Genomic DNA, 55275 nt, shown 5'->3' with positions numbered 1-55275 from the left:
CACGGGCGATGGCGATCTTCTGCCACTGGCCACCGGACAGGTCCACGCCCTGCTTGAAGCGGCGGCCGATCTGCTGGTCGTAGCCGCCGTGCAGGGCCGCGATCACTTCCTCGGCCATGCCGCGGCGGGCGGCGTCGGTGATCCGCGCGCGGTCGTCCATCGCTTCCACCTGGCCGACACCGATGTTCTCGCCGGCACTGAGGTTGTAACGCACGAAGTCCTGGAAGATCACGCCGAGATTGGCGCGCAGGTCGTCCAGGTCGTAGTCGCGCAGGTCGCGGCCATCCAGCAGGATGCGGCCTTCGTCGGGTTCGTACAGGCGTGCCAGCAGCTTGACCAGGGTAGTCTTGCCTGCGCCGTTTTCACCGACCAGTGCCAGCACTTCGCCCGCGTGCAGCTGGAAATCGAGGTGACGCACGGCCCATTGCTCGGCATCGGGATAGCGGAAGCCTACGTCTTCGAACACGAAGCCTTCGCGGATCGGCTGCGGCACGCGCACTGCGTCTTTGCGCGAGTGGATTTCCGGTTCGATCTGGAAAAACGAATACAGGTCGTCCAGATACAACGCCTGGCTGGCCACCTGCGAGAAGCCGATCAGCAGGCCTTCCAACAACTGGCGCAGGCGCAGGAAGCTGCCGGCGAGGAAGGTCAGGTCACCGATCGAAAAATCGCCGCGCACCGTGCGCCAGGCGATATAGGCATACGCGGTGTAGTAGCCCAGCGTGCCCAGCGCGGCCAGCAGCGTGCCCCAGAACGCACGCCGCCGGGCGAGCGCGCGGTTGGCGAGGAAGAGTGCCGCCGACAAGCTGCGGTAACGGTCGACCAGGAACCGGTGCAGGTTGAAGATCTTCACTTCCTTGGCCGTTTCCACGCTGGCGCCGAGCTGGCGCAGGTAGTCCAGCTGGCGGCGTTCCGGCGTCCACAGGAAGTTGAGGCTGTAACCGGCCGCATTGAAGTGCGACTCGCCAATGAACGCCGGCACCAGCGCCAGCGCCAGCAGCAGGATCAGCCACGGCGCGTAGACCAGCAGGCCGACGGCCAGGCTGGCGACGGTGATCGCATCCTGCACCTGGCCGAACAGCTGGCTCATCAGGTTCATCCGGCCCATGGTCTGGCGCCGCGCACGGTCCAGCTTGTCCTGCAGGTCCGGGTCCTCGAAGTCCTCCAGGTCCAGGGTGGCTGCGTGTTCCATCAGGCGCACGCTGGTGACGTTGGCGAACAGTTCCGACAGCAGGGCATCGGCGTAGCTGACCAGACGGCCGAGCAGGTCCGAGGCGATGGCCAGGCCCAGTTCCAGTGCCAGCAGGCCGAGCAGCGGATTGAGCAAGCCACTGGACAGGGCCTCGCCCAGCGGCGGGAAGCCCGCGTCGTGCTGGCTGAGGTGCAGCGCGGTATCGATGATCAGCTTGCCGACGTACAGCATCGCCACTGGCAGCAGCGCACGGATCAGGCGCAGGCCAAGACTGGCCAGGGTCAGGGCGCGGCTGGTCTGCCACACCTGACGCAGGAATGGCGGCAGGTTGCGCATCGCCTTGAAGCGTTGACGCAGGCTGGGTTTCTTGGCGCCGGCAGCGCCGACAATGGGGGAAGCAGGCATGCCGCTATTGTGCGCGCCTGATACGTGCAGGTGGGGTCAGCGCAGCCGTGTGGCTGACACCGGGGTCAGATCCCTTTGCGCGGCAAAGGGCTCTGACCCCCGCGACCCACAATGGGTCAGAGCCCTTCGCAGTGCGAAGGGATCCGACCCACCTCCATCCACGCATGGCGTGGATCTACTGTGTCGACCAAGGTCGACACCTACCGAACAGCAGCAGGAAACTGTCGAAGGCGGGGTGGGCCAGCGCGCAGGAAGCCAGCTTCTGCTGTTGCTGTTGAGGTTGAGGTTTAGGTTGCCGGCCAGCGGCCGGCATTACAGCGGGCGCCGGGCGCAGCCCGGACGGCAACCCCCTTACGGCAGCGGCGGCAGCAACCCAGCGCCCAGCCGGTTCCAGGCATTGATCACGGCGATTCCCATGCTCAGGTCGCTGATGCCCTTCTCATCGAAGTGCGGTGCCAGCGCATCGAACGCCGCCTGCGACGGCGCACCGTCGGTCAACCGGGTCAGGGCCTCGGCCCAGCCCAGCGCCGCGCGCTCGCGTTCGTCGAAGAAACGGCTTTCGTGCCAGGCCGGCAACGTATCCAGCTTGCGCGGCTCGATGCCACCCTTGCGCAGCGTGGTGGCATGCATGTCCATGCAGTAACCGCAGCCGTTGAGCTGCGACACGCGCAGGAACACCAGTTCCATCAGGGTCGGATCGATCGAACTGTCATGCACCGCCTTGCTGGTGGCCAGCAGGCCCTTGAAGGCATCAGCGGCCAGGCGGGTGTAGGGAACGCGGGGAGAGTTGTGGTTGGACATCTTCAGCTCCACGGCGGCCACGATGGCCGCCTTTCGTTACAAGGACGCCGCCGTGTCGGCGCGCGTGACAACCGCAGGCAGTTTTTCTGGATTCAGCACGCTGTAGAGATTGGCGATGCGGCCATCGACCACCTCGATGGTGGTGATCGAGTGCAGGTGGCCGCCTTCGAAGCGCAGGATCGCCGGCTCGCCGTTGACGTAGCCGAGCTGAGCCGGATGCGCTGCGCCGCGGCGGGCGATTGCCCAGTACAGGCGGCCGATACGCTCGGCGCCCAGCAGCGGACGCACCGCCGCGGTAACCACGCCACCGCCATCGGAGACCAGCAGCGCGTTGGCATGCAGCAGCGCCTGGATCGCTTCGCTGTCGCCGCGCTGGGAGGCGTCCATGAAGCGCGCCAGCAGCTGCCGGTGCTGGCTGGCATCGGCGTTGAAGCGTGGCCTCCCTGCCTGCAGGCGCTGCCGGGCACGGTGCACCAGCTGCCGGCAGTTGGTCTCGCTATGGCCGATCAGCTCGGCAATCTCACGGTAGTCGTGATCGAAGGCTTCCTTCAGCAAGAAGGCGGCGCGCTCCTCCGGGCCCAGCTGTTCGAGCAGGGTCAGGAAGGCCACCGAGACGTCATCGGCCAGCGCGTGCAGCTGGGCCGGGCCGGGCGCCGGATCAGGTTCGAGGGTGATCGCCAGCGGTTCCGCCAGCCACGGGCCCACGTAGTGCGCGCGCTCACGCTTGGCCGCGCGCAGCCGGTCCAGGCCCAGACGGGTGGTGGTGGTCACCAGCCAGGCCTCCGGGTCGGCGATGGCCGCGGTATCGGTACCTGACCAGCGCAGCCAGGCGTCCTGCACCACGTCTTCGGCGTCGGTGCGGCTGCCCAGCAGTCGGTAAGCCAGTGCCATCAAGCGCGGGCGGTGGGTATGGAAGGCGGTTTCGGCGTTCATGTGGGCAAGGACGCGCCAGCGGGGCGCGGCGTGACAGAGGGCAGGGCTCAGATCTTGCCGGCCAGCGGCCGACACTGCCACCCCGCGGTCGAGGGAGGGGGTAAAATGGGCGGATTACCCCCGCCAGCCTTCAGCAAGCGAGCAATCCGTGACATCGATCAAGCAGGAAGACCTCATCCAGTCCGTCGCCGACGCGCTGCAGTACATCTCGTACTACCACCCGGTCGACTACATCAAGAACCTTGCCGCCGCCTACGAGCGCGAGGAGTCGCCGGCAGCGAAGGAGGCGATCGCGCAGATCCTGATCAACTCGCGGATGTGCGCCGAAGGCCACCGGCCGATCTGCCAGGACACCGGCATCGTCACTGTGTTCCTGGAAATCGGCATGGACGTGCGCTGGGATGACGCCACCATGGGTGTGGAGGACATGGCCAACGAGGGCATCCGTCGCGCCTACCTGTACCCGGACAACAAGCTGCGCGCCTCGGTGCTGGCCGATCCGGCCGGCAAGCGCATCAACACCAAGGACAACACCCCGGGCGTGGTCAACGTCAAGGTGGTGCCGGGCAACACCGTCGAGGTGATCGTCGCCGCCAAGGGCGGTGGTTCGGAAGCCAAGACCAAGTTCGCCATGCTCAACCCGTCCGACTCGATCGTCGACTGGGTGCTGAAGACCGTGCCGACCATGGGCGCGGGCTGGTGCCCGCCGGGCATGCTCGGCATCGGCATCGGTGGCACTGCTGAAAAGGCGATGCTGCTGGCCAAGGAAGCGCTGATGGAGCCGATCGACATCACCGAGCTGCAGGCCCGCGGTGCGTCCAACCGCATCGAAGAGCTGCGCCTGGAGCTGTACGAGAAGGTCAATGCGCTGGGCATCGGCGCGCAGGGCCTGGGTGGTTTGACCACGGTGCTCGACATCAAGATCAACGACTACCCGACCCACGCGGCCAACCTGCCGGTGGCGATGATTCCGAACTGCGCCGCCACCCGCCACGCGCACTTCACCCTGGACGGCAGTGGCCCGGTGATGCTGGACCCGCCGTCGCTGGAAGACTGGCCGAAGCTGACCTATGACGCCTCCAAGGGCACCCGCGTGGACCTGGACACGATCACCCCGGAAGACGTGGCCAACTGGAAGCCGGGCCAGACCCTGCTGCTCAACGGCAAGCTGCTGACCGGCCGCGACGCCGCGCACAAGCGCATGGTCGACATGCTCAACAAGGGCGAGGAACTGCCGGTCGATCTCAAGGGTCGCTTCATCTACTACGTCGGTCCGGTCGATCCGGTGCGCGACGAAGTGGTGGGCCCGGCTGGTCCGACTACTGCCACCCGCATGGACAAGTTCACCGAACAGGTGCTGAGCGAAACCGGCCTGCTGGGCATGGTCGGCAAGGCCGAGCGCGGCCCGGCTGCGATCGAAGCCATCAAGAAGCACAAGTCGGCCTACCTGATGGCCGTCGGTGGTTCGGCGTACCTGGTGTCCAAGGCGATCAAGGCGGCCAAGGTCGTCGGCTTCGCCGACCTGGGCATGGAAGCGATCTACGAGTTCACCGTGGAAGACATGCCGGTGACCGTGGCCGTCGATTCCACCGGTGAGTCGGTGCACAAGACCGGCCCGCGCGAATGGCAGGCCCGCATCGGCAAGATTCCTGTCGTGGTGGAGTGATCGGCGCGGCGACGTCCATGCCTGTCCGATTGCAGAACGGCGCCCTGGTGGCGCCGTTCTTCGTTTAACGTTTGCACTCGCGCTGCTTTGCTAGGGTGTGCGCGTTGCCAAGGAAGGGAAGCTGCTTGTGCGTCAAGGAACAAGTGCAGTTCTTGTTGTAGTTGCCATCCTATTGCTGGCGGGTTGCGCGCCGCAGTACTACGTGGAGCAACCCACCAGTGAGGCCGGCCGCGTGTGTGCGGCAGGGTGTGCACAGCGGCATCTGCAATGCGCGGGTCAGGCGCGCTCGATGGCTGAAACGGCGCAGCAGAGCTGTCAGGCGGGCAAAGCACGTGTCATCGACAAATGCAGCGATATTGCTGACGAGAAGATGCGGCATCGTTGCGAGGGCGCACGCGGCGCCGGCGCATACTGCGCCGTTGCAGCCGATACGCGCGCCTGTGATGCGACCCGGGCCCAGTGTGTGCTCGATTGCGGCGGATCGGTGAGCGAAACCCGTTCTTCCGGCAGTATTCCGGTCTATTGAACAAGGAGTGTCCTGTGAACCTGTTGCGCAGCCTTTGCTTTGTCGGCCTGCTGGTGCTTGCCGGATGCAGTACATCGTCTTCGTCGTATGGCGGTGGGGGCGGCTTCAGCGCCGGTGCCCAGTGCCAGATGCAGTGCCAGGCCAGCTATCGCAGCTGCATGGCCCAAGACCAGGGAATCGGCAGCCGCCAGTCCAGCTGCGAGCAGCAGGTGGCACCGACACCGGACAAGCGCTGCAAGGACATCGAGCATCCGGAACTGCGTCGCTCCTGCGAATTGAAAGCGCACGATTGCACGCTGCGGGCGCCGATGATGGGCTGTGGCGAGCGTCGCGACACCTGCATGAGCACCTGCGGCTGACCCGAACGGTGGCAGCGCGCATAATCAGCCGTTCCCCGCACAGGATCGGTCATATGCGCACCACCTTGTATGGTTCCACCAGCACCGCCTCGCTGGTGGTGCACTGGCTGCTGATCGAGCTGGGCATCGAGCACGAACTGGTGCTGCTCGATTTCGACACGCACGAGCACAAGTCGGCCGACTACCTGGCCCTGAATCCGGCCGGCAAGGTGCCGACCCTGCTGATCGACGGCCAGGTGCTGACCGAGGCGGCCGCCATTGCGTTGTATCTGGCAGACCGTCATCCGCAGGCAGGGTTGTTGCCCGCCGTCGGCACGCCCGCGCGTGGCGAGGCCTATCGATGGATGTTCTGGTGCGCCAACACCGTGCAGCCGGCGTACCGCGCCTGGTTCTACGCGCACGAAGCGGCGGGTGGCGAGTGCATCGAGGCCGTGCGTGCGATGGCGCGGCAGCAACTGGAAGCGGCGTGGCAGCACCTTGCCACGCACCTGCAGAGCGGCGGCCCTTACCTGCTTGGCGATGCGCCGAGCGTGGTCGATTTCATGCTGGTGATGTTGATGCGCTGGTCGCGCAACATGCCCACGCCCAGCGACCACTGGCCGGTATTGAAGGCGTATGCGGATCGCCTGAAGGCGCGCCCGGCGTTCGCCGAGGTCTATCGCCGCGAAGGCATCACCGACTGGCTGTAACCCGTTCTACCAAAGCGGGGCGGGTTACAGGATCTCCAGCACCGTTTCCGGTGGCCGGCACAGGCGCGTGCCCTTGGCAGTGCGTACCACCGGGCGGTTGATCAGCCGCGGGTGGGTGGCCATGGCGGCCAGCAGGGCGTCGTCGTCGGTTCCGTGCAGGCCCAGTGCGGCGAACTCGGGTTCCTTGCTGCGCACCAGTTCCGTCGCTGCCAGGCCGGATTCCGCCAGCACCTGGCGCAGCGTGGCCACGTCAGGCGGGCTGCCCAGATACTCGATCACCACCGGCTCAATACCCGCATCGCGGATCAGCTTGAGCGCCCCGCGCGAGTTGCTGCACGCAGGGTTGTGCCAGATCGTCACATCCATCAGAACCACTCCAGCAGGGACACGCCCACGCCGACATAGGTTGCCTTGTGGTTGTAGTCGATCAGGCTCTCGCCATAGCCGTCGAAGATCTGCACATGGCCGCGCAGCAGGTTGCTGATCGGGAAGCCGTAGTCCAGCTGCAGGGCGCCGTGAGAGCGGTCACCGGTGCGCAACGAGTGGCGCGCCATCAACGAGACCTCATGACCCTTGTGGTTCCAGGTCAGGGTCGCGTCGCCGCGGCCCATGTAGTCCTCGATGTCCGGGTTGTTGTCGTCGCTGCGGGTCTCGGGAATGCGGTACCAGGGACGCAGCACCAGTGCCCAGTTCTCGCGGTCGAGGCCGACGTTGAGGATCACCCGGTTCCAGCTGCGCGACAGCGGATCGGCACGGCCGTTGGACTGGTGGTTGAGGCTGATGCCGGTCATCCGCCCACGCCAGCCACCGATCGAGTAGCCGTTGCGGAACACCATCATCACTTCCGGCTCGTAGTTGGTCTCGCGGAACGGGCGCGAGTCCTCGCCGTTGTAGGCCTGCCAGCGCGAACTCTGGGTGTAGCCTGCCCAGATGTCGCCGTTGTCGCCGAACAGGTTCTCGGCGATCTTGGTCTTGAAGCTGATCTGGAACTTCAGCTCGGCGCTGTCCAGCACCTGCGGGGTGGTCACGCTGTTGGCCGGGTTCGGCGAGTGCGGCATGGTGTTGCGATCGCTGGTCCAGAAGGCCGGCAGCAGGTACACGGGCTTGTACGCACGCAGCTGGAACGGGCCCAGCTTGGAGTCCTCGGCCAGTTCCCAGCGGCTGTCCAGCAGCGAACCACGGCCGGCATTGGCAAGTGCGCTGTCCGGCGCTTCGGAACGGAACAGATCGCTGACACGTTCGCGCAGTTTTTCCTCGCCCTGGCTTACCCGCGTGGTGTCGCGCTGCTCACGGCGCGCCTGTGCGGCGGCTTCGGCGGCGGCGTCAGCTTCGGCGGTGGCCTGCGGCGTGCGCCCGAACTGGCGGTCGTAGCAGGCCAGACGTGCTGCATCGGTCGTGATGGCTGCGCAGGCGGCTGGCGAGGCCTCGGCGCTGGGCGCGAATTCCTGCGCTGCCAGTGGCGCGCTGGCCAGGGCCAACGCCAGCGGTGCAAGACGGGGAAACAGCGGAGAGAGGGTCATTGCAGCAGGCCCTTCGGAATGAATGCGGAAAGAGGGACAGTGTGGCGGCTGCATCCGGTAACGGCCAGCCCCACGGGTTTATGCCCGGCGTGTACGTGCGCGCTGCGTGAAGGCCGCATGTCTCACAGGAACCAGGCGAAGGCGAACAGGCCCAGCATCGCGATCACCAGCGCCAGCTTCAGTGCCAGACCCAGCAGGATGCCAAGCCACGTGGCCAGCCCGACCTTGGTCGAGCGGCCAAGCTCGCGGGTATGCCAGTACTCGCCCAGCAGCGCGCCGAGCAAGGGCCCGGCGAACAATCCGATCGGCATGAAGAACAGGCCAACGATGCTGCCGATGAACGTGCCCCAGAGCGCTTTGCGGCTGGCGCCTACGCGCTTGGCGCCAACCACGGTCGCCAGCACATCCACCAGCAGCGACAGCGCGGTCAGTACGCCGAGGATCAGCAGGGTGGGCCAGCCGACATGGACGAAGCCGTCTGCCCACGCAGCAAGCACCAATCCGACGAAGACCAGCGGGATGCCCGGCAGCGCCGGCAGGACGATGCCTGCGATGCCGATCAGGACAAAAATGACCGCTAGCAGATACAAGATGAATGAGAGGTCCATGCTGTCCAGTATGGTTGTGTTTTTGGGGTTGACAGTGAAAGGTTTTTGCCAGTTGCTTTTTCGTTTTGGTCGGGTTAAGTTGCAGTCGCTGAGCTTGGCAAGGTCACCGTGGATCGTGGCCTGATGAAGCAAGATCGTTCCGATCCGCTGCATCGATGCACCTCGCTTCCCCCTTGCTTGTCAGCCGCCCAACAGGCGTATCCAACAACAAGTAGAGAGTCAAAGGGAGTTAGTGAGATGGCTGATCGTGAGAACGGTACCGTGAAGTGGTTCAATGATGCCAAGGGCTTCGGCTTCATCAGCCGGCAGAATGGCGAGGACGTGTTCGTGCACTTCCGTGCCATCGAGACCCAGGGTTTCAAGAGCCTCAAGGAAGGCCAGGCCGTGAGCTTTGAAGTCGTGCAGGGCCAGAAGGGCCTGCAGGCCGACAAGGTCCAGCCGGCGTAATACCTGCCGCTTGCCGGCATGAAAAAGGCCCGCGCAAGCGGGCCTTTTTTGTTGCTCCGGGTCTGTTCGGCCAGGGCCCGATTCGGCTCAGCGCAGGATGACCTTGCCGTTGACCACGCGGACATAGGTGTTTTCGCGGATGCCGCCGAGGTCGCGCTGGTTGACCACGATGGTGCGGCCGTCATCCATGCGCACGCTGATGTCATAGGTATCGCTGGTGACGTTCTTCTGGATCTGGTTGCCGGCCAGTGCGCCACCCACGGCGCCAGCGGCGGCGGCGATGTTCTTGTTGCCGCGGCTGCCGCCGGTGTGGTCGGAGATCTCATGGCCGGCAACCGCGCCGACGATGCCGCCGAGGATCGCGCCGGTGGCGGAAGGCGCGGTACGGCCAGACTGCACGGCATTGATGCGGGTGACGATGCCGCAGTCGGCGCAACGGCCCTGGTTGTAACCGGAATTGTTGCCGTAGCCGCCGTTGTTGTAGCCGTTGTTGTTGTAACCACCACCGCCATAGCCCGGCGAGGTGGCACAGCCGGCAAGGCCGACGGTTGCGATGACACTGGCGGCGATGAGCTGGATCTTCATGGGGCGTCTCCTGGCCGTGAAGGCGGGTGCGTTGGGTGGTACTGCGTCATGCAGCAGGGTGAGCGAATCCTCCTCTTTTCAACGTGAACAAGGCGCCAACCACATCGGCCTTCGCCCACTCGAAGATGAATCAGCGGAAATCCTGATGACACGCACGGCAATCGTCCTTCAGGGTCTGCACCTGCTGCGCCAACGCGGCGCAGTCGGTGGGAGGGCTGGCCAAGGCTGCATTGAGGTCGGCCCGGTACTGGCTGGCGTGCTGCTGGAACTGCCGGCTGTCCTTCAACCCGGGGAAGGCCAGGTCCAGGTCGTTGGACAGCAGGCGCAGTACCTGCAGGCGCGGGATGCTGTCGGCCAGGCTGCAGCGGTTCTGCTGCTGCGCCTGCTGCAGCAGATCCGCCTGCCGCTGCATCACCTGCATCAGGCTGTCCGGGAACGGATCGCGGCGCGCCTGCAGGGCACGGCCGACCATCACCGTGGCAATCAGGCCGATCAGCAGGCCCAGACCAAGTACGAAGAGATAGCGGTAGGCGGTGGACGGGCGGCGGGGTGGGCTGGCACTCATGGCGGGCGCTCCGGGCGTGCAACGGTGGGTTCGGTGTCGGCGTGCAGTAGTGAGGGGATCTGCACGCTAAAATAGCCCGATGAACGAACAGGTCAAACAACGCTTCGCCGGCATTGAACGGCTGTATGGCGTCGGCGCGCTCGAGCGCCTGCAGGGCAGCCGTGTCGCCGTGGTCGGCATGGGCGGCGTGGGCTCGTGGGTGGTGGAGGCGCTGGCGCGCTCGGCGGTTGGCCATCTGGCCCTGATCGATGCCGATGACATCTGCGTGTCCAATACCAATCGCCAGCTGCCGGCGCTGGAGGGCAACTACGGGCGCAACAAGGCCGAGGCCATGGCCGAGCGCTGCAGGGCGATCAATCCGCAGATCGAGGTCGACGCCGTGCAGGCGTTCCTGACCCCGGCCAACATGGCCGAACTGCTGGACCGCGGTTTCGACCTGGTGATCGATGCCTGCGACAGCTTCCGGGTGAAGGTGGAAACCATTGCCTGGTGCCGCCGCCGCAAGCTGCCGTTGCTGACTGTCGGCGCCGCCGGCGGCCGTACCGACCCCACCCTGGTGCGCATCCGCGATGTCTCGCGCACCGAGCATGACGCGATGCTGGCGCTGATCCGCAAGAAGCTGCGCAGCGAATTCAACTTCCCGAAGAATGCCAAGCGCTATTTCGGCGTGCCGGCGGTGTATTCGCTGGAGAACGTGAAGTATCCGCAGGCCGATGGCAGCGTCTGTGGCCTGCGGCCGAATCTCGGCGCGGATGCCGCCCTGAAGCTGGATTGCGGCGCTGGTCTGGGTGCGGCCACCCACATCACCGGCGCGTTCGCGTTCGCGGCCGTGGGCAAGGCGCTGGAGATGCTGCTGGAGCCGAAGAAGGTGAAGGCCGAAGCGGTTGAAGCAGAGGCAGGAGTGTGATCGGGTAGTGCCGGCCGCTGGCCGGCATCTGCGCTGATTCAAGCGTTGATTCAAGCGTTCCGGGGTTGCCGGCCAGCGGCCGGCACTACCGTTACGGCGCGGGCAGGCTGAACAGCCGTCGCGCGTTGTCCGTGGTGGCCCGCGCCACGTCTTCAATGTCCATGCCGCGCAGCGCGGCGATGTGGCGGGCGATGACCGCCAGCCGCGCTGGCTCGTTGCGCTGGCCACGGATACCCGCGTCGGGCTGGTCCGGCGCATCGGTCTCCAGCAGCAACTGCTGCAGTGGCATCTCGCGCACAAGCCGTTGCAGGCGCTGCGCGCGCTCGTAGGTCAGTGGTCCGCCCAGACCGAGCAGGAATCCCAGCTTGTGCAGCTGCGCGGCCTGTTCCGGGCTGCCGGAAAAGCTGTGCACCACACCGCGCAGGCCACCGATGCGGCGGATCGCCGCGATCACCGCATCCACTGCACGGCGGGCATGCACGATCACCGGCAGATCGAACTCGCGCGCCACCTTCAGCTGGCCGATGAAGTAATCCTGCTGGGCCTCGGCATCCAGGCCCTCGACGAAGAAATCCAGTCCGCATTCGCCGATCGCGCAGGGGCGCTCCTGTTCAATCCATTCACGCAGCTGCGGCAGGTGTTCTGGCCGGTGCTGGTCCAGGAACATCGGGTGCAGGCCATAGGCGGGGTAGAGCCCCGTCGCCTGCTGGCAGACCTCGCGCAGCTTGGGCCAGCTGGCCGCAGTGACGGCCGGAACCACCTGCCACTGCACGCCGGCAGCGCGTGCGCGGTCGATGACCGCCTCGCGGTCAACGTCGAATTCGCTGGCATCCAGATGGCAGTGGCTGTCGACCAGCAGGTTCAACGCTGCTCCAGCGGTGGTGGCGTGGTTGCGCTGCGGCTCTTCCAGTTGGCCAGCAGCAGGGTGCCCAGGCCCAGCATCAGTTCGTCGATGAACGGAATCGGGTCGGGGATGAGCAGGGTCAGCGCGAACAGGCCGGCGGTCAGCTTGAACAGGGTGGGGTAGCGCAGCCGGCGCGCCCATTGCAGGACCGGCAGCAGCATCGGGTTGGCCATGACAGGGGTCCTCCTGGGGAATGTGCAAACGCTACCACGGGCCCAGCATTTCCCGATGCTGAATGGGTTACGGCGGTGAGCAGGAAATGTGGAGATTCCGTTCAGGCACCGCATGCTGCAATCTGGCCTGAGAACGTTGCGGACGGTCCGCAAGGAGCAGGTCATGAAAAGCACAACTACAACTGTCCTGGTCGCAGCGGGCGCGCTGCTGGTCGGTGGTATCGCAACCGCCGCCTTCATGAAGAGTGGCGACAAGTCGCCTGAGCAGCTCAGCGCCGGAAACCCGAGTGAATCGCGCCTGGTCGATGGCAATGCCACCGATGATGGCGCGCGTGGCGACGCCGTGGACGCCAGTGCGCCGCGTGGCCTGGAATACGCCGACGTGTTGAAGGTCGATCCGATCACCGAGAAGCAGAAGGCCTATGCGACCGTGATCGGCACCGATCCGGTACGCGAAACGTCCACCACCCAGACCCCGCATGAGGTCTGTCAGGACGTGGTGGTGCAGGAGCGCCTGCCCGAGCGTGATGGCAACGTCGGTGGCACCGTGGTCGGTGCCGTGGTCGGCGGCCTGCTGGGCAACCAGGTGGGCGGCGGCAACGGCAAGAAGGCCGCGACCGCTGCCGGTGCCGTGGCGGGTGGCTTCATCGGCAACCAGGTCGACAAGCGCCATGTGGGTGGCCGCGTGGTCAACCGCACCGAGCGCCAGTGCCATACCGAAACGGCGACTTCCGAGTCGAGCCGTGTCACCGGCTACAACGTCACCTACCGCAATGAAGACGGCACCACGGGCACCATGCGCATGGGCAGCAAGCCGGGCAACCGCATTGCCATGGGTACCAGCGATGTGGTCAAGGGCTACAACGTGACCTACCGCTACGACGGTGCAGAGAAGACCGTGCGTCTGGACAACAAGCCGGCCAGCGACCGCCTGCCGGTGGTGGATGGGCAGCTGGTCACCCAGACCGCCGCTGCTGGGGATTCGACGGCCAACCGTCAGTAATCCCCCACTACAACGCTGCATCGAACAGGCCAGCCTCTGCTGGCCTGTTTTTTTTTGCAGGGATGGGGTTCATCCACGCGTGCCGTGGATCTACCATGACCTCATGAGCATCTTCGACCTGCGCATCGAAACCGAACGCCTGATCCTGCGCCCGCCGCAGCGGCAGGACTACGCACCCTATCTGGCGTTCTGTGCCGATGAAGAGGTGATGCGCACACTGGGTGGCGTGCAGGCACCGTCAGTGGCATGGCGCGGCTTCTGCAGCCTGGCTGGCGCGTGGCAGCTGTTCGGCTTTTCGATGTTCAGCGTGATCGAGAAATCCAGCGGTGAATGGATCGGTCGCATGGGACCGTGGCAGCCGCAGGACTGGCCCGGTACCGAGGTCGGCTGGAGCATCCGCCGTGCCAGCTGGGGCCAGGGCTACGCACCGGAGGCGGCGATCGCCGCCATCGATTGGGCGTTCGATACGCTGGGCTGGGACGAGGTGATCCACACCATCGCCGAAGACAACGAGAACTCGAAAGTGGTTGCGCGCAAGCTGGGCAGCACGCTGCTCCGCATGGGGCAGTTGCCACCGCCCTATGAAGGCAAGCCGTTGGAAATCTGGGGGCAATCGCGCGAGCAGTGGCAACAGCGCGCACGCTGAGCGCTGCCTGGTAATGCCGGTCACTGGCCGGCCATCGCACGAATCCAGCTGCATCGAGGTTGCCGGCCAGCGACCGGCACCACCGTATCGCCATGCTGCACCCGCGCTTGGCAATCGCCAGGCTGCTTGCCAGACTGCGGGCAGCCGGCTGCAGGCCGGGATCTCCCTGGAGCAGGCAATGGTGGAAGAACGCATTCCGTTGACGGTGCATGGCATGTCGGTCTCGGGCAACTGCCACAAGGTGCGACTGCTGCTGGAACAGCTTGGCAGCCGCTACCGCTGGGTGGAGGTGGACAGTGCCCACGGCCAGACCCATAGCGCGGAATTTCTCGCTCTCAACCCCAATGCCAAGGTGCCGTTGATCGTGCGCGACGACGGCCGCGTGCTGACCGAATCCAATGCGATCCTGTTCTGGCTGGCCGAGGGCACGCCGTATCTTCCGGCCGACGGTTGGCAGCGTGCGCAGGCATTGAGCTGGATGTTCTTCGAGCAGTACACGCATGAGCCCTGCGTGGCGGTGGCACGCTTCATCCGCGGTTGGACACCTGCCGACTCACCGCGTCGCGCTGAACTGCCGCGCCTGCATGAGCGCGCTGCCAGCGCGCTGGCGGTGATGGAACAGCATCTGCGGCAGGCGCAGTGGTTCACCGGCGCCGACTACGGTATTGCTGATATCGCCCTGTTCGCCTATTCCGATGTCGCTGCCGACGGTGGCATCGCGCTGGATGCATTCCCGCAGGTGCAGGCCTGGTTGCAGCGGGTGCGTGCGCAGCCTCGCTTCGTGCCCATGCCCGCAGTGACCGCCGAGGTGCGCGCGCGGTTCAACGCACCGGATTGATTCCCTTGTAGCGTCGGTCGTGCTCGACCGGCAGAAGGGTCGAGCACGTTCGGCGCCACGGTTCGCAACAACGGCACGGAGGGTGTTCGATGTTCGCTGTGGTTCCAGATCCCATTCCCGCACGCATGCGTGGCCTCAACCGCGCCGAAGTCTGTGACGTCAATTTCCTTGAGGCCGTACGCGCCTGGCGTGGCATGCCGCGGCCGCGTCCGGCGCCGGATGCGCCGATCCTGCCGGGCAGCACTCTGACGGCCGCCGCCTTCGGCGAACTGTTCGAATCGCAGCTGCTCAGTCGCCAGCTGGATCTGATGGCGCGGGTGCTGCGCGTGCAGAACAAGGTCTTCTACACCATCGGCTCCTCCGGTCACGAAGGCAACGCGCTGCTTGCGCGCGCCTGCCGGCACACCGATCCCGCCTTCCTGCACTACCGTTCCGGCGCCTTCATGGCCGAACGCGCACGGCTGGTGCCAGGCATGGACCCCGTGCGCGACGCCGCGCTGTCCTTTGCCGCCAGCGCCGACGATCCGGCCAGTGGCGGTCGTCACAAAGTGTGGGGCAGCAAGCCGCTGTGGGTGCTGCCGCAGACCTCGACCATCGCATCGCACCTGCCCAAGGCGCTCGGTACGGCGCTGGCGATAGAGAGTGGCAGGCGCCTGAGCCAGCCGCTGCCGATTCCGGCCGACAGCATCGTGATGTGCTCCTTCGGCGATGCCTCGGCCAACCATGCCACCGCGCAGACCGCATTCAATACCGCGATGTGGTCGGCGTACCAGAAGCTGCCAGTTCCGATCCTGTTCGTGTGCGAAGACAACGGCCTCGGCATTTCGGTGAAGACACCTGAGGGATGGATCGCAGAGCGCTTCAGCCGGCAACCGGGCCTGGACTATTTCTTCGCCGATGGCCTGGACCTGGCAGCCGGACACGCGCAGGTGCAGGCGGCGGTCGAACATTGCCGGCGCTTGCGCCGGCCCACCTTCCTGCACCTGCGTACTACGCGGTTGATGGGCCACGCCGGCACCGACTTCGAAGTGGAATGGCGTGCGCTGGCGGAGCTGTGTGCGGCCGAAGCGCAGGACCCGCTGCTGCGCTCGGCGCAGATCGCACTGGAATCGGGCTGGATGGATGCGGCAGGCGTGGAGGCCGCCTATGAAACCCTGCGCGCGCGCTGCATGGCCGCCGCCATCGATGCCGATACGCGTCCGAAGCTGCAGACACTGCAGGAAGTGCTCACACCGTTGGCACCCTATACGCCTGCAGCGGTGCAGGCCGAGGCCGAGCGCGTGGCGCCCGTCGAGGCGCGGCAGGCGCTGTATGGCGGCGCCGACGCGTTGCCCGAACGGCAACCGCCGCGGCATCTGGCGATCCAGATCAACCACGGGCTGCAGGAGCTGCTGGGCAAGTATCCGCAGGCGCTGCTGTTTGGCGAGGACGTCGCGCAGAAGGGCGGCGTCTACACGGTGACACGCGACCTGCTGCGCCGTTTCGGCCCGCGCCGGGTATTCAACACGCTGCTGGACGAGACCATGATCCTGGGCATGGCCCAGGGGCTGGCCAACATGGGCATGTTGCCGATTCCGGAAATCCAGTACCTGGCCTACCTGCACAACGCCATCGACCAGCTGCGCGGCGAAGCCTGTTCGCTGCAGTTCTTCTCCAATGACCAGTTCCGCAACCCGATGCTGGTGCGCGTGGCTGGGCTGGGCTACCAGAAGGGGTTCGGCGGTCATTTCCACAACGACAACTCGATCACGGCGCTGCGTGACATCCCGGGGCTGGTGGTGGGCTGTCCGTCGCGTGGCGATGATGCGGTGATGATGCTGCGCACGTTGGCGGCATTGGCCCGCGTGGATGGCCGGGTGGCGGTGTTCCTGGAACCGATCGCCCTGTACATGACCAAGGATCTGCATGCGGCCGGCGATGGCCAGTGGTTGTTCGACTACCCCGCGCCTGGGCAGGCATTGGTGCTGGGCGAGGGTAGGGTGTACGCGCCGGATGCCACCGACCTGGTGATTTTCACCTACGGCAACGGTGTGCCGATGGCGCTGCGTGCAGCGACCGGCATTGAGCAGCAGCTGGGCTGGCAGGTGCGGGTGGTCGACCTGCGCTGGCTGGTGCCGTTGAACGCCGCCTTCATCGGTGCCCAGACCGCCACGGCGCAACGGGTGCTGGTGCTGGACGAGGGGCGGCAGAGCGGGGGCATCGGCGAGGGCGTGATCACCGCGCTGGTCGAGGCCGGCCATGGTCACCTGCCGGTGCGCCGGGTCTGCGGTGCCGATACCTATACGCCGCTGGCGGGGGCAGCAATGTTCGGGCTTCCAAGCGACAATGCGGTGATTGGCGCCGCCCTCGACCTGGCGCAGGAACCCTGATGCATGTGTGGATTGGCGGGTATGTTGTTGCCGGCGGCACAGACGCCGGCCGAGGTCCTGCAGGCGCAGGCGCTGGCCATGGGCCAGGCGCTGCACCATCGCGGGCCGGATGACGGCGGTACCTGGGTCGATGCCCCCGCTGGCATCGCCCTGGCCCACCGGCGCCTGAGCATCCTCGATCTTTCACCGCTGGGCCACCAGCCGATGGCCTCGGTCGACGGCCGCTATGTGATGGCCTACAACGGCGAGGTCTACAACTTCGCCTCCCTGCGCGCCGAACTGGAGCCGCTGGGCCATGCGTTCCGTGGCCATTCCGATACCGAAGTGCTGTTGGCCGCGATCCTGCAGTGGGGCGTCGAGGACACCCTGCAGCGCGCCAACGGCATGTTCGCGATTGCCTTGTGGGACCGCCAGGAACAGTGCCTGTGGCTGGCCCGCGACCGGGTCGGCAAGAAGCCTCTGTACTACGGCTGGGCCGGTGATGCCCTGGTGTTCGGCTCCGAGCTGAAGGCGCTGTGGCAGCACCCGGACTTCGACAACGATATCGACCGCGATGCGCTGACGCTGCTGTTGCGGCTGGATTACATCCCAGCACCGCACAGCATCCATCAGCGCTGCTACAAGCTGATGCCTGGCCGCGTACTGCGGCTGGATGCGGCGGCGGTGGCGGCAGGGGCCAGCGCACATCGCCCAGAGCAGGCACAGCGCCCGTACTGGGACGCGCGTGCGCGCATGCAGGCTGCACTGGCCGCACCATTCCAGGGCCGCATCGAGGAGGCCGAGGAGCAGTTGGATGACCTGCTGCGGGATGCAGTGGCGTTGCGCATGGTGGCCGATGTGCCGGTGGGCGTGTTCCTGTCCGGCGGCACCGATTCGTCGCTGGTGGCGGCGCTGATGCAGGCGCAGAGCGGGCAGCCGGTGCACAGCTTCAGCATCGGCTTCAGCGGCTCCCACCACGACGAGGCGCCGTTGGCCAGGGAATTGGCCACCCACCTTGGCTGCGATCACACCGAACTGTATGTCAGCGGCGCGGATGCGCTGGCGGTGGTGCCGCAGCTGCCGGCGATGTTCGATGAACCCTTTGCCGATGCCTCGCAGGTGCCGACCGCGCTGGTCGCCCGCCTCGCCCGGCAGGGTGTGACCGTCGCGTTGTCCGGCGATGGTGGCGATGAACTGTTTTTCGGCTACACCCGCTATGTACGCGCGCTGCGCAACTGGCAGATGCTGGGACGGGTGCCAGCGCCACTGCGGCGCTGGATGGGCGCGCGTGCACACCAGCAGGGTGAAGCGTCGCGCACCGGCGGGCTGGCGGCGTTGCTGGCCGAAACCGGCGCGCGCGGCATCGGCGATGTGTATCGCAACCGCATTTCGCGCTGGCGCGATCCGGCGGCGGCGGTGATCGGTGCACGCGAGGCGGGCAGCTTCTACGATCTGGCCGATCCGCTGCATGGTGCCGGCACGCCGGCCGACGCGATGATGCTGGCCGACTTCGTCAGCTATCTGCCCGACGACCTGCTGTGCAAGGTCGACCGCACCTCGATGGCGGTCAGCCTGGAGGCGCGCGCGCCCTTGCTGGACTGGCGCGTGGCCGAATTCGCGTGGTCGCTGCCGCTGGGCTTCAAGCGCAGTGAATCGACCAGCAAAGTGCTGCTCAAACGCGTGCTGGGGCGGTACGTGCCGCAATCGATGGTGCACCGACCCAAGCGTGGGTTCGGCGCGCCGGTCAGTGACTGGCTGAAAGGTGATCTGAAGCCCTGGGCGGACGAGTTGCTGCAGCCGGCGCGGCTGGAACGTGAAGGGGTGTTGTCGGCCGCGGCCGTGCAGCCGCTGTGGCAGCAGTTCCTGGGTGGCCAGCGCAAGTGGCACACGCACCTGTGGAATGTGCTGATGTTCCAGGCCTGGCAGGACCATTGGCGGCAGGTGCGCGCAGGCGTACAGCGCGGCTGATCTTCACCGGTGGGGAAGGGCGCGGCCGCTAGGCTGGCTCTCCCGCACCGTGAGGAGTATGTCCTGATGTCCGTCCCCACCATTGCTGTTTTCGTCGGCAGCCTGCGCAGAGAGTCCTGCAACCGCAAGTTGGCGCACGCACTGGAGAAGCTGGCCGGCGACAAGGCGCGCTTCCAGTATGTGCAGATCGGCGACCTGCCGCTGTACGACCAGGATTTCGACGCCAGCTACCCGGCGCAGGGCACGCGCCTGAAGGACCAGGTACGCGCCGCCGACGCCGTGCTTTTCGTTACCCCCGAGTACAACCGTTCCGTGCCCGGTGTGTTGAAGAATGCGATCGACATCGGCTCGCGCCCGTACGGCGACAGCGCCTTCGCGGGCAAGCCAGCAGCGGTGATCGGCGCCTCCATCGGCCAGATCGGCACGGCGGTGGCCCAGCAGCACCTGCGCAACAGCCTGGCCTTCCTGGACATGCACGTGCTTGGCCAGCCCGAGGCGTTCATCCACTTCAAGGATGGCCTGATCGATGCCGACGGCACGATCCACAATGAAGGTACGCAGACGTTCCTGAAGGGCTACGTGGACCGGTTCCTGGCCCTGATCGCGGTACATGCCAAGGGCGATTGAGACCTCCAGGGTCAGAGCCCTCTGCGCCGCAGAGGGATCCGACCCCAGCCACGCCCGGGGTCGGATCCTGGCGCGCAGCGACGGGCTCTGACCCCACTTCCAACTGAGTGGGCAGGCAGGAACTCCGACCCTGGCTGACTGATCTGCGATAATGCTCAGCTGCGGGCGTCGCAACGACGCCCGTCGCAGGCAATGCGACGCCCCCGCGCCAGTCTGGACAGGCTCAGGCGGATATCCCCCGTTCTTCCACGGCTTATCCACAGATTTGTCCATGGCCGCCGGGGTCGGCGCATGCCTACACTCGTCTGACCCCTTTTGCAGGAAAAACCGCAGCATGTCCGCCCGTTCCGGCTTCCGTTCCAACCGCAGAGAGCGCGGCGAAGGCTTCGATCGCGATCGCGATGAATCGCGTATCGACCAGTTGCGCGTGCCGCCGCACTCGGTGGAAGCCGAACAGGCGGTGCTGGGCGGCCTGATGCTGGCACCGGACGCCTACGACCGGGTCAACGACCAGCTGACCGAGGGCGACTTCTACCGCCGCGACCACCAGATGATCTACCGGGCGATCCGCGAGCTGTCCGAGCGCGAGCGTCCCTTCGATGCGGTGACCCTGGGTGAGTGGTTCGAATCGCAGGGCAAGATGGAGCTGGTGGGCGACGGCGCCTATCTGATCGAACTGGCCAGCACCACGCCGTCGGCGGCGAACATCGTGGCCTATGCCGAGATCGTGCGCGACAAGGCCGTGCTGCGGCAGCTGATCCAGGTCGGCACCGACATCGTCAACGATGGTTTCCAGCCCGAGGGTCGCGACAGCAGCGAGTTGCTGTCCGCTGCGGAAAAGAGTGTGTTCGCCATTGCCGAACAGGGCGCGCGCGGCCGTACCGACTTCGTGGCCATGCCCGGCGCGTTGAAGGACGCGTTCGAAGAGCTGCGCAACCGCTTCGAGAATGGCGGCAACATCACCGGCCTGCCGACCGGCTACACCGATTTCGATGCGATGACCGCCGGCCTGCAGCCGACCGACCTGATCATTCTTGCCGCGCGTCCTGCGATGGGCAAGACCACCTTCGCCCTGAACATCGCCGAGTACGCGGCGATCAAGTCGAAGAAGGGCGTGGCGGTGTTCTCGATGGAAATGTCCGCATCGCAGCTGGCGATGCGTCTGATCTCCTCCAATGGCCGCATCAACGCGCAGCGCCTGCGTACCGGTCAGCTGGAAGACGAGGACTGGAGCCGGGTGACCGGTGCGATCAAGATGCTGAAGGAAACCAAGATCTTCATCGACGATACGCCGGGCGTGTCGCCGGAGATCCTGCGTTCCAAGTGCCGCCGCCTCAAGCGCGAGCACGACCTGGGCCTGATCGTGATCGACTACCTGCAGCTGATGAGCGTGCCGGGCAACAGCGAAAACCGCGCGACCGAAATCTCCGAGATCTCGCGTTCGCTGAAGGGCCTGGCCAAGGAACTGCACGTGCCGGTCATCGCGCTGTCCCAGCTCAACCGCTCGCTGGAAACGCGTACCGACAAGCGCCCGGTGATGGCCGACCTTCGCGAATCGGGCGCAATCGAGCAGGATGCGGACATGATCGTCTTCATCTACCGCGACGATTACTACAACAAGGAAAATTCGCCGGACAAGGGGCTGGCCGAGATCATCATCGGCAAGCACCGTGGTGGCCCCACCGGCTCGTGCAAGCTGAAGTTCTTCGGCGAGTACACCCGTTTCGACAACCTGGCCCACGACTCGGTCGGTTCGTTCGAATAACCGATGATTCCGGCGTGCCCTGCAGAGCCAAGCCCAGTGCTCGGCTCTTTTCGTTGGGGCGCCTCGACGTCATGGTCTCCATCCGGATCGCCAAAAATCCGTATGTGGCGTGTAAATGACATGTAACGCAACGCTTCTACGATTCCGCCGCTGCTGCCCTTTTGACGCCGCCCTTCGGCGTCCAGCGCGCCCAAGGAATCCCCATGTCTTGCCATGCTCCGCTTCGCCGCAATCTGCTGGCCCTGCTGGTCTGTGCCTCACTGCCTTCGCTGGCCGCCGCTGAAACCGCTCCTGCCGTCGACGCACAGTCGGCCACCACCCTGGATTCGGTCTCGGTGATCGGTCGGGGCGAGGCGCGCCAGGTCCAGCGCGTGACCGCCGAGGACATGAAGGTGCTGCCGCCCGGCGCCAACCCGCTGAAGCTGCTGGCCAGCAAGCCGGGCGTGCATTTCGAATCGGCCGATGCCACCGGTGCCTACGAATGGTCCACCAGCATCAGCCTGCGCGGCTTCAACCAGAACCGCCTGGGCTACACGCTCGATGGCATCCCGCTGGGCAACATGAGCTATGGCAACAGCAACGGCCTGCATATCAGCCGCGCGGTGATCAGCGAGAACCTGGGCGGTGCCGAAGTCTCCACCGGCATCGGCGCGCTGGGTACGCCGTCGACCAGCAACCTGGGCGGCGTGTTCCAGTTCTATTCGATCGATCCCTCCACCGAATACGGCGTCGTGCTGGCGCAGAGCCTGGGCAGTGACAGCGCACGCCGCAGCTATGCACGCCTGGAAACCGGCGAACACCATGGCTTCGCCGCCTACCTGTCCGGTGCGTATTCGGAGAGCGACAAGTGGAAGGGCAAGGGCTCGCATGAACTCAAGCAGTTCAACGGCAAGGCCACCTACAACTTCGGTGTCGACAGCCGGATCACCGCGTTGTTCAACGCCTCACGCCGGGTTGAAGCCGATTACCAGGATCTGTCGCTGGAGATGATCGATCGCCTGGGCTGGAACTGGGACAACTATGCACCGGACTGGAACCGTGCCCTGGCCGCTGCGCGTGGCCAGTACAGCGGCGGCGTCAACAGCCCGTGGGATGCGTACTACTCGGGCCATGGCCTGCGCAACGATGATGTATCCAGCATCGCCGGTGACTTCGGCCTCAACGAGACGATGCGCCTGAAGGTCAACGTCTACAACCACAGCAACCGCGGCCAGGGCCACTGGTTCAGCCCGTCCAATCCGTCCAACCCGGGCACCAGCCGCGAGATTCCGATTTCGATCCGCACCACCGAATATGCGATCGACCGCACCGGCGTGACCTCGGCATTCACCTGGAACGTCGGCGGCCATGAGCTGGAAGCGGGCCTGTGGTACGAAGACAACGGCCACAGCGTGCAGCGCAACTTCTACTACATCGATGGCCCGATCACCGACGACTTCTTCCTGCGCAACCCGGACCAGCGCGTGTGGCACCAGCGCTACACCACCATCACCCGCCAGTTCTACGTGCAGGATCGCTTCCGCCTGTTCGACGACCGCCTGACCATCGACGTCGGCGCCAAGTCGCCCAACACCCGCACCAGCGTGCGCACGCCGCTGGGCAGCTATGCCAACAACAGCAGCCTGACCGCAAAGAAGGGGCTGTTGCCGCAGGCCGGATTCAACTTCAAGTTGGACGAGCGCAACGAGATCTTCGGTTCATATGCGAAGAACATCGCGGCCTACGCGCTGGGCGTGGGCAGTGCGTTCAATGTTCCGCAGGTGGCGTTCGATGCCAGCGCCAAGGATCTGAAGCCGGAACAGTCGCGCACCATCGAACTGGGCTGGCGCGGCTACGGCCAGGGGTATGAGGCCTCGGTCGCGGTGTACGACGTCAAGTTCGACAACCGCCTGCTGGCCATCGCCCAGTGCGTGGGCATCCTCGGTTGCCCGGCGCTGTATTCCAACGTCGGCTCGGTCACCAGCCGCGGCGCCGAGGCGACCCTGCAGTTGAAGCCGATGCGTGACCTGAGCTGGTCCAATGCGCTGTCGTGGAATGACAGCAGCTACGACAACGACTACGTCAACAACGGCGTGGTACCGACCCGCGGCAAAAAGACGGTCGACACGCCGGAATGGATGTTCGCCAGCACCCTGGCGTGGACGCCGGGCCCGTGGGACCTGCGGCTGGCCGCCAACCACGTCGGCAAGCGCTACGTGACGTACACCAATGACGTCTCCGTGCCGAGCTACTGGCTGATCAATGCGTCGGTGGCCTATGACATGGGCAAGCTCGGCCCGGTGCAGAACCTGACCCTGGCGCTGAACCTGACCAACCTGGCCGACAAGCAGTACCTGGCGACCATCAACACCAACGGTACCTACGCCGCTGATCCGACCCGCAGCCTGGCGACCATGCAGGTCGGTGCGCCGCGGCAGGTGATGGCCACCGCAACCGTGCGCTTCTGATGAAGCGCATCGCCGATCCGGAAACCCGCCGTCGTCTGCTGCGCCTGGCCTGGCAGGGGACCGGAGCGGCGATCGCGCTGGCGGCCATGCCTGGCGTCGCCGCCGCCGGTCCGCGGCCACGACTGGGGCGCGATCCGTTCACCCTCGGCATCGCCGCGGGTGATCCGGATCCACAGGGCGCGGTGCTGTGGACGCGTCTTGCACCAGATCCGCTCAACGGCGGTGGCATGCCGTCGCGCGCGATCCCGGTGCGCTGGTTCATTGCCGAAGACCCGGCGATGCGGCGGCTGGTGCAGCGTGGCGTGGCGGCGGCCGTGCCGGAGCTGGCCCATTCGGTGCACGTGGAAGTGACCGGCCTGCGCCCGGGCCGCGACTACTACTATCGATTCGCCTGCGACGGCGGCGAGGAGAGTCCGGTCGGGCATTTCCGCACCGCGCCGCTGCCGGATGCACAGCTGCAGCAGCTGCGGCTGGCGTTGTGCACCTGCCAGGCCTGGAACAGCGGCTACTATCCGGTACTGGCGGACATCGCCCGCAGCGATGTCGATCTGGTGCTGCATGCCGGTGATTACCTGTACGAATACAGCCCGTTGCAGAACGCGCGTGGCAGCACCCTGGATGCACAGCGCTTCAGCGGTGAAACCCTCAGCCTGGAGCGTTACCGCGACCAGTACGCGCTGTACAAGCTCGACCCGGACCTGCAGGCCGCACACGCCGCGCACGCCTTCGCGGTGATCTGGGACGACCACGAAGTGCAGAACGACTATTCCGGCATCCATCCGGAGAAGAGCGACGTGCCGACCGAAGACTTCATCGTCCGTCGCGCCGCTGCGTATCGTGCGTTCTACGAACACCTGCCGATGCGCAGCACGCCCACCGGCAACGGTGGCCTGCGCGTGCACCGCCGCCTGCGCTACGGCGACCTGGCCCAGCTGACGCTGCTGGACTGCCGTCAGTTCCGTCCGGCCAATCCATGTGGCGTGGGCGAATCGCCACGCTGCGAGGCGGCGTTGGACCCGCGCATGAGCATGCTCGGGGTCGGGCAGGAGGCCTGGTTCGCGCAGTCGATGGCGGCTGCGGCGGGAACGCGATGGAACGTGGTGGTGCAGCAGCTGCTGATGGCGCAGTTGCGGTTGGAGCAGGGCACGCCGCGCGAACGCTTCTGGAACGACGCCTGGGATGGTTACCCGGCCGCCCGCAAGCGCCTGCTGCAGGCGATGCAGGCCGGTGGGCAGGGCAACGCCATCGTGCTGGGCGGCGACTGGCACTCCACGTTCGTCAATGACCTGAAGCTGGATTTCGATGCCGCGGATGCGCCGGTGATCGCCACCGAGTTCATCGCCCCGGCGATCAGCAGCGGTGGTGATGACACGCCGTATGGCCCGTACTACGGCCCGTCGATCCCGCAGAATCCGCACATCCGTTATTTCGATGGCGACCGGCGTGGCTGGTGGAAGCTGCAGTTGAACCGGCAGACCGTGGACGCGGAACTGCGCTTCGCCGACAGCGTGCTGCGGCGCGATGCGGAAGTTCGCACTGCCGCGCGCTTCCAGGTGAGCCACGGTCGTCCGGGCGCAGTGCCGGTGTGAATCCGTTCGGTAGTGCCTGCCGCTGGCCGGCAACCTCCTGAATCTCCGGTTTCCCCACCACCCATTTCATCGCCTCCAACCGGGTTTCGTCGCAAACCGTTTGCCCGGCCCGGGGCAGGGCGCCAAGGTGACGACAGGCGGCGGGGTGCCGCCGAGGGAGCCTGTGATGAAGACCTTGTTCGCGCTCGGTGTGTGGTGCCTGTTGTTCGTGCTGTGCTGGCCGTTGGCGATCCTGGCGCTGGTCGCCTGGCCGTTCGTGTGGCTGCTGAGCCTGTCGTTCCGCTTGGTCGGCATCACGTTCTCGGCGCTGTTCGCCTTCCTGCGCGCGCTGTTCATGCTGCCGGCACGCCTGCTGGGCGGTGGCCGCGGCGCGGTGACGGCATGAGGCCGCTGGTCATCGCGACGCTGGCGCTGCTGATGGCGGCGCCGGCTTGGGCCAAGCAGCCGCCGTCGGCCTACCTGGAGCGTCAGCACTCTGCAGACAAGTCGGAAATCAAAACGACCGACAAGGACGTTCGGAAGGAGAGCTGCCGGGTGGTGAAGGAATGGAAGGTGGGGGAGGTGATCGCCCAACACCGGATCTGTGACGATCCGCCAGAGCTGGACGCCACGGACCGGAAACCCACCCCGCCGCAGCGTTGAAGCAGGGGGTCGATCTTCGGTCGAGCAGCATCAGATGAATCAGCCCGATGGCGGTCGCTGGATGGCCAACGGCCGGACCAGCTCTTCGCCGGTAGCGGCGATCTCGAAATCCACGCCGTCGAAGGTTACGGAATTGCCATTCGCCAGCGCGTACCGCGGTACGCCTTCGACCAGGCTTGAACCGGGAAGAGGTATTGCGTCGAAGTGCGGCCAGAACTTGAACACCAAGACTCTTCGGCCATCTTCGCCGCGAGTCTCGATTCGTTCGTTTTCCATGGAGATCTCCACTGTCTGAACAGCCCCACGAGCAGGTGCGGGAGCACCACCTGTCGCGCATCCTTGGCTTGGCGATGCAACGCGACCTCAGGGGTGAGCCTACCGCACTGGAGGTCAACGCCCGTGTGAGGGGGAGGGCGACACCTCTCGCCTGCCGCGCGCCGAGTGCCAATGGGCTCCGCCCTTGTTCTACAGTCATCGTGCAACAAGAAACCCCGCCGAGGCGGGGTTTCTTGTATCCAGCCCTGCCGGCCAGCGGCCGGCACTACCAGCGAACGATCAGTTCGCCTTGTGGATCGCGCGCTTGCTCACGGCCATCGCTGCGTCGTGAATCACTTCCGACAGCGACGGGTGGGCATGGCAGATGCGGGCCAGGTCATCGGCCGAACCACTGAACTCCATGGTGAGAACGCCTTCGTGCACCAGCTCGGAGACGTTGGCGCCGACCAGGTGCATGCCCAGGATGCGATCGGTTTCGGCGTGGGCCAGAACCTTCACGAAGCCTGCCGGTTCGATCATCGCCACGGCACGGCCGTTGGCGGCGAACGGGAAGCTGCCGGCCTTGTACGGAATGCCCTCGGCCTTCAGCTGCTGCTCGGTCTTGCCGACCCAGGCCAGCTCCGGCTCGGTGTAGATGACCCACGGAATGGTGTCGAAGTTGACGTGGCCCGGCAGGCCGGCGATCAGTTCGGCAACCGCGATGCCTTCCTCGAAGCCCTTGTGTGCCAGCATCGGACCGCGCACGCAGTCACCGACCGCCCAGACGCCATTGACGCCGGTGTGGCAGTGCGCGTCGACTTCGATCTGGCCACGCTCGTTGATCTTGACGCCGGTACCTTCGGCCAGCAGGCCCTTGGTGGCGGCGCGACGGCCGACGGCCACCAGCAGCTTGTCCACCACCAGCGACTTCTCGCCTTCGGCGTCGGTGTAGGTCAGGGCGACTTCCTTCTTCTTGCCCTTGCCGGTCACTTCGGCCTTGGAGACCTTGGCGCTCAGGCGGATGTCCAGGCCCTGCTTCTTGAATTCCTTGGCGGCGGTCTTGGCCACTTCGGTATCAGCCGCAGCCAGGAAGTCCGGCAGCGCTTCCAGGATGGTCACTTCCGAACCCAGGCGCTTCCACACGCTGCCCAGTTCCAGGCCGATCACACCGGCGCCGATCACGGCCAGGCGCGCCGGCACTTCGGTGAAGTCCAGGCCGCCGACGTTGTCGACGATGGTGTCGCCGTCGAACTTGGCGAACGGCAGTTCGATCGAGTCCGAACCGGCGGCGATGATGACGTTGGTACCCTTCAGCTCGACGACCGAACCGTCATGCTGGGTGACCTTGACCACGTTGCCCGGCTGCAGTTCGCCGAAGCCGTAATAGGCGGCGACCTTGTTGGCCTTGAACAGCATGGCGATGCCGCCGGTGAACTGCTTGACGATCTTGTCCTTGCGGCCAACCATCGCTTCGACGTCCATCTTGGCATCCTTGAAGCTGATGCCGTGGTCGCCAAAGATGTGGCCCATGTTCCAGAACTGGCGCGAGGAATCCAGCAGCGCCTTGGACGGGATGCAGCCCACACGCAGGCAGGTGCCACCCAGGGCCGGCTTGCCGTCCTTGCCCAGCGCCGCGTCGATGCAGGCGGTCTTCAGGCCAAGCTGAGCCGCGCGGATGGCAGCGTGGTAACCGGCCGGGCCGGCACCGATGACGACGACGTCGAATTGTTCAGCCATTGAAATAGTCCTTGTTGCATTACCAGAACCCCTCCGCGCAGGCGCGGAGGGGCGGGAGGTCTCTTACAGGCCGAACAGCATGCGGCCCGGGTTTTCCAGCTGGTTCTTGATGTCCACCAGGAACTGCACCGAGTCCTTGCCATCGATGATGCGATGGTCGTAGGACATCGCCAGGTACATCATCGGCGCGATCACGACCTGGCCGTTCTGGGCGATCGGGCGCTCCTTGATGGCATGCATGCCGAGGATGGCGCTCTGCGGCGGATTGATGATCGGGGTCGACAGCAGCGAACCGAAGGTGCCGCCGTTGGTCACGGTGAAGGTGCCGCCCTGCAGTTCTTCCAGGCTCAGCTTGCCGTCACGGGCCTTCTTGGCGTAGTCGGCGATGGTCTTTTCGATGTCGGCGAACGACATGCGCTCGACGTTGCGCAGCACCGGCGTGACCAGGCCCTTCTCGGTCGACACGGCGATCGAGATGTCCGAGTAGCCGTGGTAGATGATGTCTTCGCCGTCGATCGAGGCATTGACCAGCGGGAAGCGCTGCAGCGCGTTGGCGGCGGCCTTCACGAAGAAGCTCATGAAGCCCAGCTTGATGCCGTGTGCCTTGACGAACTCGTCCTGCAGTTCCTTGCGCGCCGCCGACACCTTGGACAGGTCGACTTCGTTGAAGGTGGTCAGCATGGCGGTGGAGTTCTTCGACTCCATCAGGCGCTCGGCGATGCGCTTGCGGATGCGGGTCATCGGCACGCGTTCTTCCGGACGTGCGCCACCGGCCTTGCCGGCGCCGCCGTTACGGGCGAAGTTGACGATGTCTTCCTTGGTGACGGCGCCACGACGGCCGGTGCCATCGACGTCGGCCGGATTCACGCCTTCGGTGATGGCGCTGAATCGGGCGCCCGGCGGCAGTGCATCGGCAGCCGACTTGGCAGCCGGGGCCGGAGCAGCGGCAGCGGCCGGAGCAGCAGCGGCCGGAGCGGCCTCAGCCTTCTTTTCTTCGGCAGCCGGAGCCGGGGCAGCGGCCACGGCGCCTTCTTCGATGATCGCCACGACCTGGCTGGAAGTGACGGTGTCGCCTTCCTTGAACTTGATTTCCTTGATCACGCCATCGACCGGCGACGGCACTTCCAGGACGACCTTGTCGGTTTCCAGGTCAAGCAGGTTTTCGTCGCGCTTGACGGCGTCGCCCACCTTCTTGTGCCAGGTGGCGATGGTGCCGTCGGCGACGGATTCGGGCAGTACCGGGGCTTTGACTTCGGTGGCCATGCGGGAGCTTCCTGGTTTGTCTTCTAAATAGGGGGAGAGTTATTCAGCGAACGAGTCGTTGAACGGGTTGACCAGTGCATCGGCGACCAGCTGCTGCTGTTCGCGGACGTGGTCAGCCATGTGACCGGCAGCCGGCGAAGCCGAACGTGCGCGACCGGCGTAGTGCAGGCTCTGGCCATCGGCCAGGCAGAACTGCAGGTGGTGGCGGATCTGGTACCACGCCCCCTGGTTCTGCGGTTCTTCCTGCGTCCACACCACGTCGGTGGCCTTGCCGTACTTCTTCAGTTCGGCAGCCAGCAGCGCACGCGGGAACGGATACAGCTGCTCCACGCGGATGATCGCCACGTCGTCCTGGCCACGCTTGGTCTGGTCTTCCAGCAGGTCGTAGTAGACCTTGCCCGAGCACAGCACTACGCGCTTGACCTTCTTGGCATCTGCATTGGCATCGCCGATCAGGTGCTGGAACTCGCCATTGGCCAGCTCGTCCAGGGTCGACACGGCCAGCTTGTGGCGCAGCAGCGACTTCGGCGACATCACCACCAGCGGCTTGCGGGTGGTCAGGTGCTGCTGGCGACGCAGCATGTGGAAGGCCTGCGCCGGGGTCGACGGCACCACCACCAGCATGTTCTCCAGCGCGCACAGCTGCAGGAAGCGCTCCAGGCGCGCCGAGCTGTGTTCCGGGCCCTGACCTTCATAACCGTGCGGCAGCAGCAGGGTCAGGCCGGAAATGCGGCCCCACTTTGCTTCGCCGGCAGCGATGAACTGATCGATCACCACCTGGGCGCCGTTGGCGAAGTCGCCGAACTGGCCTTCCCAGATGCACAGGGTGTTCGGATCGGTGGTCGAGAAACCGTACTCGTAGGCCATCACCGCTTCTTCGCTGAGCAGCGAATCGATGATGGTGGCCTTCTCCGGCGAATCCACCAGCTGCCGCAGCGGCAGGTAGTAGTTGTCGGTCTTCTGGTCGTGCAGGATCGCGTGGCGGTGGGTGAACGTACCGCGGCCGACGTCCTGGCCGACCAGGCGCAGCGCACTGCCTTCGTCCAGCAGGGTGGCGTAGGCCAGGTTCTCGGCAAAGCCCCAGTCGCCCGGGATCTCGCCGGCGGCCATCCTGCGGCGGTCGTCGTACACCTTGGACACGCGCGAGTGCAGCTGCACTTCTTCGGGCACGGTGTTGATCAGCTTGGCCAGTGCCAGCAGCTTGTCCTTGTCGACCTTGGTCGAGATCTCATCGGACAGCTTGCCTTCCAGCAGCTTGGGCCAATCAACGAACAGCGGGCTGGTCGGCGGGGTCTTCTCGACCTTGGCCAGCTCGGTGGTCACTTCACCGGCATCGAGCTTCTCGCGGTACGCATCGACCATCGCCTTGCCGGCACCGGCGGCGATCACGCCCGCCTTTTCCAGCTGCTCGGCATACATCTCGCGGGTGGTGGCGTGCTTGCGGATCACCTGGTACATCAGCGGCTGGGTGATCGCCGGCTCGTCGGCCTCGTTGTGGCCCCAACGGCGGTAGCACATCAGGTCGATGACCACGTCCTTGGCGAACTTCTGGCGGAACTCGAAGGCCAGCTGCGCGGCGAACACCACCGCTTCGGGATCATCGCCGTTCACGTGCAGCACCGGTGCGGCGATCATCTTCGCCACGTCGGTGGCATAGCGCGTGGAGCGCGTATCCAGCGGATTGGAGGTGGTGAAGCCGACCTGGTTGTTGACCACGATGTGCACGGTGCCGCCAACGGCGAAGCCGCGGGCCTGCGACATCTGGAACAGCTCCATGACCACGCCCTGGCCGGAGAAGGCCGCGTCGCCGTGGATCAGGATCGGCATCACCTGCTTGCGCGCGGTGTCCTTGCGGCGTTCCTGGCGCGAACGCACGGAACCGGCAACCACCGGGTCGGCGATTTCCAGGTGCGACGGGTTGAACGCCAGTGCCAGGTGGACCGGGCCACCTTCGGTGGACACGTCGGCAGAGAAGCCCATGTGGTACTTCACGTCGCCGGCCGAGGCGTGCTCGTCGTGCTCGAACTTGCCTTCGAACTCGTCGAACAGCTTGCGCGGGTTCTTGCCGAGGGTGTTGACCAGCACGTTCAGGCGGCCACGATGGGCCATGCCCACCACCATGTCCTTGACGCCATCCTTGCCGGCGCTGCGGATGATGGTGTCCATCATCGGGATCAGCGAGTCGCCGCCTTCCAGCGAGAAGCGCTTCTGGCCGACATACTTGGTGTGCAGATAGCGCTCGAGGCCTTCGGCGGCGGTCAGGCGCTCCAGCGTACGGCGCTGGGTGTCAGCGTCCAGCTGGTAGTTGCCACCGGCCAGTTCCAGCTTCTTGTAGATCCACTGGCGCTGCTCGACCTCGGAGATGTGCATGAACTCCGCACCGATCGAACCGGTGTAGGTCGCCTTCAGGCGCGCCAGCAGGTCACGCAGCTTCATGCGCGGCTGGCCACCGACGCCGCCGGTGCTGAACTCGCTGTTGAGGTCACCATCGGACAGGTTGTGGAAGGGCAGGCCGAGGTCCGGGGTGTTGACCGGAGCGGCCAGACCCAGCGGGTCCAGGCGGGCGTCCAGATGACCACGCGAACGATAGGCGGTGATCAGGCGACCGACATTGCGCTCGCGCTCATCGCCTGCACCGGTGCCGGTGCCTGCTTTCAGCGCATCCTTGGCCGCGTCCGCGATATGGGAAATGACGGCCGAGTGCGGAATGTCGCCCGCTTCGCGGCCCTTGAAGCCGTCGAAGTAGGTTTTCCATTTGGGATCGACACTATCCGGGGAGACCAGGTACTGCTCGTACAGGTCCTCGACATAGGAGGCGTTGCCGCCGGCGAGTTGCGAAGATTGCGCAAACTGCTTCAGTTGATTGTCCACGATGGAGGGTGCTGATTCGCTTTGTGGGGTATGGCTTCAGAAGGACCCGGCACGAAGATGAATAGCCATGCACGGGCGCGTTCAAACGGCCAAATTGTACCCCCATCCGGACACGAAGGGGCAGCGACGAGGGCATCGGGCGTCCCCCGGTGTCGGTCCCAGACAGGTTGAGCGCACCGGTTGCGGTCAGATGCCGAGCGCGCGCAATTCGCTGCATTCGCGCGAACGGTCCCAGACACGCTGCAATTGCTGCTCGAACGGCTGCGAACGTGCCGGTAGCGCGATTGCGGATTCGCCGTCGAGGCGATGACCGATGAGACGAAAGTAGAAGTCGCCTGCATCGTTGAGCAGGCAGGCCGAGGCCAGGGCGCGATCGATCGGATCGGCCACCTCGCGGAACTGGATCACACTGGGAAGGCGCTGGAACAGCGCCAGCAGCGGCGCACCGGCGCTGGCGATGGCGGTCGCGTCATGCACGATCACCCGCAGCTGCTTGTCGTGGCGGGCAGTGACGAAGCGGCGCAGGGCCGCCTGCACCGGTGGCGCATCCAGCAGGCCGGGGTCCAGCTGCCGGCTGTGCAGCCACAGCCGGCGGTGTGCGCGATGGATGATCGCCGTGGTGATCGCCACCGCTTCAGCGCGGCTGTCGATAGCGGAAACGGCTTGCAGCCGGCGACGCATCTGCTGGTGGCCGATGCCGGCTTCTTCGAATTCCGGGCCTTCCGGCAGGAAGCCCTGGCGGGCGTAGAAGTCGCGTGCCGGCAGCTGTGCATGCAGGTGCAGTTCGCCCAGACCGAGCTGGTGCCCGGCCTGTACCAACGCCTCCAGCAGGGCCTCACCGACGCCGTGACCGCGATACGCAGCCAGCACCGCCATGCGGCCGATACGACCATCCGGTGCCAGCCGCCCGGTGCCGACCGGTTGCCCGTGGGCATCCAGCGCCAGCACGTGGGCGCAGACCGGGTCCAGGGCATCGCGCTCCAGAGCGGCGTCGATGCTCTGTTCCTGCACGAACACCCGCTGGCGCACGTCGTGGATGGCAACGTGGGCCTCGGCATGGCGGACCTGCTGGACCCGGAGGGCAGTCATGGCTCAGCCGCAGCTGGGGTCGCTGTCGTCTTCGTCGTGGTCGTCGAAGTTGACGATCACTTCAATGCCGTCGTCATGCACGGTCACCAGATGGACATCATCGGACATGGTGTCAGCGTCGATGACCTCGACCTGCTCACGGCCCTCGATCACCTCACCCAGCACCTCTTCGTCCTCGTCGGCATACACCTCGTTCGGATCGATCAGCTGGAACACGCCGCCGACCAGCAGCTGCTGGAGCACAGCGCGACCCTTGTCGGACAGGCCGCGGTAGGCGGCTGCGTCGAGCTGCTCGGCACCGGCCAGACGCTGCGCGTCCTTGATTGGCAGGGCGAAATCCTGGCCGCTGACATACAGGCTGGCGCCGCGCTTGGCCCGGCGCCAGGCCAGGCGCGCCCACGGGTGACGCTGCAGCAGCAGGCCCGACAGCAGGGACTCAAGCACTTCTTCCTGCGGTGGCGCGGCCTGGTGGGCCATCACCTCACCGGCGGCACGGTAGGTGGTGATGAAGCGGCCGAACCAGTCACCCAGCTTGTCCGGGTCGTTCATGCGGATGGCGTTGAGCGCGGTGATCACCCGCGCCATCGCCACGGTGTCGATTTCGTTCGGATCAGCCGGAGCCTTCAGGTCGCCATCCTCATAGCGGATGTTCTCGTCGGCATCGGCGATCAACGTGTCCAGATAGTCACTGATCAGCTCGGCCGAGGACGGCGCACGCATGCCGAACGAGAAGGTCAGGCAGGGGTCTTCGGCGACGCCGTGATGCGGCACGTTCGGCGGCAGGTACAGCATGTCACCCGGCGCCAGCACCCAGTCGTGGGTCGGCTTGAACACCTGCAGCAGCTTCAGTTCCACGTCGGGGCGGAAGCCCAACGGCGGGCGCTTGCCCTTGATCGATTCGCTGGCATCGATCTGCCAGCGGCGGTGGCCGTGGGCCTGCAGCAGGAACACGTCGTACTGGTCGACATGGGCGCCGACCGAGCCACCGGTGGCGGCGAAGCTGATCATCACATCGTCCATGCGCCAGCGCGGCAGGAAGCTGAAGTGTTCGATCAGGGCGCGCACGTCCTTGTCCCACTTGTCCACGTCCTGCACCAGCAGGGTCCAGTCGTGGTCAGGCAGGGCCGGGAAGATGTCTTCCTGGAACGGGCCACTACGGACGCGCCAGCTGTCCTGGGCCTTGTCGTGCTCGATCAGGCGTGCCAGTACACCCTCTTCGCAGGCCAGGCCCGCGAGGTCTTCCGGCTGTACGGGGGTCTGGAAGTCGGCGAACGCATTGCGGATCAACAGCGGGCGTTTCTGCCAGAAGTCGCGCAGGAACACGGCCGGGGACATGCCCAGCGGCTGGCCACGACGGGCGTGGACTTCGATCAGGGGGGAGGTGGACTTGCGGGCGGCCATGGGGGAGTTCCTTGCAGCGGAAAGCGGGAGGGGCGGCGTGGCGGGCCGCCAAGGCCTCCATTGTCCGACGTTCGTTGGGATTGCGCACGTGTGGTGGTTTGTCGCGGGGTGCCGGCCAACGGCTGAGCCCCTCGTGGCGGTCGAGTTCAAAGCAAAAGCCGCGCTTGGCCGGGCGGGTGGGCCATGCAGGGGACGCTGCAAGTACGTCCTTGTAAGCTCGATGGCGCCATCCATGGCGCCAACGCCCCTGCATGGCCCACCCGCCCGGCCTCTGACAGTTTCCTGCGTGGCCCGCCACGGAATGGAAGAAGAAAATCAAAAGCAACAGCGGGTCGCGCGCTTCGCTTGCTCTATCTGCCTTCGCCATAAATAAAGAGGGACGCGGCGAAGCCGCGTCCCTCTCTCAAATTCCGTCCGACAACCCAATGCTCTTCGAACCGTCACCGGACAACTGTCAGAGGTGGGGCGGGATGGGCCAGCGGGACCGTTGGCGCCATGGATGGCGCCATCGAGCCCCCATGGATGGGTTCACGGCGTGTCCCGCTGGCCCATCCCGACCCGCCCAGCTAGCAGTAATCCAGAGCCGCTTTTGACGTTGCTGTTGCCGTTGCTGTTGCCTGCCGCAGGCAGCGCCCGCGGCCGCCGCCGCAAGGAAAACCCTTAAATCTTCTTCGCCAGCGACTCCGCCAGACCGGTATAGCTGCCCGGGGTCATCTCCAGCAGACGCTGCTTGGCGTCGGCCGGCAGCTCCAGTCCCTGCACGAACGTGCGCATCGACTCGGCCGTGATGCCCTGGCCACGGGTCAGTGCCTTCAGCTGCTCGTACGGATTCGGCAGGCCATGGCGGCGCATCACCGTCTGCACGGCCTCGGCCAGCACTTCCCAGGCTGCATCCAGATCGGCGTCCAGGCGCTGCGGGTTCACTTCCAGCTTGCCCAGACCCTTGGCCAGCGAGTCCAGCGCCACCTGGCTGTGGCCGAACGCCGTGCCCAGCGCACGCAGCACGGTGGAATCGGTCAGGTCGCGCTGCCAGCGGCTGATCGGCAGCTTCGCGCTGAAATGCTCGAAAAGTGCATTGGCGATGCCGAAGTTGCCTTCGGCGTTCTCGAAATCGATCGGGTTGACCTTGTGCGGCATCGTCGACGAACCGACTTCACCTTCTTTCAGGCGCTGCTTGAAGTAGCCCAGCGAGACGTAACCCCAGATGTCGCGGGCCAGGTCGATCAGGATGATGTTGGCGCGACGGGCGGCATCACCGATCTCGGCGATGTTGTCGTGCGGCTCGATCTGCGTCGTGTACGGGTTGAACACCAGGCCCAGGCCGGTGACGAATCGCTCGGCGAAGGCCGGCCAGTCCACGTCCGGGTAGCTGGCGACGTGGGCGTTGTAGTTGCCGACCGCGCCGTTGATCTTGCCGGTCAGCTCGACCGCGGCGATCTGCCGGCGCTGGCGCTCCAGGCGGGCGACCACGTTGGCCAGCTCCTTGCCCAGGGTGGTCGGCGAGGCGGTCTGGCCGTGGGTGCGCGACAGCATAGGCTGGCCGGCCTGAGCGTGGGACAGGGTGCGCAGTGCGTCGGCGACGCCGTCCAGGGTCGGCAGCACCACTTCGCGACGGGCCTGTTCCAGCATCAGGCCGTAGCTGAGATTGTTGATGTCTTCGCTGGTGCAGGCGAAATGCACGAATTCCAGCGCCGGTGCCAGCTCGGCATCGTCCTTCAGCTGTTCCTTGATGAAGTACTCCACCGCCTTGACGTCATGGTTGGTGGTGCGCTCGATCTCCTTCACGCGCGCGGCCTGGGCCGGGCTGAAGCCGCTGGCCAGTGCACGCAGGCGGACGATGGCGGCGTCGGAGAACGCGGCCAGCTCGACGATGCCCGGCTCGGCGGCCAGGGCCAGCAGCCACTCCACTTCGACCGTGACACGGGCCTTGATCAGGCCGTACTCGGAGAAGATCGGGCGCAGGGCGTCGACCTTGCCGGCATAGCGGCCATCGAGCGGGGACAGGGCGAGCAGGGCGGATTCGGACATGTCGGCAGGAAAGGGCGAGCGGCGGGGGCCATATTCTACGACGTGCCGGTGAGGTAGTGCCGGCCGCTGGCCGGCAACCCATGGAATCGCGGGCCCCGCGTGGTTGCCGGCCAGCGCCCGGCACTACCGTCGGCACTACCGTGCACCGGACAAGGGAGTATCGTTGTCGCAGCCGCCAGCCCGGGAAGCGACACCCTGCCAGCCGCCGCTTCCCTTTCCCCAACCGAAGTAGTGCGGAGTTGATGCAATGAGCAAAGCTGCAAGCAAGAGCGCCCCCAAGGGGTTCCGGATCGAGCACGACAGCATGGGCGAGCTGCAGGTGCCTGCCGACGCCCTGTGGGGCGCGCAGACCCAGCGCGCTGTACAGAATTTCCCGGTGTCGGGCCAGCGCATGCCGCGCGGCTTCATCCGTGCGCTGGGCCTGGTCAAGGGAGCCGCCGCCGGCGTCAACGCCGAGCTGGGCCACTTGCCCAGGACCGTTGCCAAGGCCATCCAGTCTGCCGCTGCCGAAGTGGCGGACGGCACGTGGGACGCGCAGTTCCCGATCGATGTCTACCAGACCGGCTCGGGCACTTCCTCGAACATGAACGCCAACGAGGTCATCGCCACCCTGGCCAATCGTGCCGGCAAAGCGGGCAAGACCACCGTGCACCCGAACGATCACGTCAACCAAGGGCAGAGCTCCAATGACGTGATCCCGACGGCGCTGCGCGTGTCGGCCGTGCTGGCCACCCATGAGCAGTTGCTGCCGGCGCTGGTGCACCTGCGCAGGACGCTGGACAAGAAGGGCCGCAGCCTGCGCAAAGTGGTCAAGACCGGCCGCACCCACCTGATGGACGCGATGCCGCTGACCTTCGAACAGGAATTCGGTGCGTGGTCGGCGCAGTTGGCCTCGGCACAGGAGCGCATCGAGGACAGCCTCAAGCGCGTGCGCCGCCTGCCGCTGGGCGGTACCGCCATCGGCACCGGTATCAATGCGGACCCGCGCTTTGGCGCGCAGGTGGCCAAGGCGCTGAAGCAGCAGACGGGCTTCAAGTTCGACAGCGCCGAGAACAAGTTCGAAGGCCTGGCCGCGCAGGATGATGCGGTGGAACTGTCGGGCCAGCTCAATGCGCTGGCGGTGGCCCTGATCAAGATCGCCAACGACCTGCGCTGGATGAATGCCGGTCCGCTGGCGGGCCTGGGCGAGATCGAACTGCCGGCACTGCAGCCGGGGTCCTCGATCATGCCGGGTAAGGTCAATCCGGTGATTCCGGAGGCAACGGTGATGGCCTGCGCACAGGTGATCGGTCACCACACGGCGATCACCGTGGCCGGCCAGACCGGCAACTTCCAGCTCAATGTGACGCTGCCGCTGATCGCGGTGAACCTGCTTGATGGCATCGGCCTGCTGGCCAACGTGTCGACCCTGCTGGCCGACAGCGCCATTGCCGGGCTGAAGGTGCGCGAAGACCGTGTGGCCGAGGCGCTGGCGCGCAATCCGATCCTGGTGACCGCGCTGAACCCGATCATCGGCTACGAGAAAGCCGCAGCCATCGCCAAGCGTGCCTACAAGGAGCAGCGCCCGGTGCTGGACGTGGCGCTGGAAGACAGTGGCCTGGCCGAAGCCGAGCTGCGCCGGCTGCTGGACCCGGCCGCGTTGACCGCCGGTGGCATCCAGGCCGGTGGCGGTGGCGCTGGCGGCTGACCGACCGACGTGCGGAACGGGGCCGCACCCACCGCATGCAGGAATGAAGAACGCCGCCCGGGAGGGCGGCGTTCTTGTTTCAGCGGCGGTCGGCGACGATGTTGCCGAAGGTCTCGGTGTAATCCTTGAACTCGGGAATGGTCTGCACCAGATCCGGCGGAATCACCTGCATGCCTTCCGGTGGCACGATCTTCACCGGCTGCATGTTGGGGTCGGCCGGTGCGGCCACCAGCGTGTTCTGGCGCAGCACCTGCAGCGTGCCGAACATCGTCTGCAGCATCTGCTTCTGCTTGACGTTCAGCGGAATCAGGATCTCGTCGATCTTCATCTGCCCGTCGGGCAGGATGATGATGTTCGGCGCCGGCTGGCGGCGCACGGTCACGATGCTTTCGCTGACCGAGATCTTCGGTTTGCCGCGCTCGGCACGGTGGTTGCGGTAATCCTGGTCACAGCCGACCAGGCCCAGGCAGAGCAGGGCGGCCAGCAGCAGAAACAGCTTTTTCATGGCGGTTCAATGAAGTGCATCCGGGGGCGCCATTGTAAGCCCGCCGAGGCGCACCGGCCGGCAACGCCTGCGCGCTGCCGGCCGGGTGCGCTGATGTGTCACAGGGTCAGCGGTTGACGACGGTGTCCTTGCCGCAGTCGTCCACATCGCTCTGGTCCATCGTTGCATAGGGCTTGAACGCCGGCAGCGAGGCAGCCAATGCCTGCTGGCTGGCCAGCATGGCAGGCATGCGGTCGCAGATGCGCTTGGCCTGCGCCTCGATCTTGGCGGCCTCTGCGTTGATCCGCTTTTCGATGCCTTCGCTGTCGCCGCTGAAGATGCCCTTCAGTGCTTCGCCGGCAGCGTTGGCGCCGAGCTTGGCGCCCGCCAGACCGATGTTCATGCCGTCCATCGCCACCGCCACCACGTGGCCGCGGTACTCGAGCAGCTGGCGGCGCTGGCCATCGTCCAACGTCACCTGCTTGCCGCCGATCAGCAGCTGTCCCTGCGGGGTGATCTCCGCGCGCGGCTGATTGTCGGCGGAGATCTTGATGTTGCCTTCCGCAATTTCCTTGCGGGCGTCATCCATCGCTTCCTTGACGGTCTGGCCGACACCTCCGGCGGTCTCGGCCACCGCCTTGCCGGCGGTCTTGTCAGGGCTGGACGTGCCGCCACAGGCGATCAGCGGCAGGCACAGCAGTGCAGCAGGCAGCAGGCGCAGCAGGTTCATGGCATTCCCCTCGAATCGGATGGTTGGGCGTTACTTGCCGCGGGGCAGGGTGACGGTGCCAGCCACACTGCGATGCTGGACGTCGCCGCTGCCGCTGTGCTCGACGGTGAGATTGCCGCGCACGCCATCGACATCGATATCACCCGAGCCGTGGCTGCGCACACGGACATTGCCGCCGACCTGCTCGATCTCGACATTGCCGGAGCCGACCACGCCGATCTCGACGTTGCCCTGCACCTGCTTGAAGCCGATGTCGCCGGAGCCGACGGTATCCAGCCGCGCGTTGCCACGCACGTCGGTCACCTTCAGGTCACCGGAGCCGACGGTGCCGACGCTGGCATCACCGCCGATGTTGCGGGCATTGACGTCGCCCGAACCCAGCGAAAGCAGGTTGAACGATGCGGCGCCATCAACGTCCAGATCGCCCGAGCCCACGGCGGCATGCACGCTGCCACGGGTACCGCGGGCGATGCCATCACCGGAGCCCACGTCCATGCTCAGCGACTGCGCGTTCTCGATGCTGGCATCGCCGGAACCGATCTTGAACTGCAGCGGCAGGTTGTCCGGCACGCTGCCACGGATATCCAGCCAGGCGTAGTTGCTGCCCATCGACAGCGAGCCGCGGCTGTCGCGGCGGAGGCTTACCACCAGCTTGTCGCCCACGCGCCGCTGGTCCAGCACCAGCTGCTCCAACCAGTCCTTGTTGGACGCGCAGGCGCGGCCTTCGAGCTGGCCGCCGCCAGCGCTGGCGACCACCTTCAGGTCATGCTGGTTGATTTCGAACACCACCGCCTTGGCGCCGGCGGTATCGATCTTCAGCGCACGCGGCGCGGAGAACTTGCAGTTCGGTGCATCGGCGGCCAGCGCCGACAAGGGCAACAGCAACAGCGCACTACAGGCAATCAAGGAACGCATGGGTGGTGCCTCCGTGTTGAAGATCAGATTTCGCCAGCGCGCTTGCGCAGGCGGATGGCGATGAAGATGAAGACCACGCCGAAAGCTGCGCCGATCCACAGGCCGGGCATTGCCAGCGACTTCAGCTGCGCGGCGGGCGACATCAGGGCAACGATCGAGTTCAGATCCTGCTTGGGTTCGCCACCGGCGCGGTACAGCAGGTCCATCCCCGGCATCGCACCCAGCAGCAGGCGGCCGACGATGTGCTGCCAGAACCAGCCGGTGGTCAGGTCGAACAGGTGCATCAGCTTGGTGGTGCTGACGATGATGCCGGCGAACAGCGGCAGCATCACCGCCCACAGGAACGGCTTGCTCCGTGCCCAGGCCGAGCACAGCAGCAGCCAGCCGGCCGTGGGCAGCGCCCACAGGGCGTACACCGGGATGGACACGAACATGCCCGCCACCAGGCTAATCGGGTTGGCCGGGCCGATGATCAGCTGCATCGCGTCACCGCCGTGGGAGACCACCACCAGGCACAGCACCAGCATGAACACGAGCAGGGTCAGGCTGGACGCGATGATGGCGATGAGCGGTGCGACGATCAGCGCACTGAACACCTTCGACAGCACGGTCTGGGTATCCGACAGCGGCAGCGACTTCCAGAACAGGATGCTGCGATCGCGGCGGTCGTCATACAACGCGCCCAGGCAATAGAAGAACACCACGAATGCGAGCACGATCAGCGGCCAGGACGAGGTCAGTACCATCGCCAGGTCGAGGCCGTTGCCCAGGTCGGCCATATCCTTGGTGCTGATGTCGCGGGTCAACACGGCCAGATCCAGGCCGTTGATGTTCACGTTCTCGCCGTCGATGTGCAGGCCGCCGTCGCGCGCGGCACGATGCAGGGCGAACAGGCCCAAGCCGATGCCAATGCCGCTCATCAGCAGCGAAACGATGCCGGCGATCACCGGGGCATACAGGAATCCACCGCGGTTTTCCCAGTATTCGCGCTTGAGCAGCCAGCGCAGGGTGCCGACAGGGCTGACAGGATGGTTGACGGCATTCATGCGTAGGTCCCCTTCATGACAGCGACGAACAGATCGGCAAGGCCGGCGTTGCGGGTCTCACCCAGGCTGGCCAGCTGGCTGCGTGGCACCCCGTCGAACAACAGGACGGTCTTGCCGAAGGCCTGGCTGCGCTCGTCGATGGGCTTCAGTGCGCGGGCGGTTTCAAGCTGGTCGGCGCCGACCAGCAGTTCGGTATAGCGCTCGCCGACCTCGTCCATTTCCGCATTGAGCACGATGCGGCCGTCGCGGATGAACATCACGTCGGTGAGGATGTGCTCGATCTCCTCGACCTGGTGGGTGGTGACGATGATGGTCTTCTGCTCGTCGAAGTAGTCTTCCAGCAGGCGCTGGTAGAACTCCTTGCGGTACAGGATGTCCAGGCCGAGCGTGGGTTCGTCCAGCACCAGCACCTTGGCGTCGATGGCCATCACCAGGGCCAGGTGCAGCTGCACGATCATGCCCTTGGACAGCTCGCGCACGCGCTGCTTGGGCTGCAGCTTGGTGTTGGCCAGGAAGCGCTCGCAACGGGCACGGTCGAAGCGCGGGTGCACGCCGGCAACGAAGTCGATCGCCTCACGCACCTTCAGCCAGCGCGGCAGCACGGCGACATCGGCGATGAAGCAGATGTCGTTCATCAGATCGTCGCGGTGCGCGCGCGGGTCTCGGCCGAGCACACTCAGCTCACCCTCCACCGAGGTCAGGCCGAGCACTGCCTTCAACGCAGTGGTCTTGCCGGCGCCGTTGGGGCCGATCAGGCCGATGATGCGGCCTGCGGGAATGGAGAAGCTGGCATTGTCGAGCGCGAGCGTGTTCTTGTAGGCCTTGCGAAGGCCTCGGGCGGTAATGACAGCGTCGCTTGGCACAGCGGTAGTGGGACTGGCATTCATCAGAATTTCCCCTGGGGCAACAATTCGTCGAGACTCAGGCCCAGTCGCTGGATGCGCTCCAGAACGGCTGGCCATTCTTCATTGAGGAAGCGTTCGCGCTCGCTGCTGCGCAGCTGCGTGGCCGCCTGTTCGGTCATGAACATGCCCAGCCCGCGGCGCTTCTCGACCAGGCCTTCATCGGCCAGCTCCTGGTAGGCGCGCGAAACGGTGATGGGGTTGAGCTGGTAATCGGCGGCCACCTGTCGCACCGAAGGAAGGGCATCGCCCGGCTTGAGGATTCCGTCAAGCATCATCGCGATCACGCGTTCCTTCAGCTGGCGGTAGATGGGAGCGCCGTCGCTCCACTGGATGTCGCTCATATTCAGCTCCGTGGGGTCAGCGGCTGTGCGAACGAGAAATACGGCATGGACAAGGAGCTGTGCAGCCGACGCGGGGGGGAGGGGGCGGCATTCCCTGCCGGGGGTACTGCTGCGTCCTGCGTACTGTCTTCGGAGAGGGCGGGGGAGGAAGCGGCCGGGGGGGCCGGCATGGCCAACCAGACCAGGACGAACAGGGTTGATACCGCGGTGACCGCGGGGGCGGTAAGGCTGCGACGCATCCGGGTGTTCATGGTTCCCCCCTGTCTCAGGTGACTGGTGTTGTATGCAACTATAACACCGGCACGCCTGTGTGCAAGTCCTGCCCCTACCCAACTGATGGCAGGGGTGGTCATGGCACCGAAATATTCGTTTAAAATATTGATTTAAAATGGGAAAAAGAAATTGCAGCGGCCCATTTCGGGCGAGCCTCCCATTCAGCCATGTCCATGCTATGTCATCACCGGTGCGGTGAAGGGGGTTGCAGGTGCCTTCCGCCAAGCCGCGCAAAGCCCGGCAGCGTGTGCGTTGCAGGGGGTGTGCAGACCCCGGTGCTATAGTTCGGCCGATTCCCGGCCGGTCACGGCCGGCCCCCTGGAACGGCTACCGCGGAACGTCTCCCATGCCTTTGTCGACTGCCTCCTCGCGCCGCCTTCGCGGCCTGTCCCTGTTGACCCTGCTGGCCGCTGGCCTGGCCACTTCGGCCGGCGCGTTTGCCGCCGATCTGCTGGATCTGTCGTATCGGCCGCTGGCGGGCAAGCAGCAGGTCAACCTGCAGCAGCGCTACCACGGCCAGGTGCTGCTGGTGGTCAATACCGCCAGCAAGTGCGGCTATACCCCCCAGTACGAAGGCCTCGAAGCGTTGCAGAAGCAGTACGCCGGCAATGGGTTTGCGGTGCTCGGCTTCCCGTCCAACGATTTCAAGGGACAAGAGCCGGGTGATGAAAAGCAGATCCAGGATTTCTGCACGCTTACTTATGGCGTGAAGTTCCCGATGTTCGAAAAGGTGCACGTGACCGGTGCGCAGGCCACGCCGCTTTACCAGCGTTTGACCGCGGCCACCGGTGTGGCGCCCGGCTGGAATTTCCACAAGTATCTGGTCGGGCGCGATGGCCGGGTCATTGCCCAGTTCGCGAGCAAGGTCACTCCGGATGATCCGCAGCTGAAAGCAGCCATCGACAAGGCGCTTGCAGCACCGGCTGTACATTGAATGACGGCACGGATGCCTCGACATCGACGGCATGCGTGCGACAATACGTGTTTTCGCGCCGACGTCGGCGTCCAGTCACTTCCAGGAATGCAGCGAATGAAGATGGGAATGCGCGGCGCCGCGGCGTCGGTTCTGATTCTGGCGATGGGCACCACCGGTGTCGCACTGTCGCAACAACCGGCCGCTCCCTCGGCCGCCAAGGAGACCGCACCCTTGAATTCCCCCAAGCAGAAGCTCGGCTACGCCATTGGTCTGGATGTGGCCAAGTCGTTCGCGCCGATCGCCGATGAAATCGATGCGGCCGCGCTGCGCACTGCCGTGGAGCGTTCCTTCGAAGGCCTGCAGCCGCAGATCACCCAGGAACAGGCCAAGGCGACCGATGCCGCCCTGCGCCAGGTGGTAATGGCCCGCAGCGGACAGCAGGTGCCGGGCGTCGCGCCGGGCTCGCAGCCGGCGAAAGTCGACCGGGTCAAGGTCGCGCAGATGATCGGCGCCTATTCGGTGGGTCCGTCGCTGGCACAGCTGAAGGACGATATCGATACCGCCTCGCTGTTTGACGCGATCAACACTGGCCTGAGCAAGGGTCAGCCGAAGATGACCGAAGCTGACGCCACTGCCACCATCCAGGCGTTCATGGGCACCAAGCAGGCCGAGATGCAGGCCAAGGCCGCACAGGCTGCGCAGACCAACCGTCAGGAAGGCAACGCATTCCTGGCCAAGAACAAGACCCAGCCGGGCGTGGTGACCACCCCGTCGGGCCTGCAGTACCAGGTGATCCGCCCGGGCAGCGGCGAGCGTCCGTTGCCGTCCAGCAAGGTGCGTGTGAACTACGAAGGCAAGTTGCTCAACGGCACCGTGTTCGACAGTTCCGCAGGCCGTGGTCCGGCCGAATTCGGTCTGGACCAGGTCATCAAGGGCTGGACCGAGGGCGTGGCCCTGATGCCGGTCGGCTCGAAGTACCGCTTCTGGATCCCGGGTGAACTGGCGTACGGCGAGAACGGCACCCCGGGTGGTCCGATCGGGCCGAACTCCACCCTGACCTTCGACGTCGAGTTGCTGGGCGTTCTGCCGTAAGCCACCACGGAGTCAGCACGGATATGCGCGTTGCGATTTTTGGTACCGGTTATGTAGGTCTGGTGACCGGCACCTGCCTGGCCGATGTTGGCCACCAGGTGGTCTGTGTCGATATCGACCAGGCCAAGGTGGATGGCCTCAACCGGGGCATCATCCCGATCTACGAGCCCGGCCTGGAGCCGATGGTGAAGGCCAACCACGCCGCGTCGCGGCTGGTGTTCACCACCGACGCTGCGACCGCCATCGGCCATGGCCAGGTGGTGTTCATCGCAGTGGGCACGCCGCCGGACGAGGATGGCAGCGCGGACCTGCAGTACGTGCTGGCCGTGGCCCGCACCATCGGCCGGTACATCTCGGTGCCGACCGTGGTGGTCAACAAGTCGACGGTGCCGGTGGGCACCGCCGACAAGGTGCGTGCGGCCATTGCCGAGGAGCTGGCAGCGCGTGGAGCGGATATCGCCTTCGATGTGGTGTCCAACCCTGAATTCCTGAAGGAAGGCGACGCCGTTGCCGACTGCATGCGGCCTGACCGCATCATCATCGGTGCCACCAGTGCCGAGTCGGTCGCCGTGATGCGTCGCCTGTACGCACCGTTCAATCGCAACCACGATCGCGTGGTGGAGATGGATGTGCGTTCGGCCGAGCTGACCAAGTACGCAGCCAATGCAATGCTGGCAACCAAGATTTCGTTCATGAATGAAATCGCCAACATCGCCGAGCGCGTCGGCGCCGACGTCGAGCAGGTCCGCCAGGGAATCGGTTCGGATCCGCGTATCGGCTGGCACTTCATCTATCCGGGTGCCGGTTACGGCGGTTCGTGTTTCCCCAAGGACGTGCAGGCACTGGCCCGCACCGCGCAGCAGGCCGGCCTGGAGCCGAAACTGCTGAACGCGGTGGAGGCGGTGAATGAATCGCAGAAGGGGCACCTGTTTGCCCTGATCCAGCGCCACTACGACAAGGGCGAAGACGAAGGCGTGCGCGGCAGGACGTTTGCCGTGTGGGGCCTGGCGTTCAAGCCCAATACCGACGACATGCGCGAGGCCTCCAGCCGCCGCCTGCTGGCCCAGTTGTGGGAAGGCGGTGCGACAGTGCGCGCGTACGATCCGGAGGCGATGCATGAATCGCAGCGGATCTTCGGCGATCGCGACGATCTGGTGTTCTGTGACAGCGCCGACGACGCGCTGCAGGGCGCCGATGCGTTGGTCGTAGTGACCGAGTGGAAGCAGTTCCGCAGCCCCGATTTCCAGATGCTGCGCGAGCGGCTGAAGGATGCGGTGGTGTTCGATGGCCGCAATCTGTACGAGCCGGCCGAAGTCGAGGCCGCTGGCCTTGCGTATTACGGCATTGGCCGGGGGCGTTCGCTGCATGTCTGAAGTACCGACCGAACGCGAGCAGGCGCTTGAAGCGCGCCTGGTCGAGCTGGAGATGCGCGTGTCCTTCCAGGAACACGCGCTGGCCGAACTGAGCGATGCACTGGCAGACGCGCGTATGGAAGGCAGCCGTAATGCCGGCATCCTGCGCGTGCTGCTGGAGGACCTGGGCAAGGTCCGCAATGCATTGAATTCTTCTGATCCGGCGAGCGAACCGCCGCCGCCGCACTACTGATCCATATCCTATGAGCGATACCCTCCGCGACCAGCTGATGGGCCTGGGCTTCAAGCCCGCGCCCAAGCCCGAGCGCAAGAATGATGCCCCCCGCCGTGATGGCCGCCCGCAGGGCAAGGGTGGCAATGGCAATGGAAAGCCGCAGCAGGCTGGCAGGGGCGAACACAAGCCCGGCGAGCGGCGGGCGCATGGCAATGGCGGTTCGGGCAAGCCCGGCCAGCAGCGTGGCCAGGGCCACGGGCAGGGGCCGCGCAAGCCGCGTACCGCTGAGGAAATGGATCTGGCCAAGGCCTACGCGATCCGTGCCCAGCGCGAAAAGGAAGAGCGCATCGAGGCCGAGCGCCTGAAGCAGGAAGAAGCACGCCAGCGCCGCGAGGCCAAGGTGAAGCTGGAAGAACTGCTGAAGGACAAGGCCCTGAATGCTGAAGCGGCCGATATCGCACGCCACTTCCCGTATGGCGGCAAGATCAAGCGCATCTACGTCACCGCTGAGCAGCTCAAGGCGCTCAACGCCGGTGAACTGGGTGTGGTCCAGCTCAACGGTCGCTACCTGCTGGTGACGGCCGAGGTTCTGGCCCAGTCTGAAGCGGTGTTTGCGGCGTCGGTGGCGTTGAAGGTCGACCCGAACGCGCCGGCCGAGGATGATCCCTACGCCGACCCGCAGTACCAGGTGCCCGACGACCTGGTCTGGTAAGTCCGCGCGACCATTGTTGAACGCACTGGGCGCCGAAGGGCGCCCGTTGCATGTCAGGAGCAGGGCCATGCAGGAACGCAGTCCCGGGTATTTCCCGCATATCGATGGCCTGCGTGCGATCGCGGTGCTGGCGGTCATCCTCTACCACCTCAAGGCGAGCTGGCTGCCGGGTGGCTTTACCGGCGTGGACGTGTTCTTCGTCATCTCCGGCTTCGTGGTCAGTGCCTCGGTGGATCGTCTGCCGGCAATCGGAGGCTGGGCAGGGTTGGCGCGTTTCTATGCGCGCCGCATGCGTCGCATCGCCCCGGCGCTGGTGGTGTGCCTGCTGGTGACGGCGATGTTCAGCGCGTTGCTGATTCCCGAATCCTGGCTCAGCGAGACCAGTGACAAGACTGGCCGCATGGCGTTCTTCGGGTTGAGCAACTGGGTGCTGGCCAGCACCGGCAACGACTATTTCTCGCCGCGCACCGAGTTCAATCCATACACGCATACCTGGTCGCTGGGTGTCGAAGAGCAGTTCTACCTGCTGTTCCCGCTGTTGTTCCTGGCTTGGGCCAAAGGCCGCCGCGGAGCTTGGCTGTCGGTGGGCCTTTTTGGCCTGGCAACTGTGGCATCGCTGGGGTACGCGCTGTTTCGCGCGGGGCAGGGCGGTCATGAGATCGATGCGTTTTACCTGACCACCACGAGGTTCTGGCAGCTTGGCGCTGGTGTGCTGCTCTTCCAACTGTTGTCGCTGAGCGGCCGGTTCACGCCGCCGCCGGTGCCACCGCGCGGTATCAGTTGGCGTTCGCCTTTGCTGCTGCTGAGCGTTGTGGCGCTGGGCTACGGGCTCTGGGCCGCTCGCCCAGGCCATTCGCCGTGGATTGATGGGCTGTGGCCGGTAGTGGGCACGCTGGGATTGCTGGGCCTGCTGCAGCGCTCACCCGGGGGCTGGATCGGGCGCACGCTGGCAACCAAACCGATGGTGACGATCGGTCGCCTGTCCTACTCGCTGTACCTGTGGCACTGGCCGGTCTTCGTCCTGTTCCGCTGGACGGTGGGCCTGGAGACGCTGGCCACCGGCGGCGCCGCGCTGCTGTGCGTAGCACTGTTGTCCTGGCTGTCCTGGCGCTGGGTGGAACAGCCCCTGCGGCATGGTGTGCGCTGGCGCGTCAGCAACGCGCGCTGGGTGGTGGTCGGGCTGGGAGTACTGGTGCTCGGCGCCGGCCTGCAGTCGGCGCTGACGAAGACCCAGAAGTACACCTCGCTCAGCGTGGTCAGCCGTGCTCCGCTGGACTGGTACCCGTATGCCAAGGGGCTGAAGAAGGAAATCCCGGACTGCCGCGTGCGGGTCAGCAACGTGCCGGTACTGGGCGGACAGGCCCGCCTTTACGAGCGCGGCCAGTGTCCCGGGCGCACTGCATCCAGCCGCCAGTTGTTCGTGGCCGGCGATTCGCATGCACTGGCCTACCACGAGATGCTGCAGCGCCTTGCCGTGCTCGATGGGGCGCCGATCCACCTGTATAGCAGTGGCGGCTGCGCGCTGGTCGGGTTACGAGCCTGGCAGGGCCCCAATCCGTCCTGCGAGGCCTATACGCGCAACGTGCTGGAAGATATCCAGGCACGCGCGCAGCCGGGTGATGTGGTGTTGCTGGCAGGGCTGCGCCTGCCACGCCTGTCTGAGTCGTACGCGCTGTTCGACGCTGCTCAGGTGCGTGCCGAGCATCTGAGCGAGACGGCCAGCGCGGGCCGCAAAGCCGAGATCGGGCACTGGATCGAGCAGCTCACACCGCTGGCCGAACGTGGCGTGCGCATCGTGTTGGAAGCGCCCAAGCCGGTGCTGCCGGCACCGCCGTACCGCTGTTCGGACGTGTTCAACCGGCACAACCCGATCTGTGCCAACGGTATGACGGTTGCGCGCAGCGAGATCGAGCAGTTGCGCGCGCCGGTGCTGGCCGGCCTGCAGCAGGTCGCCGCAGGTCTGCCGGGTGCATCCATATGGGATCCGATGCCGTTGCTGTGCCCGGGCGAGCAGTGCCTTCCCACCCGCGACGGCAAGCCGCTGTTCTTCGATGGCGACCATCTCAGCGGATACAGCAACCGTCTGCTGCTGCCTGATTTCCAGGATCAGCTGCAGCGTCTGCAGGCGTCTTCGCCGGCACCGGCGGTCGCCCCCTGACCGGGGGCGCGTGATCAGTTACGGGTCGTAGTGTCCGGGTTTGCCCGCTTCCTGTGGTGCCTATCGGTTCGTCGCGGACGCTGGCGCCTGATCCTTGCCAGGCGCGGCGATCATTCCGGATCGTAATCCAGGTTTGAGGCCAGCCAACGTTCGGCCTGGGCGCGGTCCACGCCCTTGCGGCGTGCGTAGTCTCCCACCTGCTCACGCCCCAGCCGCCCGACCACGAAATACTGGCTCTGCGGGTGGCTGAAGTAATAGCCGGATACGGCCGCGGTCGGCAGCATCGCGAAGCTTTCGGTCAGCTGCATGTCGGCGTTGGTTTCCGCGCCCAGCAGGTCGAACAATCGGCGTTTTTCGCTGTGTTCGGGACAGGCCGGGTAGCCGGGCGCGGGGCGGATGCCGCGATACTTTTCGTCGATCAGCGCTTCATTATCGAGTGTTTCAGCGTGGTCATAGCCCCAGAATCCGGTACGCACACGCTGGTGCAGGCGTTCGGCCAGTGCTTCGGCAAAGCGGTCGGCGAGCGCCTTCAACAGGATCGCGTTGTAGTCGTCGTGGTCGGCCTCGAAACGGGCCACGTGCGCGTCGATACCGATGCCGGCGGTGACTGCGAAGGCCCCGATCCAGTCCTGCTTGCCGCTGGCGGCTGGAGCAATGAAATCGGCAAGGCAGAAATCCGGGCGTTCGGCAGGCTTGTCCACCTGTTGCCGCAGGAAGTGCAGGGTGGCCTCGCCATCGGGATGCTGCACACGGACGTCGTCGCCGATGCTGTTGGCGGGCCACAGGCCGAACACGGCCTTGGCCTGCAGCCACTTCTCGTTGACGATGCGGTCGAGCATCGCGCGCGCGTCCTGGTAAAGCTCGCTGGCCTGGGTGCCGACGATCTCATCGGTGAGGATGGCCGGGTACTTGCCTGCCAGTTCCCATGCCTGGAAGAACGGCGTCCAGTCGATGTAGGGCACCAGCTCGGCCAGCGGATAATCATCGAATACGTGCAGGCCCGGCTGCTTCGGTGCGGGTGGCGTGTACGCTTCCCAATCGCACTTGAACTTCTGGCCGCGTGCATGCTCCAGCGAGACCAGGCGCTTGGCGTCACCGCGGTTGCGATGGCGGGTACGGATCTCGGCGTAGTCCGCCTCGTTGGCAGCGACGAACGCATCACGCAACTCACGCGAGATCAGGGACTGCGCCACACCCACCGCGCGTGAAGCATCCTTCACCCAGATCGTCGGCGCCTTGTAATGCGGGTCGATCTTCAACGCAGTGTGCGCACGCGAGGTGGTCGCGCCACCGATCATCAGCGGCAGATCGAAGCCCTGTCGCTGCATTTCACGGGCGACATGGCTCATTTCTTCCAGCGACGGTGTGATCAGGCCGGACAGGCCGATAATGTCGGCCTGGTGCTCGCGGGCGGCGTCGAGGATCTTCTGCGCCGGTACCATCACGCCGAGGTCGATCACCTCGAAGTTGTTGCAGGCCAGGACCACGCCGACGATGTTCTTGCCGATGTCGTGCACATCGCCCTTCACCGTGGCCATGATGATCCTGCCATTGCTGCGGGCGGTGTCGCCGCTGCGTGCCTTCTCGGCTTCGATGTAGGGCAGCAGGTAAGCCACCGCCTTCTTCATCACCCGTGCCGACTTCACCACCTGCGGCAGGAACATCTTGCCGGCACCGAACAGATCGCCGACCACGTTCATGCCATCCATCAGCGGGCCTTCGATGACGTCCAGTGGTCGGCTGGAACGCTGCCGGGCCTCTTCGGTATCGGCTTCGACCCAGGCGTCCAGGCCATGCACCAGCGCATGCGCCAACCGCGCATCCACCGGCTTCTCGCGCCACGCCAGGTCTTCGGTCTTCGCCGCACCCTTGCTGCCCTTGTAGCGCTCGGCGATTTCAAGCAGGCGCTCGGTGGCATCACGGCGGCGGTTGAGGATCACGTCCTCCACCCGCTCGCGCAGGTCCGGCTCCAGTTCGTCGTAGATCGGCATGGCGCCGGCATTGACGATGCCCATGTCCATGCCCGCGGCGATCGCGTGGTACAGGAACACCGAGTGGATCGCCTGCCGCACGGTCTCGTTGCCACGGAACGAGAAAGATACGTTCGATACGCCGCCGGACACATGGCAGTGCGGCAGCGTCTGCTTGATGATGCGGGTGGCTTCGATGAAGTCGACCGCGTAGTTGTCATGCTCTTCAATGCCGGTGGCGACGGCGAAGATGTTCGGGTCGAAGATGATGTCCTGGGGCGGGAAGCCGATGTCATCGACCAGCAGGCGATAGGCGCGGGTGCAGATTTCGACCTTGCGCGCGCAGGTGTCGGCCTGCCCGGCTTCATCGAAGGCCATCACCACCGCGGCGGCGCCATAGCGCAGCACCTTGCGCGCATGCTCGCGGAACAGGTCCTCGCCTTCCTTCAGCGAGATCGAATTGACCACGCTCTTGCCCTGCAGGCACTTCAGGCCAGCCTCGATCACGCTCCATTTTGAGGAGTCGACCATCACCGGGATGCGCGCGATGTCCGGCTCGGACATGATCAGATTGAGATAGCGGGTCATCGCCGCCTCCGAATCGATCAGGCCCTCGTCCATGTTGACGTCGAGGATCTGCGCGCCGCTGGCCACCTGCTGCCGGGCCACGTCCACCGCTTCCTCGTAACGACCTTCCTTGATCAGCTTGCGGAACTGCGCACTGCCGGTGACGTTGGTGCGTTCACCGACATTGACGAACAGCAGGTCCGGAGTGATGACCAGCGGTTCCAGGCCGGACAGGCGGGTAGGGCGGACAGGCGTCATGGCAGGTGGCGGCTCAACGGTAACAGGGCGGAAAGTGGATGGCAGGGGTGTTCATGCGGCCTGGACCTGGACGACAGGCAGGGCACGCGGCGGCAGCCCGGCCACCGCCAGCGCGATCGCGCGGATGTGGTCCGGGGAGGAGCCACAGCAGCCGCCGACCAGGTTGAGCAGGCCGTCTTCGGCAAAGCCGCGCAGGGTGGCCGCCATTTCCTCGGGTGTCTCGTCGTACTCACCGAATGCATTGGGCAGGCCCGCATTGGGATGGGCACTGACGTAGCAGTCCGACACCTGCGACAGGGTTTCCACATGCGGGCGCATGGCGTCGGCGCCGAGCGCGCAGTTCAGGCCGATCGACAACGGCCGTGCATGCGCCAGCGACGCCTGGAACGCTTCGGCGGTCTGCCCGGACAGGGTGCGCCCGGAGGCATCGGTGATGGTGCCGGAAATCATGATCGGCAGTCGCGCGCCACGTGCATCGAAGGCTTCCTCGATGGCATACAACGCGGCTTTGGCGTTGAGCGTATCGAAGATGGTCTCAACCATGATCGTATCGGCGCCACCATCGATCAGGCCATCGATGGCTTCGCGGTAAGTGCCGCGCAGCTCATCGAAACTGGTGTTGCGGAAACCGGGATCGTTCACGTCAGGGCTGATCGAAGCGGTGCGGCTGGTCGGGCCGAGTACACCGATGACGAAGCGTGGTTTGCCCGGCGTGGTCGCCTCTACCGCATCACAGCAGGCACGGGCGACGGCAGCACCTGCCTTGTTCAACTCGTACACCAGGTGTTCGAGGTGGTAGTCGGCCTGGCTGACCGAGGTGGCGTTGAACGTGTTGGTTTCCACCAGGTCCGCGCCCGCTTCCAGGTACGCGCTGTGGATGCCGGCGATGACCTCTGGCCGGGTCAGCAGCAACAGGTCGTTGTTGCCTTTCAGGTCGTGGCCTTGCGGTGTCCCGCCATGGTCGCAGCCAGGGCCATGGGCATGGTCGTAGCCGTCGGCGAAGCGCTCGCCCCGGTAGTCGTCTTCCTGCAGGCCGTGTCGCTGGATCATCGTGCCCATCGCGCCGTCGATGATCAGGATGCGATCACGCAGGGCAGCGAGCAGCGATTCCACACGTTCCGGGTGCAGCCAGGGCAGGGCGGGCATGTCGACCTCAGGGCTTGTTGGCGATCAGCGAGATCACTTCGAAATGCGGCGGGCGCTTTTCGCGGGTGACCGTTTCCAGGTTGGATACCTGCAGGCCGGCCTTGTCGACGAACTTCTTCAGTTCCTTGTCGCTGAAGCCGAGGTTGACGTGGCCATAGGCATCGACCGCGGCCTTGTGCTCGTGACGGGCCAGGCTGCACAGCAGCAGGCGACCGCCCGGGCGCAGCACGCGCGCGGCCTCGGTGACCGCCTGCGCTGGCTTGCTGGCGTAGGTCAGGGCGTGCATCAGCACAACCAGGTCGAAGCTGCGGTCCTTGAAGGGCAGGGCATGCATATCGCCCTCGCGCACTTCCACGTTCGGCAGGCGGCGCAGGCGTTCGCTGGCGGCGGCCACCACGCGCGCACTGGTGTCGATGCACACGTAGCGCCGGGCATGCGGGGCGACCAGTTCGGCCAGCACACCGTCACCGGAGGCGATATCCAGCACGTCGCCGGTTTCCAGCAACGGCAGCGCGGTGCGCGCCAGCGCTTCCCAGGTACGCCCTGGGGAATAGTGGCGCTCCATGTCGCCAGCCACGCTGTCGGCCCAGTTCTGGTCGGAAGCGCGGTGGGCGAGCACCGCAGCGACCCGTTCAGCATCCTGGCGCAGCAACGGGTCGTCGCTTCCGTTGCTCAGGGCATGCCACAATGCACGCTGCGCCGGGTCCAGCTGGGCCTCGTCGAAGCGGTAATAGGCCGACACGCCTGCGCGGCGGTCGCGCACCAGGCCGGCTTCCTTCAGGCGTGCCAGATGAGTCGACACCCGCGGCTGTGCCAGCCGGGTAATGGCCGAGAGCTCGGCCACGGTCAGCTCTTCCTGCTCCAGCAGCGCCAACAGGCGCACGCGGGTAGCGTCGGCGAACACCTTCAGGCGAGTCGACCAGTCTTCCAGATCCATAAATATCTACCTATCGCGATATAGAGATATATTCGCCGACCGTACCCCTTGCGGTCAAGTCGCAGCTCCCCGCGAGTCAGCCGCCGATGCGCGGCCCCGGTACAATCGGGGCACCTGGGCGCGCGCTGCGCGGCCCATAACATCATGTACCCGGGAGGGTGTTGTGGATTTCAGCTTTACCGAAGAGCAGTTGATGCTGCAGGACGTGGCGCGTCGCATCGCGCAGGAGAAGATCGCCCCGAGCGCGGAGCACCATGACCGTACGGGTGAGTTCCCGCTGGACAACATCCGCCTGCTGGGCGAGAACGGCCTGATGGGCATCGAAGTGCCGTCCGAATATGGCGGCGCAGGCATGGACCCGATCGCGTACGTGCTGGCGATGGTGGAGGTCGCCGCCGGTGATGCTGCGCATTCGACCATCATGTCGGTCAACAATTCGCTGTTCTGCAACGGCATCCTGACCCATGGCAGCGAAGCGCAGAAGCAGAAGTATGTGCGTGCCATCGCCGAGGGCGAGGCCATCGGTGCGTTCGCGCTGACCGAGCCGCAGTCGGGTTCGGACGCCACCGCGATGCGTTGCCGTGCGATCAAACAGGCCGATGGCAGCTATGTCATCAACGGCAAGAAGAGCTGGATCACCTCCGGCCCGGTGGCCAAGTACATCGTGCTGTTCGCGATGAGCGAGCCGGACAAGGGCGCGCGTGGCATCACCGCCTTCATGATCGACACTGACAAGGCCGGGTTCGGCCGCGGC

At 65.6% G+C, this 55275-nt stretch carries 51 protein-coding genes (2 of these 51 only partly in view); 25 read left to right on the top strand and 26 right to left on the bottom strand.

Translation table 11 applies throughout. From position 1 onward, the window contains the following. From ACQ5SA_RS04335 to ACQ5SA_RS04325, 3 genes are all read right to left on the bottom strand, one after another. A protein-coding gene (locus tag ACQ5SA_RS04335) for an ABC transporter ATP-binding protein (protein ID WP_499312871.1) crosses the window boundary here: on the bottom strand, positions 1-1597 show its 5' portion. It extends 275 nt beyond the left edge of the window; only the first 1597 of its 1872 coding nucleotides appear in the window; its start codon is at positions 1595-1597; the stop codon falls past the left edge of the window. Between the two features lie 351 nt (positions 1598-1948). Beyond that, complete coding sequence (locus tag ACQ5SA_RS04330; protein ID WP_499312869.1) at positions 1949-2398, bottom strand: carboxymuconolactone decarboxylase family protein; 450 nt, start codon at positions 2396-2398, stop codon at positions 1949-1951. Positions 2399-2434: 36 nt separating this feature from the next. Further along, positions 2435-3331 (bottom strand): RNA polymerase sigma-70 factor, encoded by an 897-nt coding sequence (locus ACQ5SA_RS04325; RefSeq protein ID WP_499312868.1) that lies wholly within the window; start codon positions 3329-3331, stop codon positions 2435-2437. Between the two features lie 148 nt (positions 3332-3479). On the opposite strand from ACQ5SA_RS04325, the gene ACQ5SA_RS04320 reads away from it, so the two are divergent. From ACQ5SA_RS04320 to ACQ5SA_RS04305, 4 genes are all read left to right on the top strand, one after another. Next, positions 3480-4997 carry a fumarate hydratase gene (locus tag ACQ5SA_RS04320; RefSeq protein ID WP_108265950.1) on the top strand — a complete coding sequence of 506 codons (1518 nt, stop codon included), beginning with the start codon at positions 3480-3482 and terminating at the stop codon, positions 4995-4997. 289 nt (positions 4998-5286) lie between these two features. Next, on the top strand, positions 5287-5523 hold the full coding sequence (locus ACQ5SA_RS04315; protein ID WP_499312866.1) for a hypothetical protein: 237 nt from the start codon (positions 5287-5289) through the stop codon (positions 5521-5523). Positions 5524-5537: 14 nt separating this feature from the next. Next, positions 5538-5882 carry a hypothetical protein gene (locus ACQ5SA_RS04310; RefSeq protein ID WP_499312865.1) on the top strand — a complete coding sequence of 115 codons (345 nt, stop codon included), beginning with the start codon at positions 5538-5540 and terminating at the stop codon, positions 5880-5882. A 53-nt stretch (positions 5883-5935) separates the two neighbouring features. Then, a complete protein-coding gene (locus ACQ5SA_RS04305; RefSeq protein ID WP_499312864.1) occupies positions 5936-6571 on the top strand; it encodes a glutathione S-transferase family protein in 636 nt (211 codons plus the stop codon). A 24-nt stretch (positions 6572-6595) separates the two neighbouring features. On the opposite strand, the gene arsC is transcribed toward ACQ5SA_RS04305, so the two are convergent. The 3 genes from arsC to ACQ5SA_RS04290 form a co-directional block, all read right to left on the bottom strand. Then, positions 6596-6937 (bottom strand): arsenate reductase (glutaredoxin), encoded by a 342-nt coding sequence (gene arsC, locus ACQ5SA_RS04300; protein ID WP_312785626.1) that lies wholly within the window; start codon positions 6935-6937, stop codon positions 6596-6598. Then, the gene (locus ACQ5SA_RS04295) at positions 6937-8091 is read right to left on the bottom strand and encodes a phospholipase A (protein WP_032978835.1); all 1155 of its coding nucleotides are present in this window, start codon (positions 8089-8091) and stop codon (positions 6937-6939) included. Before ACQ5SA_RS04295 ends, arsC begins: the two co-directional genes overlap by 1 nt. Positions 8092-8213: 122 nt before the next feature. Beyond that, positions 8214-8699: a DUF456 domain-containing protein gene (locus tag ACQ5SA_RS04290; RefSeq protein ID WP_099821145.1), complete on the bottom strand. Its 486-nt coding sequence runs from the start codon at positions 8697-8699 to the stop codon at positions 8214-8216. A 237-nt stretch (positions 8700-8936) separates the two neighbouring features. Between ACQ5SA_RS04290 and ACQ5SA_RS04285 the strand changes: the two genes are divergently transcribed. Continuing rightward, positions 8937-9146 carry a cold-shock protein gene (locus tag ACQ5SA_RS04285; RefSeq protein WP_025876765.1) on the top strand — a complete coding sequence of 70 codons (210 nt, stop codon included), beginning with the start codon at positions 8937-8939 and terminating at the stop codon, positions 9144-9146. Between the two features lie 87 nt (positions 9147-9233). On the opposite strand, the gene ACQ5SA_RS04280 is transcribed toward ACQ5SA_RS04285, so the two are convergent. Both ACQ5SA_RS04280 and ACQ5SA_RS04275 read right to left on the bottom strand, forming a co-directional pair. Beyond that, positions 9234-9731: a glycine zipper 2TM domain-containing protein gene (locus ACQ5SA_RS04280; protein WP_100552990.1), complete on the bottom strand. Its 498-nt coding sequence runs from the start codon at positions 9729-9731 to the stop codon at positions 9234-9236. Positions 9732-9861: 130 nt separating this feature from the next. Further along, positions 9862-10296 carry a cytochrome c gene (locus ACQ5SA_RS04275; protein WP_230110891.1) on the bottom strand — a complete coding sequence of 145 codons (435 nt, stop codon included), beginning with the start codon at positions 10294-10296 and terminating at the stop codon, positions 9862-9864. Between the two features lie 79 nt (positions 10297-10375). On the opposite strand from ACQ5SA_RS04275, the gene ACQ5SA_RS04270 reads away from it, so the two are divergent. Continuing rightward, the gene (locus ACQ5SA_RS04270; RefSeq protein ID WP_089236156.1) at positions 10376-11203 is read left to right on the top strand and encodes a tRNA threonylcarbamoyladenosine dehydratase; all 828 of its coding nucleotides are present in this window, start codon (positions 10376-10378) and stop codon (positions 11201-11203) included. 91 nt (positions 11204-11294) lie between these two features. On the opposite strand, the gene ACQ5SA_RS04265 is transcribed toward ACQ5SA_RS04270, so the two are convergent. Both ACQ5SA_RS04265 and ACQ5SA_RS04260 read right to left on the bottom strand, forming a co-directional pair. Next, positions 11295-12068, bottom strand: a complete 774-nt coding sequence (locus ACQ5SA_RS04265; protein WP_353099548.1) for a TatD family hydrolase — start codon at positions 12066-12068, stop codon at positions 11295-11297. Continuing rightward, entirely contained in the window at positions 12065-12280 is a 216-nt protein-coding gene (locus ACQ5SA_RS04260) for a DUF6116 family protein (protein ID WP_089236154.1), read from the bottom strand. Before ACQ5SA_RS04260 ends, ACQ5SA_RS04265 begins: the two co-directional genes overlap by 4 nt. Positions 12281-12443: 163 nt before the next feature. Here ACQ5SA_RS04260 and ACQ5SA_RS04255 point away from each other — a divergent pair, with 163 nt between their 5' ends. The 11 genes from ACQ5SA_RS04255 (at position 12444) to ACQ5SA_RS04205 (ending at position 26153) form a co-directional block, all read left to right on the top strand. Continuing rightward, complete coding sequence (locus ACQ5SA_RS04255) at positions 12444-13283, top strand: glycine zipper 2TM domain-containing protein (RefSeq protein ID WP_499312862.1); 840 nt, start codon at positions 12444-12446, stop codon at positions 13281-13283. Positions 13284-13386: 103 nt separating this feature from the next. After that, positions 13387-13929, top strand: coding sequence for a GNAT family N-acetyltransferase (locus tag ACQ5SA_RS04250; protein ID WP_499312860.1), 543 nt, complete (start codon positions 13387-13389; stop codon positions 13927-13929). Between the two features lie 178 nt (positions 13930-14107). Beyond that, a complete protein-coding gene (locus tag ACQ5SA_RS04245) occupies positions 14108-14767 on the top strand; it encodes a glutathione S-transferase family protein (protein ID WP_230110887.1) in 660 nt (219 codons plus the stop codon). A gap of 89 nt (positions 14768-14856) precedes the next feature. Beyond that, complete coding sequence (locus ACQ5SA_RS04240; protein WP_353099546.1) at positions 14857-17136, top strand: thiamine pyrophosphate-dependent enzyme; 2280 nt, start codon at positions 14857-14859, stop codon at positions 17134-17136. Between the two features lie 3 nt (positions 17137-17139). Continuing rightward, entirely contained in the window at positions 17140-19083 is a 1944-nt protein-coding gene (asnB, locus tag ACQ5SA_RS04235) for an asparagine synthase (glutamine-hydrolyzing) (protein WP_499312858.1), read from the top strand. 66 nt (positions 19084-19149) lie between these two features. Further along, positions 19150-19710: an NADPH-dependent FMN reductase gene (locus tag ACQ5SA_RS04230; RefSeq protein WP_230110884.1), complete on the top strand. Its 561-nt coding sequence runs from the start codon at positions 19150-19152 to the stop codon at positions 19708-19710. Between the two features lie 334 nt (positions 19711-20044). Further along, positions 20045-21475: a replicative DNA helicase gene (locus ACQ5SA_RS04225; protein WP_100552983.1), complete on the top strand. Its 1431-nt coding sequence runs from the start codon at positions 20045-20047 to the stop codon at positions 21473-21475. A gap of 203 nt (positions 21476-21678) precedes the next feature. Next, complete coding sequence (locus tag ACQ5SA_RS04220) at positions 21679-23922, top strand: TonB-dependent receptor (RefSeq protein WP_499312856.1); 2244 nt, start codon at positions 21679-21681, stop codon at positions 23920-23922. Then, positions 23922-25511: an alkaline phosphatase D family protein gene (locus ACQ5SA_RS04215; RefSeq protein ID WP_499312854.1), complete on the top strand. Its 1590-nt coding sequence runs from the start codon at positions 23922-23924 to the stop codon at positions 25509-25511. The genes ACQ5SA_RS04220 and ACQ5SA_RS04215 overlap by 1 nt, the downstream gene beginning before the upstream one ends. Before the next feature lie 166 nt (positions 25512-25677). After that, on the top strand, positions 25678-25896 hold the full coding sequence (locus ACQ5SA_RS04210) for a hypothetical protein (RefSeq protein ID WP_499312852.1): 219 nt from the start codon (positions 25678-25680) through the stop codon (positions 25894-25896). Continuing rightward, a complete protein-coding gene (locus tag ACQ5SA_RS04205) occupies positions 25893-26153 on the top strand; it encodes a hypothetical protein (protein WP_499312851.1) in 261 nt (86 codons plus the stop codon). Before ACQ5SA_RS04210 ends, ACQ5SA_RS04205 begins: the two co-directional genes overlap by 4 nt. A gap of 39 nt (positions 26154-26192) precedes the next feature. On the opposite strand, the gene ACQ5SA_RS04200 is transcribed toward ACQ5SA_RS04205, so the two are convergent. From ACQ5SA_RS04200 to purB, 7 genes are all read right to left on the bottom strand, one after another. Continuing rightward, positions 26193-26429, bottom strand: coding sequence for a hypothetical protein (locus tag ACQ5SA_RS04200; RefSeq protein ID WP_499312850.1), 237 nt, complete (start codon positions 26427-26429; stop codon positions 26193-26195). A gap of 279 nt (positions 26430-26708) precedes the next feature. Then, the gene (gene lpdA, locus ACQ5SA_RS04195) at positions 26709-28145 is read right to left on the bottom strand and encodes a dihydrolipoyl dehydrogenase (protein WP_230110879.1); all 1437 of its coding nucleotides are present in this window, start codon (positions 28143-28145) and stop codon (positions 26709-26711) included. 63 nt (positions 28146-28208) lie between these two features. After that, the gene (sucB, locus tag ACQ5SA_RS04190; RefSeq protein WP_499312847.1) at positions 28209-29408 is read right to left on the bottom strand and encodes a dihydrolipoyllysine-residue succinyltransferase; all 1200 of its coding nucleotides are present in this window, start codon (positions 29406-29408) and stop codon (positions 28209-28211) included. A 39-nt stretch (positions 29409-29447) separates the two neighbouring features. Further along, entirely contained in the window at positions 29448-32279 is a 2832-nt protein-coding gene (locus ACQ5SA_RS04185; protein ID WP_499312845.1) for a 2-oxoglutarate dehydrogenase E1 component, read from the bottom strand. A gap of 186 nt (positions 32280-32465) precedes the next feature. Then, positions 32466-33368 (bottom strand): GNAT family N-acetyltransferase, encoded by a 903-nt coding sequence (locus ACQ5SA_RS04180; RefSeq protein WP_499312843.1) that lies wholly within the window; start codon positions 33366-33368, stop codon positions 32466-32468. A gap of 3 nt (positions 33369-33371) precedes the next feature. Continuing rightward, positions 33372-34769: a JmjC domain-containing protein gene (locus ACQ5SA_RS04175; RefSeq protein ID WP_499312841.1), complete on the bottom strand. Its 1398-nt coding sequence runs from the start codon at positions 34767-34769 to the stop codon at positions 33372-33374. Between the two features lie 660 nt (positions 34770-35429). Next, positions 35430-36797 (bottom strand): adenylosuccinate lyase, encoded by a 1368-nt coding sequence (purB, locus tag ACQ5SA_RS04170; protein ID WP_499312839.1) that lies wholly within the window; start codon positions 36795-36797, stop codon positions 35430-35432. 247 nt (positions 36798-37044) lie between these two features. On the opposite strand from purB, the gene ACQ5SA_RS04165 reads away from it, so the two are divergent. After that, complete coding sequence (locus ACQ5SA_RS04165) at positions 37045-38484, top strand: class II fumarate hydratase (protein WP_205405952.1); 1440 nt, start codon at positions 37045-37047, stop codon at positions 38482-38484. Between the two features lie 79 nt (positions 38485-38563). Here ACQ5SA_RS04165 and ACQ5SA_RS04160 read toward each other — a convergent pair whose 3' ends face one another. The 6 genes from ACQ5SA_RS04160 to ACQ5SA_RS04135 form a co-directional block, all read right to left on the bottom strand. After that, complete coding sequence (locus tag ACQ5SA_RS04160) at positions 38564-38989, bottom strand: hypothetical protein (protein WP_499312837.1); 426 nt, start codon at positions 38987-38989, stop codon at positions 38564-38566. A gap of 106 nt (positions 38990-39095) precedes the next feature. Next, positions 39096-39698, bottom strand: coding sequence for a DUF2884 family protein (locus ACQ5SA_RS04155; RefSeq protein WP_230113338.1), 603 nt, complete (start codon positions 39696-39698; stop codon positions 39096-39098). 30 nt (positions 39699-39728) lie between these two features. Then, positions 39729-40613 carry a GIN domain-containing protein gene (locus ACQ5SA_RS04150; protein WP_499312835.1) on the bottom strand — a complete coding sequence of 295 codons (885 nt, stop codon included), beginning with the start codon at positions 40611-40613 and terminating at the stop codon, positions 39729-39731. A 23-nt stretch (positions 40614-40636) separates the two neighbouring features. Continuing rightward, a complete protein-coding gene (locus ACQ5SA_RS04145) occupies positions 40637-41659 on the bottom strand; it encodes a hypothetical protein (protein ID WP_230113340.1) in 1023 nt (340 codons plus the stop codon). Next, complete coding sequence (locus tag ACQ5SA_RS04140; protein ID WP_089236130.1) at positions 41656-42546, bottom strand: ABC transporter ATP-binding protein; 891 nt, start codon at positions 42544-42546, stop codon at positions 41656-41658. The genes ACQ5SA_RS04145 and ACQ5SA_RS04140 overlap by 4 nt, the downstream gene beginning before the upstream one ends. Next, positions 42546-42905, bottom strand: a complete 360-nt coding sequence (locus ACQ5SA_RS04135; RefSeq protein ID WP_012511573.1) for a GntR family transcriptional regulator — start codon at positions 42903-42905, stop codon at positions 42546-42548. Before ACQ5SA_RS04135 ends, ACQ5SA_RS04140 begins: the two co-directional genes overlap by 1 nt. A gap of 619 nt (positions 42906-43524) precedes the next feature. Between ACQ5SA_RS04135 and ACQ5SA_RS04130 the strand changes: the two genes are divergently transcribed. The 6 genes from ACQ5SA_RS04130 (at position 43525) to ACQ5SA_RS04105 (ending at position 49643) form a co-directional block, all read left to right on the top strand. After that, the gene (locus ACQ5SA_RS04130; RefSeq protein WP_230112649.1) at positions 43525-44112 is read left to right on the top strand and encodes a glutathione peroxidase; all 588 of its coding nucleotides are present in this window, start codon (positions 43525-43527) and stop codon (positions 44110-44112) included. 96 nt (positions 44113-44208) lie between these two features. Continuing rightward, on the top strand, positions 44209-45186 hold the full coding sequence (locus ACQ5SA_RS04125) for an FKBP-type peptidyl-prolyl cis-trans isomerase (RefSeq protein ID WP_230112648.1): 978 nt from the start codon (positions 44209-44211) through the stop codon (positions 45184-45186). Between the two features lie 23 nt (positions 45187-45209). Beyond that, entirely contained in the window at positions 45210-46559 is a 1350-nt protein-coding gene (locus ACQ5SA_RS04120; RefSeq protein WP_140227377.1) for a UDP-glucose dehydrogenase family protein, read from the top strand. Then, positions 46552-46791, top strand: coding sequence for a SlyX family protein (locus ACQ5SA_RS04115; protein ID WP_025876828.1), 240 nt, complete (start codon positions 46552-46554; stop codon positions 46789-46791). Before ACQ5SA_RS04120 ends, ACQ5SA_RS04115 begins: the two co-directional genes overlap by 8 nt. 10 nt (positions 46792-46801) lie before the next feature. Then, positions 46802-47485 carry a DUF2058 domain-containing protein gene (locus ACQ5SA_RS04110; protein WP_499312833.1) on the top strand — a complete coding sequence of 228 codons (684 nt, stop codon included), beginning with the start codon at positions 46802-46804 and terminating at the stop codon, positions 47483-47485. 67 nt (positions 47486-47552) lie between these two features. Further along, positions 47553-49643: an acyltransferase family protein gene (locus ACQ5SA_RS04105; RefSeq protein ID WP_499312831.1), complete on the top strand. Its 2091-nt coding sequence runs from the start codon at positions 47553-47555 to the stop codon at positions 49641-49643. 110 nt (positions 49644-49753) lie between these two features. Here the strand turns inward: ACQ5SA_RS04105 and metH are convergent, their stop codons facing one another. The 3 genes from metH to ACQ5SA_RS04090 are packed head-to-tail and all read right to left on the bottom strand — an operon-like array spanning position 49754 to position 54521. Next, entirely contained in the window at positions 49754-52438 is a 2685-nt protein-coding gene (gene metH, locus ACQ5SA_RS04100; RefSeq protein WP_230112645.1) for a methionine synthase, read from the bottom strand. A 51-nt stretch (positions 52439-52489) separates the two neighbouring features. Next, entirely contained in the window at positions 52490-53584 is a 1095-nt protein-coding gene (locus ACQ5SA_RS04095; protein ID WP_499312829.1) for a homocysteine S-methyltransferase family protein, read from the bottom strand. 7 nt (positions 53585-53591) lie between these two features. Then, on the bottom strand, positions 53592-54521 hold the full coding sequence (locus tag ACQ5SA_RS04090) for an ArsR/SmtB family transcription factor (RefSeq protein ID WP_089236121.1): 930 nt from the start codon (positions 54519-54521) through the stop codon (positions 53592-53594). A 163-nt stretch (positions 54522-54684) separates the two neighbouring features. Here ACQ5SA_RS04090 and ACQ5SA_RS04085 point away from each other — a divergent pair, with 163 nt between their 5' ends. Beyond that, positions 54685-55275, top strand: the 5' portion of a protein-coding gene (locus ACQ5SA_RS04085) for an acyl-CoA dehydrogenase family protein (RefSeq protein ID WP_499312827.1). Its footprint extends 558 nt past the window's final position; only the first 591 of its 1149 coding nucleotides appear in the window; its start codon is at positions 54685-54687; the stop codon falls past the right edge of the window.

It is taken from the genome of Stenotrophomonas indicatrix (assembly GCF_050573115.1).
GTDB lineage: Bacteria > Pseudomonadota > Gammaproteobacteria > Xanthomonadales > Xanthomonadaceae > Stenotrophomonas > Stenotrophomonas lactitubi_A.
Note: the sequence above shows the minus strand (reverse complement) of the source record. Positions and strands in the feature narration are given on the sequence as shown.

What these genes read in the sequence shown, in the direction of transcription:
- ACQ5SA_RS04330 (WP_499312869.1), bottom strand. Translation starts at nt 2,398, where the DNA reads ATGTCCAACCACAACTCTCCCCGCGTTCCCTACACCCGCCTGGCCGCT.
- ACQ5SA_RS04325 (WP_499312868.1), bottom strand. Translation starts at nt 3,331, where the DNA reads ATGAACGCCGAAACCGCCTTCCATACCCACCGCCCGCGCTTGATGGCA.
- ACQ5SA_RS04315 (WP_499312866.1), top strand. Translation starts at nt 5,287, where the DNA reads ATGGCTGAAACGGCGCAGCAGAGCTGTCAGGCGGGCAAAGCACGTGTC.
- ACQ5SA_RS04305 (WP_499312864.1), top strand. Translation starts at nt 5,936, where the DNA reads ATGCGCACCACCTTGTATGGTTCCACCAGCACCGCCTCGCTGGTGGTG.
- arsC (WP_312785626.1), bottom strand. Translation starts at nt 6,937, where the DNA reads ATGGATGTGACGATCTGGCACAACCCTGCGTGCAGCAACTCGCGCGGG.
- ACQ5SA_RS04295 (WP_032978835.1), bottom strand. Translation starts at nt 8,091, where the DNA reads ATGACCCTCTCTCCGCTGTTTCCCCGTCTTGCACCGCTGGCGTTGGCC.
- ACQ5SA_RS04290 (WP_099821145.1), bottom strand. Translation starts at nt 8,699, where the DNA reads ATGGACCTCTCATTCATCTTGTATCTGCTAGCGGTCATTTTTGTCCTG.
- ACQ5SA_RS04285 (WP_025876765.1), top strand. Translation starts at nt 8,937, where the DNA reads ATGGCTGATCGTGAGAACGGTACCGTGAAGTGGTTCAATGATGCCAAG.
- ACQ5SA_RS04280 (WP_100552990.1), bottom strand. Translation starts at nt 9,731, where the DNA reads ATGAAGATCCAGCTCATCGCCGCCAGTGTCATCGCAACCGTCGGCCTT.
- ACQ5SA_RS04275 (WP_230110891.1), bottom strand. Translation starts at nt 10,296, where the DNA reads ATGAGTGCCAGCCCACCCCGCCGCCCGTCCACCGCCTACCGCTATCTC.
- ACQ5SA_RS04270 (WP_089236156.1), top strand. Translation starts at nt 10,376, where the DNA reads ATGAACGAACAGGTCAAACAACGCTTCGCCGGCATTGAACGGCTGTAT.
- ACQ5SA_RS04260 (WP_089236154.1), bottom strand. Translation starts at nt 12,280, where the DNA reads ATGGCCAACCCGATGCTGCTGCCGGTCCTGCAATGGGCGCGCCGGCTG.
- ACQ5SA_RS04255 (WP_499312862.1), top strand. Translation starts at nt 12,444, where the DNA reads ATGAAAAGCACAACTACAACTGTCCTGGTCGCAGCGGGCGCGCTGCTG.
- ACQ5SA_RS04250 (WP_499312860.1), top strand. Translation starts at nt 13,387, where the DNA reads ATGAGCATCTTCGACCTGCGCATCGAAACCGAACGCCTGATCCTGCGC.
- ACQ5SA_RS04245 (WP_230110887.1), top strand. Translation starts at nt 14,108, where the DNA reads ATGGTGGAAGAACGCATTCCGTTGACGGTGCATGGCATGTCGGTCTCG.
- ACQ5SA_RS04240 (WP_353099546.1), top strand. Translation starts at nt 14,857, where the DNA reads ATGTTCGCTGTGGTTCCAGATCCCATTCCCGCACGCATGCGTGGCCTC.
- asnB (WP_499312858.1), top strand. Translation starts at nt 17,140, where the DNA reads ATGTGTGGATTGGCGGGTATGTTGTTGCCGGCGGCACAGACGCCGGCC.
- ACQ5SA_RS04230 (WP_230110884.1), top strand. Translation starts at nt 19,150, where the DNA reads ATGTCCGTCCCCACCATTGCTGTTTTCGTCGGCAGCCTGCGCAGAGAG.
- ACQ5SA_RS04225 (WP_100552983.1), top strand. Translation starts at nt 20,045, where the DNA reads ATGTCCGCCCGTTCCGGCTTCCGTTCCAACCGCAGAGAGCGCGGCGAA.
- ACQ5SA_RS04220 (WP_499312856.1), top strand. Translation starts at nt 21,679, where the DNA reads ATGTCTTGCCATGCTCCGCTTCGCCGCAATCTGCTGGCCCTGCTGGTC.
- ACQ5SA_RS04215 (WP_499312854.1), top strand. Translation starts at nt 23,922, where the DNA reads ATGAAGCGCATCGCCGATCCGGAAACCCGCCGTCGTCTGCTGCGCCTG.
- ACQ5SA_RS04210 (WP_499312852.1), top strand. Translation starts at nt 25,678, where the DNA reads ATGAAGACCTTGTTCGCGCTCGGTGTGTGGTGCCTGTTGTTCGTGCTG.
- ACQ5SA_RS04205 (WP_499312851.1), top strand. Translation starts at nt 25,893, where the DNA reads ATGAGGCCGCTGGTCATCGCGACGCTGGCGCTGCTGATGGCGGCGCCG.
- ACQ5SA_RS04200 (WP_499312850.1), bottom strand. Translation starts at nt 26,429, where the DNA reads ATGGAAAACGAACGAATCGAGACTCGCGGCGAAGATGGCCGAAGAGTC.
- lpdA (WP_230110879.1), bottom strand. Translation starts at nt 28,145, where the DNA reads ATGGCTGAACAATTCGACGTCGTCGTCATCGGTGCCGGCCCGGCCGGT.
- sucB (WP_499312847.1), bottom strand. Translation starts at nt 29,408, where the DNA reads ATGGCCACCGAAGTCAAAGCCCCGGTACTGCCCGAATCCGTCGCCGAC.
- ACQ5SA_RS04180 (WP_499312843.1), bottom strand. Translation starts at nt 33,368, where the DNA reads ATGACTGCCCTCCGGGTCCAGCAGGTCCGCCATGCCGAGGCCCACGTT.
- ACQ5SA_RS04175 (WP_499312841.1), bottom strand. Translation starts at nt 34,769, where the DNA reads ATGGCCGCCCGCAAGTCCACCTCCCCCCTGATCGAAGTCCACGCCCGT.
- purB (WP_499312839.1), bottom strand. Translation starts at nt 36,797, where the DNA reads ATGTCCGAATCCGCCCTGCTCGCCCTGTCCCCGCTCGATGGCCGCTAT.
- ACQ5SA_RS04165 (WP_205405952.1), top strand. Translation starts at nt 37,045, where the DNA reads ATGAGCAAAGCTGCAAGCAAGAGCGCCCCCAAGGGGTTCCGGATCGAG.
- ACQ5SA_RS04160 (WP_499312837.1), bottom strand. Translation starts at nt 38,989, where the DNA reads ATGAAAAAGCTGTTTCTGCTGCTGGCCGCCCTGCTCTGCCTGGGCCTG.
- ACQ5SA_RS04155 (WP_230113338.1), bottom strand. Translation starts at nt 39,698, where the DNA reads ATGAACCTGCTGCGCCTGCTGCCTGCTGCACTGCTGTGCCTGCCGCTG.
- ACQ5SA_RS04150 (WP_499312835.1), bottom strand. Translation starts at nt 40,613, where the DNA reads ATGCGTTCCTTGATTGCCTGTAGTGCGCTGTTGCTGTTGCCCTTGTCG.
- ACQ5SA_RS04145 (WP_230113340.1), bottom strand. Translation starts at nt 41,659, where the DNA reads ATGAATGCCGTCAACCATCCTGTCAGCCCTGTCGGCACCCTGCGCTGG.
- ACQ5SA_RS04140 (WP_089236130.1), bottom strand. Translation starts at nt 42,546, where the DNA reads ATGAATGCCAGTCCCACTACCGCTGTGCCAAGCGACGCTGTCATTACC.
- ACQ5SA_RS04135 (WP_012511573.1), bottom strand. Translation starts at nt 42,905, where the DNA reads ATGAGCGACATCCAGTGGAGCGACGGCGCTCCCATCTACCGCCAGCTG.
- ACQ5SA_RS04130 (WP_230112649.1), top strand. Translation starts at nt 43,525, where the DNA reads ATGCCTTTGTCGACTGCCTCCTCGCGCCGCCTTCGCGGCCTGTCCCTG.
- ACQ5SA_RS04125 (WP_230112648.1), top strand. Translation starts at nt 44,209, where the DNA reads ATGAAGATGGGAATGCGCGGCGCCGCGGCGTCGGTTCTGATTCTGGCG.
- ACQ5SA_RS04120 (WP_140227377.1), top strand. Translation starts at nt 45,210, where the DNA reads ATGCGCGTTGCGATTTTTGGTACCGGTTATGTAGGTCTGGTGACCGGC.
- ACQ5SA_RS04115 (WP_025876828.1), top strand. Translation starts at nt 46,552, where the DNA reads ATGTCTGAAGTACCGACCGAACGCGAGCAGGCGCTTGAAGCGCGCCTG.
- ACQ5SA_RS04110 (WP_499312833.1), top strand. Translation starts at nt 46,802, where the DNA reads ATGAGCGATACCCTCCGCGACCAGCTGATGGGCCTGGGCTTCAAGCCC.
- ACQ5SA_RS04105 (WP_499312831.1), top strand. Translation starts at nt 47,553, where the DNA reads ATGCAGGAACGCAGTCCCGGGTATTTCCCGCATATCGATGGCCTGCGT.
- metH (WP_230112645.1), bottom strand. Translation starts at nt 52,438, where the DNA reads ATGACGCCTGTCCGCCCTACCCGCCTGTCCGGCCTGGAACCGCTGGTC.
- ACQ5SA_RS04095 (WP_499312829.1), bottom strand. Translation starts at nt 53,584, where the DNA reads ATGCCCGCCCTGCCCTGGCTGCACCCGGAACGTGTGGAATCGCTGCTC.
- ACQ5SA_RS04090 (WP_089236121.1), bottom strand. Translation starts at nt 54,521, where the DNA reads ATGGATCTGGAAGACTGGTCGACTCGCCTGAAGGTGTTCGCCGACGCT.